Here is a 44,617-nt window from a genome sequence, read left to right as displayed (position 1 = left end):
CCCGCCCCCCTTTTTTACTAATAAATACACCCGCGCGCCCCGCCCCCCCGCACCTCCATGGAGGTCCGGGGCCGCGGGCACGGGGTGGGCCGGGGCTGTCAGAACCGGCCCGAAGTGCCGCCGACGCCGTAGTAGGAGCCCAGCTCAGAACGGTATGCCGGATCCTCGAGGTGCTTCTCCCGGTGGAACTCCGGGGCGTCCTTGATCTGGCCCTTGGTGCGGTCGACGTAGATCCTCTGCTCCTCGGGGTCGATGCTGACCACGGTGCTCGCGGGCAGCAGGACCTCCTTGCCGAAGATCCACATGCCCGTGTCGACGACCAGATAGGCGTCGGTGACCTCGTCAGAGTGCTTGTCCACCTTGCCGATACTGCCGTCGGTGGCCTCGACCTTGTAGCCGGTGAGATCGGTGCCGGCCAGACGACCCGCCGTCGGCTTGTAACTCCACACGTGCTCAGTCACGCGAAAACAACTCCTCCGGTCGAACAGAGATTTTCGTGCCGTACATGACGGTTGGTGCGTTTCCGTCTGCAGCTCGCTTGCCCCGCATTCCCCGCCCGAACCCATTCGGAATCCGTACGGAAAGGAATGCGGCTCAGGCCGGCCAGGTTCCGGTGAGGCGGCGCACGCCGGTCGCGCCGGCGCGGTCGACCGCCGCCTTGACCGCCGCGAAGACCGCACCCTGGATCGCGGCGGCGAGGAGGATCTCGCGCCAGGATCGGTCCTCGTCCATGGCGTCGGGGGCGTCGCCCTCGTGGCCCAGGATCTTCCAGGCCTGCTTGAAGAGCTGGCCCGCCGCAAGACCGCTGGCGGCACCCAGCACGAGCCCCACGGGCCGGTAGGCGAGTTTGGCGGTGTTCATATCGATCCCTTCCTGTGAGTCACCTGTGCTCCTGCCCCGTGGCACGGCCGGTATGGCACCGGTCGTGCCGCTGCAGACCCCGGCGCCCGGGGTCAGGCACCGGGATGGGGCGGGTTCCTCGCCGGGGGCGGGACGAGCACCCGCTGCACACCACCCCGTGCACCCGAGTGGGCGAAAAACACGAAGCTGCCTGGTGCCCCCACGCGAGCCGTGGTCTGGTCGGGGCAACAGAAACCGGCTCACAGAAAGGTACGGAACGTTGCACTTGAGGCGTACCGGCACGATCCTGGGCGCAGCCGCGCTGACCATGCTGACCCTCCCGGCCCCCGCTCACGCCGCGGCGACCGCCTGTGGCGGAGGTGTGTCGACCGGCCGTGTGGCCGTCAACGGCTGCATCAGCGCCCAGCGGGGATCCGTCGGCCGCTTCCCCACCCGTGAGATCACGGCGTACATCAAGGCGCGCAATACCGGACCGAAGGGGCTCAACGTCTCGTACGAGGCGTTCTTCCGCGTGGTCCAGGGCGGCCACTGGGAGAAGGTCGGCAGCGGTCGCGCCTACGTCCGGGCCGGCGAGGCCATCGGCCCGGTCGAAGTGGGGAGCACGACGCGGGTGTGCGGCCCGGTGAAGGTCGAGATCCGCGTACACGCTCGGGCCGACGGCGCCGCCTGGAGCGGCTGGTCTCCCGCCTCCACCAGGCAATGCCAGACCTGAGCACCTGAGCACTTGACGCTCTCGTCCGGGAGCGGGCCGGGACGCATACCGTCCCGGCCCGCTCCGGACTCCCCTTGCGCCGCGCCTACTTCGGGTGGGGACACACCTGCCAGGCGAGGTGGTAGAGGGTGCTGACGCCGGCGTCGGTGGAGTCCATGGCCATGAAGCTCGTGGACGTCTGCGGGTTGGACGTGCCGGCGTTCACGCGCAGTTCGGTATTGATGTTGAAATTGCGCTTCTCACCGCACGGGGCCCACACCAGGTCGGCGTATTCCGTCTTGTCGCTCGTCTGCCAATTGTCGTTGAGCGGGCCGTTGAACTGGTGGGTCCGCTGGGCGGTCTGCGACATTCCCTGGAAGTAGTAGTTCGCCCTTTCCTGGCCCCACGCGCCGGGCTGGAGGAATGCGAATCCGCGGTAATCGGCCTGGACGATGGCGTAGGTGAAGCCGGAGGGCACGTGGACGCGGAGATTGAGCTGGCAGTTCTTGCGGAAGCCGGTCGGCGGGGCGCCGGGGCCGACCTGGGCGAGGTAGTCGCTGTAGGTGACGGTGAACGCGGTGTTGTCCGGGGCAACGGCCACCTCGGCGGTGCCTTCGCGGCAGCCGGAGCCGTTCACGGTGGCGAGTTCGATCACGATCTTGTCGGGCGGGACCGTGATCGGGCCGGCCGCCACCGCGGGCGTCGACGCGGTGATCAGGGCGGCGGCCGCCCCGCCGATGAGCAGGGTGCGGATCCAGGTGCGGATCCAGGTGTGGGTTCGGGGCCGGGTGCGGGTGCGGGTTCGGGTGCGCGTGCGCGTGCGCGTGCGGGACAGGGGATGAGACATCGTTGTCACTCCTCCTCGCCGTCGGGCGGGTTTTCCGGCGTTCGCGTGCTCGCGGGCTCACGTCGGGCTGCTCACGTCCTCAGCCGTCCGCGTCAGGCCGCGGGGCATTCCCTCCACTCGAAGTGGTAGACGGTGCTCACGCTGCCGTCCGTCGAGTCCATGCTCATGAAGCTCAGCGCCTGCGGGCTCGACGTGCCCGCGTAGACCCGCAGTTCGGTGTTGACGTTGAGGTTGCGCTCCTCGCCGCAGGGTGCCCACACCAGGTCGGCGTACCCGGTCTGGTCGCTGGCCTGCCAGTTGTCCGTGAAGGGACCGTTGAACTGGTGCGTCGTACGCGCCGTCTGGGCGGCGCCCTGGAAGTAGTAGTTCGCGCGTTCCTGGCCGTAGGCGCCGCGCTGGAGGTGGGCGAAGCCCCGGTAGTCCGCGCGGGCGATGGCGTACGTGAACCCCTGGGGCACGTGGATCCGCAGGGCCAGCTGGCAGTTCTTGCGGAACTCGGTGCCGCCCGCGCCGGCTCCCGCCTGCGCGAGGTAGTTGCTGTAGGTGACGGTGAACGCCGTGTTGTCGGAGGCGGCGGCGACGTCCGCGGTCCCCTGGGGGCAGCCCGAGCCGTTGACCCCGACCACCTCGACCGTCATGCGGCCGGGCGGCGGAATGGACGGGGGGTCGGCCTGGGCCTGGGCGGGGGCGGCCATGGCCGACAACACCGCGATCGCGGCGACGGCGACCATTCTTCGGAGCTGCATATCCGGCTCTCCATTCGTTCGGAACGGGACGGAATTCGACGTGGACATGCCATCACGGGGACCGTGGGGCCCGGAGGACGCGTTACGGCCAACACGCGGCCCTCACATTCCCCGGCACGCCCCCTGGCCGGATCCCACGATCCCGGCCGCCCGCATCCCGCCGCCCATCAGCCCGGCGGCGCGGCCGCGGCCGGGCGGAGCCGTCGGCGGCCGACCGGACGATGACCGGTTTCGCTGCGCGGCCGCCGAACCCCAGCCGTCGCCGTGGCTGGGCAAACGATTCGTCTGTCGGCGGCGACGAGAAAATGCGTCATTCCGCTATCGCGGAGCCCATGGCTGCGGAATCCTGCCAAGGACGTTCCGTACGCCAAGGGCGGGAGAAACAATGGCGGGCGGGGACCGGAACCTGACCGTGGGCGGCGACGCCGTCGGCCAGTTCGTCACCGGTGACAACAACGACGTCCTGAGCGTCGTGGTGAACGCGACGCATTCCGCCGTGACGGTGGTGGGGCCGGCCAAGCGGCCGAGGCCGGTACGCCGCGAACGCATCGAGCGCCTGCCGCGCCGGCCGGGCCGGCCGTTGCTCGGCAGGGACACCGAACTGGCCTCGCTGGTCCGCAGCATCGCCGACGACGAACCGGCGGGGGTGCACGGACCCGAGGGGATCGGCAAGAGCACCCTGATCCGGCAGGCGGTGTTCGAGATCGGCCACCGCGACGGCGTCGTGTTCCTCGACGGGCACGGCACGGACGTCGAGGACCTGGCCCAGAGCGTCTTCGAGGCGTGCTACGACGCCCCGGGGTACCGCCCGGGCGACGGAGAACTCCACCGCCTCCTCGCGGGGATCCGGCTCTGCGTCGTCGTCGACGACCTGGACGTACCGGCTCGGGAATTGACCCGGCTGCAGGACACGATGCCGTCCGGCACCGTCGCGTTCAGTTCCCGCGAGCGTCTCCTGTGGGGAGAGGGCACGGCCCTCGCCCTCACCGGCCTGCCCCCGTCGGCCGGGTTGCAGCTGCTCGCCCGGGAGTTGGGGCGACCGCTGTTCCCGGCCGAGGCGGACACGGCGGCCTCGTTGTGGCAGGCGAGCGAGGGCAACCCCTACGCGCTGATCAGGGCGGCCGCCCTGGCACGCCCCGGCCCGAACGGCGCGCAGGCCCTGCTGCCGGAGCCCGCCGAGGTTCCTGCGTTACTGCGCCGGGCCGTGGCCGGGCTGGGCGACGTGGCCCGGCAGGTCCTGGCCCTCCTCGCGACGGCGCCGGAGGCGCACACCACCGCCGCGGTGCTCACGCTGCTGGTACCGGGCGCCACCGCCGCCTCCGTCGAGGAGGCCGTCGGCCGGCTGGCGGGGCTGGGGCTGCTGACCCGCACCGGTCCGCACGTCCGCCTGGCCGGGGACCCGACGGGCTCACTGCCGGAGGATCTCGCGCTCGGCCCCCAGCAGCTCGCGGAGGCCGCCGGCCGGCTCACCGCGTGGGCATCGGCCCCGCGGACCGCCCCCGCGTCACTGGCGGACCACAGTCTCCTGATCGCCGGGCTCGCCGACGCCCTCGTCCGGGACGGCAGGCCCGACCTGGGCGTCGCCCTCACCCGGGCCGCCGCCCCCGGCACCGCGTGCTCCCTTCGCTGGGGCGCATGGGACCGGATCCTCACCCGGGGCCTGGCCTGCGCCCGCCAGGCCGGTGACGAGCGAGCCCGGGCGTACTTCACGTACGAAACGGGTGTGCGCTCGTGGCTGACCGGCAAACGTGTGGCCGCCGCGGCTGCGTTCGGGGCGGCGGCGGCAGCCTGGCACGCACTCGGTGACCCCACCAGCGCCGCCGTGGCCGAAGGCGCCCGGGCACTGACCACGCCCGGCCCCGCACCGTCCGCGGGCTCCGATTCCGGCACGGAGGCGGACGCGGGGATGGACACGGACGCGGGGTCGGATGCGGGGGTGGATGCGGGGTCGGATGCAGGGGCCGATATCGGGAGCGGGGGCCCCGGGACCGGGACCGACAGCGGCTCCCCGGAAGGGCTCACCGACCCGTCCCCGGGAACGGGAACGGGAACCCCGCACCACGCCACCCCTCCCCCCTCGGACGGCAGCAGTGCCCCCGACCCCTCGGCGGCGGGCGAGCTGCCACCGGCTGACCCGCCTCCTGCGGACCCTCGCGTACCGGCGCCCGGTTCGCCCCCGCCCCCGGCCCCGGCCCCGCCCCCCGGAGTCCCCGTTCCCCCCGTGGATCCGGTCGGACTTTCGCTGTTCGCCAAGGTGCTGATCGGCGGCGCACTGCTCGCGGCAGCAGCGGTCGGCACCGTGACGGTCCTGGACGTGTTCGGCGGTCCCGCCCAGACCCCGCCCACCGTGCCCCTGCGCGTACACGTGGCGACCAGCCTCTTCGAGGTCAAGGACATGCCCGGCGCCCCCGAAGGCCCCTGCCCCGCCAACACCGGCAAAACCGACTGCACGAAGGTCTCGCAGGTGGTCAAGGGCAAGCGGGGACCCGTCGAGGTCATCCCCGCGGGGTCGCTCCCGCCGGGCGTGAGCGTCGTCTACTGGGGATGCGAGGAAGGCCCTTCCTCCGCGGCCTGCACCGTCAAGGCCGACCGCGAACGCACCGTGTGCGCCACGACGACCAGCCCGGACGACGAAGCCGCCCGACGGGAGTGCCTGCGGCGGACCGGCGACCAGCCCCCGGCCACGCCGCAAAGCGCCCTGGTGTACGTCCAGTTGGGGGCGAACGACTTCGAGGTCACGGTCACGTCCGACGCGCCGGGCACGAAGCCCTGCATCCAGCCGCCCCTCGCGCTCGAACCGTCCGTCGGCCGGAGCGACGATCCTCCGCCCCCGCGGGCCTGCTCGTTCGTCGTCCCCCTCCACACGAAGATGAACCTCAGGGCCGAGATCACGGGCACGGCCCGGAGCCTGGCCCGTCCCTTCAACGGAGAACCCGAGTGGTTCGGCTGCGACGAAGGGCCCGCGGCCCCCGGCCCGTTGGACCCGAACGGCAGGGGCATCGACGAGGCCGGCGACCGGCAGGAGATGTACGCCAACGGCACGAGGACCTGCACGCTCACCCTCACGACCGGGCGGTACGTCGGTCTGTCCAGCACCGACCTGAGTGACGGCGGCTCGACCGCCGCCCTGGCCGGCGCCTTCGCCCAACTCCCCAGGGTCCACCTCGCTCCGGGTGTGACCGCCATGCCGAAGCCGCAAGAGCCGCCCCTGCAGCGCGTCCCCTGCTCTTCCGCCGGGGGGCCGGAAGGGATCGAGTGCCTCGGCAAGCCCTCGAACGGTTGACGCGCGCACGCCCCCGCACACCCACCCCGAAGCGAAACGAGGACGGAAGATGGCCGACACCCCCGGATCCCGTGGCATCACGATCCAAGGCGCGGCCACCGGCCTGTTCCAGACCGGTGACAACGCCACACAGACGTCCACCACGATCTCGGCCGACTACGGAACGGCGGCCGTGGCGCGGTTCGCGGAGCTGATGCTGCGCGCCGTCCCCCAGCTCGGCCTGTCAGACGATCAGGAGGCCGGCGCCCGGCGGACACTGCACGAGCTGCAGGGCGAGGCGGCCGGCCCCGAGCCGTCGCCCTCACGGCTCCAGCAGCTGATGGGCGGCTTCGTGGACTACCTGGCCCAAGCGGGCGCGCCCGCCCTGACCGCCGCGTTCATGACCCTGGCCATGCACGTGGGCATCGTCGGCCCCCGGTAACCCCTCCCGCCGCCCCGCATCGATCGCATGCAGCGGTTCGCCCGGAAAAGACCGCCCTAAAACGTCCGATTATCGACCCCTTCTGAGGGAACACCGCCCGCCTTCCCGTCAGTTCACCGAAGGGAACGGGGGCGAGCCCGCACCGCTCGCCCCCGACCGGAAGAACAACGGCAAGGAGAACCCGTGCGCATACTCTTCACCGGACCGGCCGCGGCCGGCCACCTCTTCCCGATGATCCCGACCGCGCAGGCCCTGCGCGCGGCCGGCCACGACGTGCTGTTCGCGAGTTCGCAGCCGCTGCACCAGCTCCGCGAGGCCGGCTTCCCGATCGTCGAGATAGGCGACGGCCGCAGCATCCGGGACGTCTTCGAACAGTCCACGGGCGAGGAGGTACGTTACGTCACCCCCGACATGACCACGGACCAGATCCTCGACCGGGCGGCCCGCGGCTTCGCGCTCGTCTCCCGCCCCACCGTGGAAGGTCTGCTGGAGGCCGCCGACAGCTGGCGCGCCGACCTCCTGGTCTACGACTCCTTCCAGGCCTCCGCACCACTGGTCGCCGCCAAGCTCAAGATCCCCTCGGTGATCCAGAACTTCGGCGTCACGTCCGGCCTGGAGATGGTCGGCCGGCTCGCCGCCAATTTCACCGAGGCGTACGAGAGGTACGAGGTGGCCGGCCCCGCCGAGCCCACCGCGCTGAACATCGTCCCCGCCTCGCTCGGTGGCGACGCGGGCGGCCTGCGGATGCGCTACCTCCCCTACAACGGCGGCGGCACCGTCCCCGCCGAGCTGCTGCGCCGCGGCACCCGCCCGCGCGTCACCGTCACCCTGGGCACCGTGCTCACCGAAATGGACGGGGTCCGCGCCATCGTCCGCCTGATCGAGGCCGCCGCCTCGGTGGACGCCGATTTCCTGCTCGCCGTCGGCAACGCCGACCTCGCCCCGCTCGGCAATCTCCCGCACAACGTCCGCCCGCTGCCGTGGGTACCGCTCGCGGAGCTGCTGACCGCCTCCGACGCACTGATCCACCACGGCGGCTCCGGCACCATGCTCACCGCCCTGCAGGCCGGCCTGCCGCAGCTCCTCCTGCCCCAGGGGGCCGACCACTTCACCAACGCCGACGCCCTCACCCGGACCGGTGCCGCCCTGCGCTCCGCCTCCGACGACGTCGACGCTCAGCTCCTGACCCGTCTCACGACCGACCCGGCCCTGCGCGAGGCCGCCGTCCGCCTCCAGGCGGAGAACGCCGCCCTGCCGACCCCTGCCGAGACCGTCCCCGCCCTGGAGGCCCTGGCCGCCTCCTGACGCGCGGGCCGAACCGCCGTAGTCGGCAGTGAGGCCGACTACGGCGCCCCCGTGCGAGGTCAGGAAGTGCGCTTCAGCGTCCAGCTGTTGGCGTTGAAGCTGGGGACGGCCGAGTAGCGGCAGCCGCTCGAGTAGTAGGAGCTGGTGATGGTCCAGCCGGCGGGCGGCCAGGTGGAGGCACAGGCGTTGACCTGCGTGCCGACCGGATAGCCTCTGAGGTCCTTGATCTGCTTGGTGTTGGGCGTGAAGCCGGAGCCGCACCCGCCGCTGTTCCACCACTGGACGTCCACCCAGCCGTCGGGGGTGAGGGTGCTGGAGCACATGGTGAGGGTGTCGCCGGGTGCCGCCGAGGCGGGGCTCGCGGTGATCGCGAGTGCGGTGACGGCCATGGTGGCCAGCGTGGCGGCGTAACGGGTGCGGATCACGATACGTTCCTTTCGGCACTCTGGGATCGCCGCCGACCATCGGCAGGCCGTTCCAGGCGCCGGGTTATTGCTATCCGACCGGATCAGGTGACAGAAAGTCACCTTTTGGGCATAACTGTGCAGCGTTTTACGGCCGTGGTTCTCCCCCGAACCGCCAGGGCCCCGCTGGTGTGCGGCCGGTTCAGCGGTGCAGCTGCCGTGTCCAGTCCTGTGGAACCCGCTCGGCCGGACCCGGAGCCGACTGATCCGCAGGGTGGTCGACCGGCGGAGCCAGCTCGGGCCCGGACTCGTACAGCGTGCCGCTGTCGTAGTCCCAGAACCATTCCTCGCCCGGTTCGAAGCTCTGCACCACGGGATGACCGGTGGCCCTCCAGTGGGCGGTGGCGTGCTGGGCCGGGGACGAGTCGCAGCAGCCGATGTGGCCGCACTGGGCGCAGCGCCGCAGGTGGAACCACCAGCCGCCCACCACGTCGCAGTCGCCGCAGCCGGGCCCGGTGGGCGCGGCGTGCGGATCGATTCCGTTGATCTCGCTCATACGGGCTCCTCGGCGGTCTCCATGTCGGTCCCGGCACCGGTGCCGGTCTCGCTCTCGGTGGCGGTGTCGGGCGCGTTCTCGGGCTCCGGGGCGGTCAGCGGCAGCAGCACCTGGAAACGGGTGTCCCCCGGTGCGGATTCGACCTGGAGGCTGCCGTGGTGCTTGTTGACGACGATCCGCCAGGAGATGTCCAGGCCGAGGCCGGTGCCCTCGCCGACCGGCTTGGTGGTGAAGAACGGATCGAAGATGCGGCTGCGGATGTCCTCCGGGATGCCCGGCCCGGTGTCGCGGAACTCCACGAGCAGCCGGTCCCCCTCCCGCGCCGTGCGGACCGTCAGCGTGCCCTCGCCGCCGGTGCTCCCGATGGCGAAGACGGCGTTGTCGATGAGGTTGGTCCACACCTGGTTGAGCTCCGCCGGGTAGGCGGGCACGTTCGGCACGGAGCGGTCGTAGGCCTTGACCACCCGGACCCGGGGGCCGATCTTGCCGGACAGCATCAGCAGGGTGCTGTCGAGGAGTTCGTGGACGTCGACGACCCGGTGCGGGGCGCGGTCGAGCTGCGAGTACTGCTTGGCGGCGTCCACGAGGTGGGAGATGCGGGTGGTGGAGTCGTCGATCTCGTCCATCAACAGCTCGGTCTCGACCGTGTAGTTGAGCCAGCCGATCGCCCCCGGGAGGATGTCGTCGGCCACGGCCGCCGCCACCTGCTCCAGCCAGTCCGTGTCCAGGCCGGCCTGCACGAAGGTCGGTGCGATCCGCCAGCCCTCCGGGATGCCGTGGTCGTCGAGCCAGTCGGCGAGCTCGTCCTCCCGGTCGGACGCCTCCAGGGGGCTCAGCACCGGCGCCTTCGCGACGCGTTCCGCGGTGCGTTCCTGGATTTCGATGAGGTCGGCGAGTGTCTCTCGGGAGTAGGGGCCGTGCGCGATGACGGCCAGCTTGTGCCGCATCTTGCCCACCCGTTCGCGCAGCGCGGCGGTGGCCCGGACGGCCGCCGCGGCCGGGTTGTTGAGCTCGTGGGTGAGCCCGGCGGACAAGGATCCGAGCGCCAGCAGGCGCTCGCGCTGCCCGATGGCCCGCTGGGTGTTCTTCGCGCCGAAGAAGAGGCCCTCGAGGAGGTGCGCGGCCATCGGGAACCAGTCCTGCATGAAGTCCGCGAACGATTGCGCGGGCAGCACGAAGAACCGCGTCGGCTCGGTCACCCGCATCGAGTTGTTGTACGTCTGCGGCACCCGGTCGCCCAGGTAGGCCTGCATGGCTCCGGCGTACACCCCGCGCTGCGAGGTCCGGCTCACCTCGACGTCGTCGCCGCCGACCCGGCGGGACAGGACGACGGTGCCCTCGATCATCACGTAGAAGCAGGTCGCCGGGTCGCCCTCGGTGTAGACCGGACCGGTGTCGAAGCGCTCCACCCGCCCCTCGGCGCACAGCCGCCCGAGCTGCTCCGGGGAGAGCTTTTCGAACAGGAACAGCGAGGCGATCTCCTGTGGGCTGCAGGGCATGGCGTGGCCGCTCATGACTGCTCCAGGTACCGGTGGACGAGCATCACGGCCATGGCTCCTTCTCCGACGGCGGAGGCGACGCGCTTCGCGGACTCGGCGCGTGCGTCGCCCGCCACGAACACGCCGGGAATGTTGGTCTCCAGGTGGTAGGGCGGCCGGTCGAGCTCCCACTCGGCCGGCGGGCGGCCGTCGGGAGTGAGGTCCGGCCCGGCCAGGATGAAGCCGCGCTCGTCGCGCAGCACCGTGCCGTCGAGCCAGTCGGTCCGCGGGGCCGCTCCGATGAAGACGAACATCCACTGGGCGTCGACGAGTTCGGTGGCACCGCTGTCCACGTTGCGCAGCGTCAGCCGCTCGAGGTGCCCCTCGCCGTGCGCCGCCTCGACGACGGTCCTGGTCCGCACGGCGATGTTCGGTGCCTCGTCGATCTGCTGGATCAGGTAGTACGACATCGACGCCGTCAGGGACGCGCCGCGGACGAGCAGGGTCACCGACTTCGCGCCCCGCGCCAGGTACATCGCCGCCTGTCCGGCGGAGTTGGCGCCTCCGACGATGTAGACGTCCTGCCCCTGGCAGGCGGACGCCTCGGTGAGCGAGGAGCCGTAGTACACCCCGCAGCCGGTCAGGTCGTCGCAGCCCGGTGCCAGGAGGTGCCGGTACGACACCCCGGTCGCCAGGATGACGCTGTGCGCGGCGAGGGACGAGCCGTCGGAGAAGCGGACGACGCGCGCCGCGCCACTGACCTCCAGCCCGGTGACCTCGCGCGCGGTGAGGATCTCGGCGCCGAACCGGCCGGCCTGGCGGCGGGCGCGTTCGGTGAGCTGTGCGCCCGAGACTCCGTCGGGGAAGCCGAGGTAGTTCTCGATGCGGGAGCTCTGCCCGGCCTGCCCGCCGGTCGCCGACCGCTCGACCAGGATCGTCCGCAGGCCCTCGGAGGCCCCGTACACGGCCGCGCCGAGCCCGGCGGGGCCGCCGCCGATCACGACGAGGTCGTAGAAGTCGGCGGCCGGCGTCGTCGCCAGCCCCACGTGGGCGGCGAGGTCGGGGGGCTCCGGCTCGACCAGCACGGTGCAGTCCGGAGTGATCACCACGGGCAGTCGCTGCCCGTCGGCTCCGGCGGCCTCCAGCAGTCGCCGCCCCTCGGGCTCGTCGGAGGAGTACCAGCGGTACGGCACCTGGTTGCGGGCGAGGAACTCGCGCACCTGCGAGGAACGGGCCGACCAGCGGTGGCCGACCACCTTGGTGGCCGGTACCGGCCGGTAGTCGCTGGAGCGCCAGGCCGTGAGCAGGTCGTCGACGACCGGATAGAGCTTCTCCTCCGGCGGGTCCCACGGCTTGAGCAGGTAGTGGTCGAGGTCGACGACGTTGATCGCGTCGATGGCCGCGTTGGTGTCGGCGTAGGCGGTCAGCAGCACCCGCCGCGCGCCCGGGTACACGTTCAGGGCCTGCTCGAGGAACTCGATGCCGTTCATCTGCGGCATGCGGTAGTCGGCCAGGATGACGGCCACCAGGTCGCCCCGCAGCTTCAGCTCGCGCAACGCCTCCAGGGCGGACTCGCCGGACTCGGCGCGCACGATCCGGTACCCGGCACCATAGCGTCGCCGCAGGTCACGGGCGACGGCGCGGGAGACTCCCGGGTCGTCGTCCACGGTCAGGATGACGGTCCGCGCTGTGTCGGCAACCTGTGCCATGCGTCTCCCACGAACGGCCTGGAGCGCGGCACGGCGAGCCGCCCGCACCGGTCCCGCCCATCGTACGTTCGTTCGTCCGGGTTCGCCCTGGGACGCCAGGAACGTCGGAGCCGGCCCTGGAGCGGGGTGCCGTCCGGAGCGGGTGTCCACCCACGGTGAAACCCACGTGCCCCCGGTGAAACGTACGGACCGGGGTATCCGCGGGCGTGAACGACGGGCCGGGACCTGCTGCGGCCGCCGCAGCCTCGAACGGAAGGCGTACCACCCATGACCCAGGACACACCGCCGATGGACGGCCCTCACGAGCCGACCCCCGCGGAGCGACGGGCCCGCGACCGGGTGCGCCGACGGGCCACGGGGATGGCCCACCACCAGACCGCCGAGGCGCTGGAGGCCGTCGAGGAGTCCGCGGGCGACCTGGAGGCGGCGGACGCGGAGACGCGCGCCGAGGTGGCCGAATGGCGGCGCATCACCGACCTGCTCTTCGACCACGGCGGCCCGTACGCGCCGGAAACCGATGCCTACGTACAGGGGCAGCTCACCGCCCGCAAGAACCGGCAGGCCGCCCGCTAGCGGGACGAGCCCCCTGTCGGGCAGCCGCGCACGCGCGGCGCGGCTGCCCGCGCGGAACCGGGCCGCGCTCCCGCCCTGCCGCCTACACGCTGGTGTGCACCGCTCCCGCCGTGCGCTCGGACACCACGGGCGCGCCGGGCGCCGCGGACGTGCCGGACGCGCCGGACGTCCCCTGGGTGCCCGGGGCCGCGGATCCCTTGGACGGCCCGTCGACCGCCGGCCGGCCGAGGAGCCAGCTCAGCAGCGGGCCCGCCATCGCGGTCGTGACCACGGCCATGACGACCATGAGGGAGTAGAGGTCCTGGTCGAGGAAGCCCAGTTGCAGACCCACGTTGAGGACGATGAGCTCGGTCAGGCCACGGGTGTTCATCAACGCGGCGAGGGCGGCCGACTGCCGCACCGGCATCCGGTTGAGCCGGGCCGCGGCGAACGCGCCCGCGAACTTGCCGCCGACGGCCACCAGGAGGATCAGCCCCAGCGCGCCCAACCCGCCCATGTCCAGTTCCGAGAGGTCGACCTTGAGCCCGGCGACGAGGAAGAACACCGGCAGCAGCAGCGTGCCGTTCATCTCCCCGAGGCGGTCGTGCACCTGGGAGCGGAGGCGGTCGGTACCGGTGCGCGGCAGGACCACGCCGAAGAGGAACGCGCCGAAGATGTAGTGCAGGCCGACCCACTCGGTGACGGCGGCGGACAGCAGCAGTCCCGCGATGACGCCCGCGAACACCGCCGGAGTGAGCCGGAGTTCGGGTCGGCGGGCCACGTAGCGCCGGAGCAGGGGCCGCAGGACGAAGAGCATGCCGACCAGGTAGGGGATGGCCAGCAGGATGCGCCACTCTTCGGCGCCGGCCGCGCCGCTCACGGCGACCACGCCGGCGAGCACCGTCCAGGCGAGGACGTCGTCGATGGAGGCGCAGGCCAGGGCCACCATGCCCAGGGGGGTACGGGTCATGTTCCGGTCGGTGAGGATGCGGGCCAGCACGGGGAACGCCGTGATCGACATGGCGATGCCCATGAACAGCATGAACGCGGTCTGGTCGCCGGTCCCGTACTCGTCCATCAGGTAGAGCGCCAGGACCATGCCGAGGCCGAAGGGCACCAGGATGGAGCTGAAGGAGACGGTGGTCGCCAGGCTGCCACTGCCGCGAATCAGCTTGGCGTCCCATTCCAGACCGATGATGAACATGAAGACCGCGACGCCGACCGCGGCCAGGGCGCTCAGCAGCGGCCGGATGGATCCGGGGAAGAGGGCGTCGGAGACCGCCCCGTGGAACAGGGTCGGTCCCAGGGCCAGGCCGGCGAGGACCTCGCCGATGACCGCGGGCTGGCCGAGGCGCCGGGCCAGCGCGCCGCATACGCGTGCCAGGATCACGATGGCGGCGAGGCCGAGGAGGAGTGACGTGGTCTGATGCGTGTCCATACGGTCCGTCTCCGTGAGTCAGGGTCTGCCTGCGTGTCGGGAAGCGCGGGAGGGCGTTCGGACGCCCGGCGACCACGTGGGGCGGCCACCGGGGTGCCGGCCGGGGTACCTGAGAGGGGCAGCAGTACAAGGGGCTGCGCGAGACTGTGCTCCCTCAGGACGGAGCCACGCTGCATTACCGCCGGAGAACGACCCGAGAGCCGGTCGGAAACGGATGTTCCGGGCGGCGCGCAACCGCGGGACGGACCGCGACGCGCCAGGACACCGCCCTTTCTTGACGCTTTCTCAGAAGAACGCGCGGGAAGGACGTTTGAAGGAGGACGACCGGGTTAGACGCGTGGATGCCGGAAGTGCCGCCCACGGGCCGCGAACTTCCGGAGCGGGCCTCAGCCGCATGGCCGCCTTCCCCCGGCGCCGCGGCCGGCCGGCCCGCCCGCACGACGGGCTGCCGCCCGGATCCGTACGGAACCAGGCCGGCCCCGGGTTCCCGGCTCCTCCCCGGCCGGGGAACCCGGGACCGCGCCCGGCGAACCCCCGACGACGGCGCTCATACCGCCGCCCCCGGGCAACGGATCCGACGGCAGCGGCCCGGCACTCCCCCACCGTGGGGGCGCACTTCAGCGCGCGCGTCGAGGACCGCCTCGGTGCGGACGGCGGCGCGAGACGACTTCGGGAGCAGCTTCGGGGGAGGAAAAACCGCCTGCCACGGCCACGCGCGTCGGCTCCGGTGCGCCGGGGACGGGCGAAGCGGCAGTCGGCGCCGCGGAGGCCGGGGCAGCCGTCGGCCGCTGGGCACGGCCGAGGACGGCGGTGTGGGAGATCAGGGGCGCACAGCCCTGGCAGATCTCGGCGAGGGTCCAGACCTGGCCCACGGCCGGGTTGTGGATGAGGACGAGCAGCGGAGCACCGGTACAGGAGGCTCTGGTGTCCTCGTGGAAGCCGCACTCGGCGGCCCGGCACGCACACGCGGCATGGGGGCGCACGGTGGCGAGCCGGCCGTGGGCGCGCGCGTGCTCGGCGGCGAACCGCCGCATGGCCGCCGTGTCTTTGGAGCGGGGCGGCATGCGGCACGCCTCGGTGCTGCAGGTGACGGAGACGGTGTGGTCGCCGTGGCCGGTCAGGCGGACCGTCCAGGTCCGCCCGGGGACACGGGATCCGGGAATCATGGTCAAGGCAGGGTTGTCCGTTCACATATGCGGTGGTGTGCCCGCTGTTCGACGAGTCTCGGGCAGGAGACGGTGGGCCCCGCACGACGCCGGCCCCGGCACAAGCAGAGGGCATCGGCAGGTACGTTGACCCGGTCCTGAGGAGAAGCGCAGCTCAGACGTGCGGACAGGTGCCGAACACGCCCTGCAGTCTTTGTCGCACGCCGTTCCGCAGGTGTCAACGACATGCCGCCACATCCGGGCCGTCAAACCACCCCGCCGCCCCTCTTCCCGCCTCCCTTCTTCCCGCCGGTGGTGCACACCGTGTCGAGTCGTCGGGCAGCCGGCGGCCGGCGGCCGGTCCGCGCGCTGCCCGGGACCCCTCTCCGCGCGCTGCCCGGGACCCCTCGATGAGCCGTCGCGCACCGGACAGATAGGGTCGTTGCGGACGTCCCGGCCGACACCCGCCCCGGGCCACCCCTGCCACGGCACCACCCGCGCCCCGGCGCCCTCCTGTCCCGCCCCGGCCTGCCGGCCGCCCATCCCGGAAATTTCGCACATGAGTACCGACGCGGCGCTGCGCCCTCAGCCCACGCCTGCCCCGACCGACGCCATGCCACCGGACCGCACGACGCCGCGCCGGTGGCCGAGGGGATCCGTCCGGGCCCCGGCCCGGCCCACCCCGGCGGCGGCCCTGCACAGCATCGGCGCGGCGACCGCCGTCCTCCTGGGCCTCGTCGCGATCGGCGCGATGATCCACGAACCGGTGCTAATACCCCCGCTGGCCGCCAGCGCCGCGCTGGTGCACAGCGCCCCGACCCTGCCGCTCGCCCAGCCGCGGAGCGTCGTCATCGGCCACCTGGTGGGCAGCGCCGTCGGCTACGCCGTTCTCGCGGCCGCCGGCAGCAGCGCCTGGGCCGCGGCCGTGGCGGCCGGTGTCACGCTCGCGGTGAACATGGCCGCCCGCACTCCGCACTCCCCGGCGGTCGCCACCGCCGTGATCATCGTGCTCCAGACCCCCGCCCCCGGCCGTTTCATCCCGCTGCTCCTCGGTTCGACGGTTCTGCTGGTCCTGACCGGGTTCGCCGCCTCCCGTGTGCGCCGCACGGCGCCGAGGTATCCCGCCTACTGGTGGTGACACGACGAACGGCCTTCCCGGCCCGAAGAGGGGTCGGACAGGGGCGCGCGGGGAAGTCTGCTGGCGATCGGTACGGCGGTCGGCCTGGGAGATGGATGACATGCGTACTCTGACGTTCGTGGTCGGTACGGGCCGCACCGGGTCGACCGCCCTGTCGGGCATCCTCAACGCCCATCCGGACGTCCTCAGCCTGAACGAGCTGCTGTCGTCGGTGCAGAGCCGGGGCTTCCCGCCCGGCCTCCTGGGCGGAGCGGAGTTCTGGCGGCTGCTCGCCGATCCCAACCCCCTGTTCGAGCGGATGATCCGCAGCGGTGTGCCGATGCCGGAGTTCGTCTACACCCGCCGTCCCGGACGCTTCGCGACCGACACCACCGGCATCCCCGCACTGTCCTTGATGGTGCTCCCGCACCTGACCGAGGACCCGGACGGTCTGTTCGACGAGCTGGAGAAGCAGGTGTGCGGCTGGCCGATCCGGACCGCCGCCGGCCACTACGAGGCCCTGTTCGCCCTGCTGGGCACGCGGTTCGGGCGCAGTGCGGTGGTCGAGCGGTCGGGCTATTCGGTGGAACGGGTGCCGCTGCTGCGCAGGGCCTTCCCGCAGGCGCGCTTCGTCCACCTGTTCAGGGACGGGCCCGACTGCGCGCTGTCCATGAGCCGGCACACGGGCTACCGGCTGATCTTCCTCCTGCGGGACGTCCTCGCCCGGACCGGCGCCGCCCGCATCGAGGAGCTGACCGAGGACCAGGTCCGGTCGTTGCCGCCCGAGCTGTCGCAGCTGCTGGCCGAGCGCTTCGATTCCGCGCTGGTGCTGGAGCGCGAGCTGCCGTCGGCCGGCTTCGCGGACCTGTGGTCGGAGATCATCGTCCGGGGCGTGGCTCACCTCGGCGAGGTGCCCGCCCCGGCACGGACCACGCTCGCCTACGAGGACCTCCTCGACGAGCCCCGCAAGGAGCTGACGCGGCTGGCCGGCTTCATCGGCGTCGAGCCGCTCCCCCGCTGGCTCGACGCCGGCGTCGAGCGTCTGGACGCCGGCCGGCGGGGCGCGTCCCTGCGGCTGCCCGCGGCTGAACTCGCGGCCTTGCGAGAGGGCTGCGCTCCCGGCGCACGCGCCCTGGCCCAGGCCGTGGCCGAGGCCCGCGGGTAGAGGGAACCGCCCCCGGGCCCAGTCGTGCCGGGCAGCCCGCGCCGGCGTTTCGTCCGGTCCTGCGAACCACCCCCTGACCGCCTACTTCTGCAGTGCCCGCACCGCCTGCTGCTCCAGGTCCAGGCAGCGGTCCACGCGCTGGGCACACGCGTCGAAGAGCGCTCGCCGCCCCTCGGCGCCGGCCTCCGGGTCGGCGTCCCGGGCGAGGGCCGCCAGATCCGACCAGTGCCGGGCGGACTCCCTGAAGAGTGCGGCGGCCTCCGGGCGCCCGACGAGCTCGAGGAAGTCGGCGTACAGCGGCCGGGTCGCGCCCGGAGCGGTCCACTCCTCCTCCAGGCAGGAGTACAGCCGCCCGGTGCCGGCCCGGAAGGCCTCGGGCGAGCTGCCGAACCGCCGCTCCCAGCCCGCCTTGGTGGTGGCGTCGCGCAGCTGCGCGGCGAGCTTCTCCATCCCGGAGAAACCGAAGTTGACGTCGAACTTGTTGCCCAGAACCGGCCCGGTGAGGTGCGTGACGGTCGAGGCGATCGCCCCTTCCACGTCCGGCTCCCCCTCGGGCGGCCCGGTGGGCACGATCAGCTGGTGGCGGCCCTTGCGGTGCGCGGTCCAGGCAGCCCCGAACTCCTCGCGGTCGATACGGTACGGGGTCTGCGCACCGTCCTCGATCAGCAGGTCGTCGCCGTCGTACCCGGCGATGACGACGGTGTACGGGTCGGTGCCCGTCACCTCGGCGTCCGGGTCGGGCTCGTGCCAGGGCAGCGAGGAACGGTCGACCACGCAGAAGGCGGGCTGTCCCTCGTCGAGCGCGGCGCGGACCCGGCCCCAGCGGGGCTTCATCGCGCGCGTGGCGTCGTACGGGATCCCCAGGCGGCCGAGCGCGACCTGGACCCAGGGCTCGGGGTGGGCCTGGGCCACGATCGTCATGATGGGCAGCCGGCCCTCGTACTCGAACACGAAGTACATGAAGCCGATCCCGCCCGCCAGGCCGGCCACCAGCTCCTCGTCGTGGACGCTGCCCACGGCGTGCCGGATCAGGGAGGCCTCGCGGTGGCGTCCGGTGCCGAAGTCTTCGTACACGAGCACAGTCATGCGGTCAGCCTAACCGCGGAAACCCGGGGGACCGCGCCGCCTGCGCCGTCCGCACCTGTACGCGTCATCGTGCGCACCGCGGGGCGGTCCCCGCACACGGAGTGGAACGGCGCACTGGCGTGCGAATCGGCGGCCGGGGCGCGTGTTACAGAGCCCTGCATCCATTCGGCGCACCACGCTCGGGCCCGGTGTGAAGAACCCGCCGCTCCGGCGCACAACCCGTCACGGCCCCCCGCCTCACACTCCGTCAACGGGGCCTTGACGCATGCCTGCTACAAGGGAGGGTTACCGACATGTCTGCATTCGGCAACACACGCTATGAGTTGTGGCGTTTGGTGGCGGCTAGGGTCACAGTGTGGCTGCCCGGCAGGACGCCGGGCACCGCACGGAGCCCGTCCGGCCGTAACGAGGCCGGGCCGGGCCGAGTTCCGAAGGAGTCGTCTCCATGTCTGCTTCTCCCGCCAACCGCCGGCTGCTCGCCGCGGTCCTGGCCGCCGGCGCCCTGGTCGGCGCGGCCGCCGTCCCGGCCGCCGCCCACGACGACGACCGGCGCGGCCCCCGCGGCCGGCACTCCTCGGTCGTCATCGGCGACGTCCAGCACGAGAGCGGCAACCGCAGCCACGGCAACCGCGCTCTGAACCGGGAATGGGTCGAGGTGAAGAACACCGGCCGCCACTCCGTCGACCTGCACGGTTTCACCCTCACCGACCGCGACGGCAACCGCTACCGGTTCCAGGGCCTCCGGCTCGACGGCCGCTCCAGCGTCAAGGTCCACACCGGCCACGGCCGCGACACCGGCCGCGACGTCTACCAGGACCGCCGCCACGAGGTGTGGGACGAGCGGGACACCGCCACGCTCCGCGACGACCGCGGACGCGTCGTCGACAGCGTGTCCTGGGGCAGCCGCGGACACCACGACCACCGGGGGCACGACGGCGACCACCGTCGACACGACGGCGACCGCCGCGGACACCACGGCGACCGCCACTGACCCCCTCCCCTCCCTCTCACCCCCACGGACGGCGTCACCACGGCAATCCCCAGCAGAGGAGCACGGATGTTTCGTTTCCAGGACGGCCGGCGTACCGGAAGCACCGTCATGGCACTGCTGTGTGCGGTGTTCCTGTGTCAGGCGGTACCGGCCGCTTCCGGTGCGGATGCGGCCGCGCCCCCGAGACCTCGCGTCGACTGGGACGCGATCGCCCGGTGCGAGTCCGGCGGCAACTGGCACGCCAACACCGGCAACGGGCACTACGGCGGACTGCAGTTCACCCAGTCGAGCTGGAAGGCCGCGGGTGGCCGCAGGTTCGCCGCCCGGGCCGACCTGGCCACGAAATCGGAGCAGATCGCCACGGCCAGGAGGCTTGCCGCGCTGCAGGGCATGGGTGCGTGGGCGTGCGCCCGCCGCTAGGACCCCAGGGCGGCCGGTCCCGCAGCCGGGGCCGCGGGTCCGCGCCGGCGGGGCCCTACCGGGCCAGGTCGGCTCGCGGGCGGGATCTCCACGCGCTGCGCAGAGCGAAGGCCCGAACGACCGCGAGCGCGAGAAACACGACGCCGAAAGCGGCTCGTGGCCACTCTCCGACCACGAAGAACCAGTAGAGGCACAAGCCACCGAAGAAGAGGCAGACCCCGATGAGCAGGGGTTCGCGGATCCAGAAAGGGAGGACTCGGAGAATCACGTTGATCAACATCTGACCAGTCGAGCAGGCACACACCTCTGACGCAGTGTCGGAAGCCACAATTCCGCAGCCGGGCGTCAGAGCTCGGACACCAGCCACCGGCCGCCCGCCGACTGCCGGGCGGCCCCGTCACCGGCACCGACCCTGGCCCCGGCACTGGCACCGGCACTGGCACCGGCACCGGCACCGGCACCGGCACCGGCACGTGCGTCGAGCCGGGGACGTGCGACACGGCTCACGCCTCCGCCCAGGTGCGCAGCAGCCCCTCCCGCACCTGCGGCTTCGGGGTGCCCTCCAGGCCGTGCTCACGGCCCCACGCCTCCAGGGCTCGCGGGTCCGCGGTTCCCGCCACGAAGCGGGCGAGCAGGTCCTGCGAGAGCGCCGCCTCCTCGGCGCCGTACCCTCCGGCCGCCGCCGAGTACACCGTCACCTCCTCCGGCCCGTACTCCGTCTCCAGCCGCAGCTTCATCTCCGGCGGCCCCTCTCCGAGGAACGCCCCCACCGCGGCCGAGACCAACGACCCGATGAACTTCGGCCCACGGCCCGCCGGGCCCTCGGTGGGGACGTCGTCCACGACGGCGGAGCGCAGTCCTTCCCACGCCCACATCCGGGAGCCTTCGAAGTCGAAGGCTTCCAGCCCGTCGGCGCTCAGCCGTACACAGCCCCCGCCGGCGGCCGGCGGCGAACCCACGTACACCGCGTCCGGAGTGACCCAGAACAGCCCGACCATCGCCACAACCGACTCCCGCTCTCGTCTCGTCCCGGCACACACCGCGAGCCCCTCGCCACTCGTACCGCCCGACCGGAGCGCGAGGCCGCAGACACGCCGCGGGCACGAGGTGAGCGCCGTGGCGCGGTGGGGCGCCGGGGCGCGCTGGGGCCGGGAGTGGCGATCGGAATCCGGGGTAGTCGCGAGGGGACGGGGTCCGGGATTCCGTCCCGGGAGCCGTCCTGAGCGAAGGAGGCTCGCCATGTCCCCCCGCAGCCGTGCCGCAGCGGCTCCCGGTTCCCTGGTGCAGTGGGCCGCTCTGATCATCGGCGTGGCGTTCCTGGCGACCGGCGTACTGGGCATGATCCCCGGCCCCACCACCGGCTACGACGCGATGACCTTCGCCGGACACCACTCGGGTGCCGAGCTCTTCGGCATCTTCCAGGTGTCGGTCCTGCACAACATCGTGCACCTGCTCTTCGGGCTCGCCGGTATCGCCATGGCGCGCACCCCGGGCACCGCGCGCACCTTCCTGATCGGCGGCGGAGCGATCTACCTGGTGCTGTGGCTGTACGGGCTCCTCGTCGACCGCGGTACCGACGCCAACTTCATCCCGGTCAACACCGCGGACAACTGGCTGCACTTCGGCCTGGGCCTGGCCATGGTCGTCCTCGGTCTGCTCCTCGGACGCATCCCGCGGGTCCCGCGCCGACGCTGAGAGGCCGCGAGGTCGCGTTGCCCTCCCGGTGGCGCGGCCCGGCCCCGCGCGACGCCATTCGGGGCAGCCATTCGGGGCAGTGCCCGGCCGTGCCTGGCCTCCGCGTCGGGCAGGGCTTCGCATGCTGGGACACGGCGCGCTGTCGCGCGACCGTCCCCCTACCCTTCCCCTCCCCCGCGGCACAAGGAGTACCGGATGTCCTCGGACGTGGTTGAACGCTTCATGGCGGCTCTCGATCCGGCCCACCGCGAGACCGTGGGAAGCCGGGACCGCGCGGAACAGGAGCGGCTCGCCGCCGCGTGGGAGAAGGAACTCGAACAGGACACCGACCTGGACACCCTGGACGAGCTGTCACCGCCGGCCGCCGAGGAGGAGGCCGCCCGCCGGGTGGTCGAACGGCTCACGGAGTAGGGCCACCCGGGCGCCGCCTGTCGCACCTCGGTGACGCACGGGATGCGGTCCGTCACCAGCCGTGTCAGGGTGGCCCGGAAGGATCATCCAGCGTCGCAGAGGAGTCGCCGTCATGGGCGGTAGGCAGGACAAACGCCCGGAGCCGCGTACGGGCCGTGAGCGCGAACGCGAGGAGCAGGAGCGTCTACGGAACGCGGGCCAGGACCCCGTCCACCCCGGGGACCGCAGCGGGAAGAGCCCGGAGGAACTCAATCGGGCAGGACGTGACGCGGGCGGCGAGGACGTCGACATGCGCGACGAAGAGCTCTGACGCCCTGAGCGGGTCTGAGCGCGGGTCTGAGCGGTCTTGACTGACGGTGCGAGCCCGTCCCTCTCACACCCGACGTACGCACGCACGCACACCCACGCACGCAGGACCCGGCCGGGCCCGTAGTCCCTCGGCCGGGTCCTGTCATGCCCGCCGCGCCTCTGCGCTCACGCTCACGTGATCGGCTCCGGTGCCGGGACGGGTCCGGGCAACGGGCCCGGCTGCGGATGCGGATCGGGCCGCGGTGCGGGCTCCGGCTGCGGATCGGGTTCTGGTTGCGGCGGGGCCGGAGGCACGGGGTCCGGGCCGCCCGGCGGCGGAATGGGCCCTGGTACCGGGCCGGGCTGCGGACCGGGCCCGGGCCCCGGCGCCGGGGTGGGGCTGGGAGGAACGGGATCGTTGGGAGGAGTACCCATGGCTGCTCTCTGCCGTCGGAAACGTGGGTGTGCCGGCCGCCCTACCGGGGCGGAGGGGGCGGCGCGGGATCGGGCTCCGGATCCGGTCCGGGGACGGGCCTCGGGATCGGCCTCGGAGTGTGGGGATCGCCGGGGTACGGGTGGGTGGGAGGTACCGGACCCGGCTCCGACGGGAGCGGATGGGTCGGCGACCCCCTCTGCTCGTATGCGCCCGTGTGTCTGTAGGGGTTCCTCGTCATGGTGAAATCCGGTGTCTCGCGGATGGCTCTCACGTTCCCCCTCCTGCCCGGTCTCATCGGGCCGAATCGCCGCCGCCCCGCGCGTCTGGGATCCCGTGCGCGCTCCGCCGCCCGGGTGCCTTGCGCACGTGTCGCCGCGCGACCCGCCCGGTCCCGGTACGAGGATGTGGCCGACGTTCCCGACCCGGCAGGAGCCTTCCCGTGCTCGAACGCAAGCGCCGCAAGAGCGGCAAGGACCACACGGAGATCACCTTCGTCCTCCCCTCGGACTCCCCGCCCGGACCGGTCAGCGTCGTCGGCGATTTCAACGACTGGCAGCCGGGCGTCCACGAGCTGCGGCCCCGCAAGGACGGCATGCGGGCGGTCACCGTCGCCTTGCCGGGCGAGGGCACGCACGCCTTCCGGTACCTGGCGGAGGGCGGCCACTGGTTCAACGACGAGGGCGCCGACGTCCTCGACGGCTGCAACAGCCTTCTCCGTACCTGACCGACTGCGCCCACGCACGTACGACCGCCTCCGGGGGCGCCTTCCGAGTACCGTGGGAGGGGCTCCCGGGGGGCGCACCAGCGGATGGGGTTGACAGTCGTGTCGACATCGAGTCACGAAGCATTCGGCGCACCCTGCTGGGCCAGTCTGATGGCCCGCGACCTCAGCGCGGCACAGAAGTTCTACGGCGCGGTCCTCGGCTGGGACTTCGGGCCCGCCCGCCTCGGAGAGGGTTTCTCGGTCGCCTTCAGCGACGGCGTTCCGGTGGCCGGTATCGGCGTCCTGCCCCCGACGCTGACCATCCCCGTCGTGTGGACCCCGTATTTCGCCGTGGACGATGCCGACATCACCGCGGCACGCATCCGCGAGCGCAGCGGAACCGTCGCCGTCGGCCCCCTGTCCTTCGGCACCGGGCGGGCGGCGCTCGCCTCCGACCGCGACGGGGCGGTCTTCGGGATCTGGCAGGGCGAGGTCATCCCCGACTGGGGTATGGGCGGGGAGGCCGCCCCGGCGTGGCTCGAGCTGCGCACGCGGAACGCCTTCGACGCCGCCATCTTCTACGGCGAGGTCCTGGAATGGGCATGTGGCCAGACGGGCTGCTGCGAGGTCGCCTACGTGGAGGAGGACCAGCGGATCCTGCTCCGCCACGCGGGCCGGACGGTGGCCCGCCTGCACGGCGGGACGCTCTCGGAGGCCCCCGATCCGCACCTCAGGCCTCGCTGGCACGTCCACTTCCGGGTGCCCGACCTGGACGTCGCGGTGAAGGCGGCCACCGGGCTGGGCGGCAGCACCGTCACCGTCCCGGGTTCCGGTCCGTCGCCCCACGAGGTCACCCTGCGGGACCCCGAGGGCGCACTGTTCGGCATCGCCGGTCCCACCGGTTCCGCCCCCGCCTAGCCACCAGTGCGGGGCCGTGCGTGTGGGGCCCCGGGGAGGGTAGGCGCAGGCAGGGGCTGAAGCCCGCGCGGTGAGCGGGCAGCAGCACGGAGCGAGGAGGCTGCCATGTCGAACGGAGACATCTGGGGGTACCGCGCGGAGTCCGGCTACGAGACGGGAACCGACCTGGTCGGCTTCAAGGTCGAGGCGACCGACGGGAGCATCGGAAAGGTCGACGAGCACACGGACGAGGCCGGAGCCGGTTACCTCGTCGTCGACACGGGGATGTGGGTCTTCGGCAAGCACGTCCTGCTCCCCGCCAGCACCATCCAGCGCATCGACCGCGCGGACGGCACGGTCTTCGTCAACCGTACAAAGGACCAGATCAAGGACGCCCCCGAATTCGAGCGGGAGAAGCAGCCCCGCGACCCCCCGTACCTCGAGCAGTTCGCCAAGTACTACGGCATGCCGCACATGTGACCGAGGGCGGGGCCCCCGATGGCCCCGCTGTGTCCTCCTGCCCGCTGCGTCCTGCTCCCCCGACGACGTCGCATTGTGCTGTGTCCGGGAGCCGGACAGCGATTTTCCTCCCCGTCGCAGGGGGTTTCCGGACGCCCTCGGGCGAGTTCGCGAAAAACCATGTCCTGGGGTGGGGCTGCCAGTTGACTGGGGTAGGTCAGCACGCGTAGGTGGAGGAAGGATCAGCAGCGTGAGCTTCGGGGGACCCCAGCCGCACCAGGAGCCGTGGCCGCCGAACGGCGGACCGTATCCACCTCCCCCGCCGCACCCGCGGGCCCCGGTCCCGCACCCGTACGTGCCCTCGCAGCAGGGTGCGCCGCCGTACGGGCCGTACCCTCCCTACCTCTACCCGCCGCAGCCGAACGACTCCCTGTGGCAGCGGTTCCACGACGACGAATGGCCGAGCCTGGGGCAAGTGCTGCGGGGCAACCGTCGGCAGGTCCACGGGTGTGTGTGGGCCCTGCTGCTCTTCCCCTGCAACTGGCCGCTGAGCGTGCCGTTGCTGATGCTCTACCCGATGGTCGCCACGGCCCGCCGCAAGGCGCGGCAGATCTTCCCCGAGCCGGATCACCGCGGGATCGAAGACCGCCCGGTGGTGCGCGTACAGACGGCGCGGGCCTGGACCGCCGCCGTCGCGTCGTTCCTGATCCTGGTCGTCTACAGCGAGCCGGCCGACTGGGCGCGCACGTACTTCCAGTTCATGACGCGGCTGGCGATCACCCCTTGGCTCCTCCTCCTCAGCGCCCCCCCTCGCGGTCGCAGTGCTCCATCGCGGGGCGTCGTCCGCCGTGCGACTGGACCTGCGACCGCGCCTGCGCACGTCGGTGCGGTCCGCGGTGCGGTATTTCGGCGCGTTCACGCTCGTGCCGCTGCTCGGTATGGCGGCGGGCGGGGTGGTCGCTCACTTCGTGAACGCGGTCGAGGAAAAGTGGCTCTTCCTGAACTCCATCGTGTTCGTCGTGGTGTTCTCCCCCGTGATCTGGATGCTGTGCTTCGTCGGGTTCTCCGCCGGCCCGGCCATCCGCAGCTTCAACACCGCCGGGGTGCATCCGGCGCTCCCCGCGCTGCTCACCGGCGTTCTGGTGTGGGAGTCCGCCGCCCTCGGCCTGGCGATGGCCGGATTACCGCCCGGCCCGCCGCTGGTGCAGATCTGCGCCCTGGTCGGCGGCCCGGTCTCGGTGACGGCCCTGTCCTGGTGGGAGATCCACCGCCTGCGCACCCGCCATGGAGTGGTCCTGCGCGGGGAGGCTTCGTAAAGGCCGCGGCCGCTTGGCGAAGGTAGTGCGAATTGCCCCTGCCGTGCGACGGCGTGCCGAAGTCGGGGGCGCATGCGGACGAGCCCGGTGGCTCAGTCGATGCCCCGGCCGTGGCGGAACCGGCCGAGCGCGTCGGCGAGGTCCACGACGGGGTCGGGGTAGTCGATCGCGGCGCGGTCGTGGTTCGGGAGCGTCCACGGCTGGTGGACGTACGGGAAGGCGAGGCCGGCCAGTTCGGGAACCCAGCGGTGCACGTAGGTCCCGTCCGGGTCGAAGCGGCGGGCCTGCCGCAGCGGGTTGAGGACCCTGTTGGGCCGGGTGTCCGTGCCCGTGCCCGCGACCCACTGCCAGTTGAGCTGGTTGTTGGCGATGTCTCCGTCGACTAGCAGGTCGAGGAAGTGCCGTGCGCCGATGCGCCAGTCCACGTACAGCGTCTTGGTCAGGAAACTCGCGGTCAGCAGCCTCGCCCGGTTGTGCATCCAGCCCTCACCGCTCAGCTGGCGCATGGCCGCGTCGATGACCGGATAGCCGGTGCGGCCCTCGCGCCACGCCTGGATCTCCTCCCCGGCGTCCCGCTCGGTACGCCAGCGGTCGTGGCGGGGCCGGTAGTCCGCGGCGGCGCTGTCGGGTCGGGCGGCGAGCACCTGGTAGTGGAAGTCCCGCCAGCAGATCTGGCGTACGAAGGCCTCCGCTCCTAGGCCACCGCGCTGCCGGGCGCGCCGGACGATCTCGACGGCGGAGACGGTGCCGAAGTGCAGGTGCGGGGAGAGCCGCGACGTCGCGTCGCCGGCCAGGTCGTCATGGGTCTCGGCGTACTGCTTGACGCCGTCGCTCAGCCAGCGGGCGAGGAGCGCCCGCCCCTGCGACTCGCCGCCCCGGGCCAGGTGGGCCGAGACGCCCTGTACGGCGGAGCGTGCGGGCAGCGCCTGCGAGGCGATCCCCGCGGGGACGGGCACACTGCGCGGTGCGGTGGCCACGTCCCGCAGCGGGAGCCCGGCCCAGCGCCGGAAGTACGGCGTGAAGACGGCGAAGTGGTCGGAGCCGGCCGGGGTCACCGCGCCGGGGGCGAGGGCGGTGACGACCGTGTCGTGCACGTACAGCCGGCGGCCCTCCCGCTCCAGGGCGTCCCTCAGGCGCCCCTCGCGGGCATGGGCGTACCCGCTGGCGCCTGCGGCCATGTGGACCTCGTCGGCATCGGTCTCGTGCGCCACCGCCGCCACCTCCGCCACGGGGTCCCCGGAGCGCAGGACGAGCCGGCCGCCGCGGGCGCGGAGCCCGGCGTCGAGGTCGGCGAGGCAGTCGGCGAGGAACGCCTGCCGGTTGGGCGCGTCGAAACCGGCCGCCTCGATGCGGGCATCGCGGACGAACAGCGGCACCACCTCCTCCGCGGACGACAGGGCGGCGCGCAGCGGCGGGTGATCGTGCACGCGCAGGTCGGAGGTGTAGAGGACGATGGCGACGGTCATGAGGGCGCACTCCGCATCGGTAGGACGACTGCCGGCTGTGAAGGTCTTCGTCGGCGGGCGGGTTCCCGGATGCGCCGGCCTACCCGTCCCCCGGTCCGGCAGCGGTCTCGAGGCGTTCGGCGGCGCGGGTGATGTTGCGCGCCATGCCGCCGAAGACCACGGCGTGGAAGGGGGCCACGCTCCACCAGTAGAGGTGGCCGAGCAGCCCGTGGGGGTGGAAGAGCGCACGCTGCCGGTAGGACGCGCCGCCCGGCCCGGCGGCTCCGGGACGCGGGTCGGCGTACATCTCCAGCCAGGCCAGCCCCGGCAGCCGCATCTCCGCGCGCAGTCGCAGCAGCCGGCCCGGCTCGATCTCCTCGACCCGCCAGAAGTCCAGCGAGTCGCCCACCCGCAGCCGGGAGGCGTCGCGGCGGCCGCGCCGGATGCCGGCTCCGCCGACGAGCCGGTCGAGCCAGCCCCGGACCGCCCAGGCCAGCGGGAAGGAGTACCAGCCGTTGTCGCCGCCGACTCCCTCGATGATCTGCCACAGGGCGCGCGGGGAGGCGTCGGTGTCCCGCGTGCGGTGGTCGGTGTAGAGGCTGCCGCCCGCCCAGTCCGGGTCGGTGGGCAGTGGATCGCTCGGCGCGCCCGGCAGGGAGGCGTTGGACCAGCGGGTGCTCACCTTGGCCTCGCGCACCCGCTGGAGGGCCAGGGCGAGGGCCCGGTCGAAGGGGACGGGCGTGCCGGGCGGGTCGGGTACGTACCGGGCCACGTCGTGCTCGTCGCAGACCACCTCGTGGCGCAGGGATTCGGCGAGCGGCCGGGCCAGGCCGCGCGGGACGGGGGTGACCAGGCCGATCCAGTGGCTGGACAGGCGCGGAGTGAGCATGGGGGCCCGCAGGATCAGCCGGTGGGGCAGACCCGCCACGGCGGCGTAGCGCCGCATCATCTCCTCGTACGTCAGGACGTCCGGGCCGCCGATGTCGAAGGCCCGGTTCACGTCGGGGGGCATGGTCGCGCTGCCCACGAGGTAGCGCAGGACGTCGCGGACGGCGATCGGCTGCACCCGGGTGCCCACCCAGCTCGGGGTGACCATGACCGGGAGGCGCTCCGTCAGGTAGCGCAGCATCTCGAACGAGGCGGAACCGGAGCCGATGACGACGGCCGCGCGGAGCACCGTTGCCGGGACCTCGCCCGTCAGGAAGATCTCGCCGACTTCGGCGCGCGAACGCAGGTGCGGGGAGAGGCGGCGGGCCGGTACCCCGGTGGGGACGAGTCCGCCCAGGTACACGATGCGGCGTACGCCCGCCGCGCGGGCCTCCTCGGCGAACGTACGGGCGGCCGCGCGGTCCCGCTCCTCGAAGGAACGTCCGGCGTTCAGCGAGTGCACGAGGTAGTAGGCGACGTCGACCCCCCGGAGGGCGTCGGCGGTCGACGCGGCGTCGGTGACGTCTCCCCGGACCACCTCCACCCGGTCGGCCCAGGCGTGGTCACGCAACCGGTCGGGGGACCTGGCCATGCACCGGACGCGGTGGCCCGCGTCCAGCAACTCGGGCACCAGGCGGCCCCCGATGTACCCCCCGGCGCCGGTGACCAGGCAGAACAGCGGACCGGGCCGAGGCTGCCGCCCGTTCACCGGGCGGGTTTCGTCGTTGCGTGCGGACATGGACGCCTCCACTCGGACCGGCACGTCCGACGAACCGGTCTGTGGTGCCTTCCCCGCGCAGGCCCCGACCGGATGCACCGACCCCCATTTCGCCTAGTGCCATGTCGCGTCGTGTAAATCAATGCACAACCGGTGCGAGTTGCGGCGGTTCCGGGGCCCGAGCCACGCTCGTCGGGCTGCAGCGTCAGGCCGCTTCCCCTTCTCCCGGGGCGGCACGCGTCGTCCTCGGTCGGCGGGTGCCCGTCCACGGGAGTCCCGGCACGAGGAGCCGTCATCGTGGTTCTCGCCCTCACCGCCCTTACCGTCCGGACCGCCACCGCCACGACGGCGGGCGCGGCCGCTGTCTCGACCGCCGTCACGACTGCTGTCACGACCACCGTCACGACCGCCGTCACGACCGCGCTCACCGCTGCACCGTCCCGCGACGCGCATCCCCCGGACGCCGCGGGTGACCTCGTGGACCTCTCCATGGGATTCAAGGCGGGCGACGAGGAGTCCTTCGCCACCGCCTACCGGCGTTGGGGCGGCATGGTGCGCACCATGGCCTGGCGCACCACCGGCGACCCGCACACGGCGGAGGACATCACCCAACAGGTGTTCTTCGACGCCTGGCGGGGCCGCCACCGGTACGACCCGCAGAGGGGCGATCTGGCGGCGTGGCTCGCGGGCATCGCGCGGCACAAGGCCATGGATGCGCTGACCGTGCGCAGCCGGGTCACGACATCGGTGCGCACCGACCTCCGGGAGGCCGATGGCGAACCGGACACGGCCCCGGGCGGCAGCCCCGAGGCGGCCCTGGACCGGGTCCTCGTCCTGCACGCCCTGGCGGACCTGCCCGTGCGCCAGCGCGAGGTCCTGTGCCTGGCCTTCTACGGCGGCCTGACCCAGGTACGGATCGCCGAGCGGACCGGTATGCCGCTGGGCACGGTCAAGAGCCACATGCGCAGGGGGCTGCGGTCGTTGCGCGGGACACTGAGCGGCCGCGGCGGCTCCCGGGAGTACTGACGCGTCAGCGCATGCCGGGCGTCGTCGACGCCGCCGGGGGCGGGCTCACGGCCCGGGACAGGCCCACGGCCCGGGGCAGGCCCACGATCCCGCAGATCACGTCCAGGCCCGAGCCGAGTCCGGTGAGGAGCCGGGACCCTGCCTCGGGCACGCCCGCCCAGCCCGGTCCGCCCACCAGGACCTGCGGGTGCGACCGAGCCCCTTTGACTCCCCACGCCACACCGGCGACGGCATCGACGACACGGCCGAGGTCCACACCGGCGGGCCTGGCCTGCGCCCAGAGGACGACGGCCGAGGGGCCCACTCTGCGTACCGCTTCGAGCAGCGCGTCCACCGGCAGCGCGGGGCCGAACATCCGCCGCGGCACGCCGGCCTCCCGCAGAGCCGCGTCCAGGGCTTCGAGGGGAAGACTGTGCTGCTCCCCCGGCACGCAGGCGAGCAACACGGGCGCCGTTCCCGCGGTTTCCCCGGACTGCCGTCCGCTCCGCAGCGCCGAGGACACGTGCCACGACAAGAGGTGCTCCACCTCCACGTAACGCTCCCCCGAGGACGCCCATTTGCGGCCCACGGCGTGCAGCGCCGGAGCGATGATCTCCTCCCAGGCGACGACGCTGCCGTAGGTGTCGAGGGCATGCTCGAGGAGCTCGCCGACGGCCGGGGCGTCGAGTCTCACCGCCGCACGCGCCAGGCCACGGCACTCCTGCCGTACGGCTCCCAGGGGCAGCGCGTCGCGGCCCCCGGGCGTGCGCGGACGGACACCGCTGCCGACGGGGGCCGGCGCCGCCCGCTGCTGCAGGCCGGCGGACGAACGCCTCAACGCGGCCCGGGCCGCCTCCGCGGGCGCAATGCCCTGCGCCGTCAGGGAGCACATCAGCTCGAGCCGGGTGATGTCCGCAGGCAGCCACCTGCGGTGCCTTCCGTGTTCCCGCTCCGCCGGCCCGATCCCGTACCTGCGCTCCCAGGAGCGCAGCGTCGTCGCGGAGACCCCGAGCCGCCTGGCCACGGCTCCCGTACTCAGGCCCACGTCGTCCGCAGCGCTGCCGCGGCCTCCGGGATCGTCGTGGTGGGGGCTCATTGCGCCAGCGTAGTGGGGTGTCCGGGATATCCGCCCTCGCGCAGGCGGTACAGCGTTGCGGCCGCCACCACTGTCGTCGTATGCCCCCTCGGGCGGTGTCCTGCCGCCGGCCCGCAGGGTGCGTACACCCCGGGGTGTAGGCCGTCGTACACCCCCGGTGAGCGGGGCGGATACACCTCTGGGTGGCCGCGCGTACGGAGGGTTCGGCCGTATCTTTCGATGCGTCAGATCCATCGGTCGCGGCGGCGGACCGCGGCTGGTTCGAGAGCCACCGCGCAGGCACGACAACGGGGGAATCACCATGCACGCTGCTGCTCGCGAAAGCCGGAGGAACCCGAGCCGGCGCCGGCGCCGGAAGGTCTCCGCCCTCGGGACGGCAGCGGTCGCCGTGCTGCTCGCGTCCACCGCGTGCGAGTCGGGCACGGCCGATGGTTCGGCCTCGCCCAAGCCCTCGGAACCGACGAGCTCGGCGAAGCCGGGTGGGTCCGCTTCCGCGAAGCCGGGTGGGTCGGCTTCGCCCGTGCCCGGCACGACGGGTTCGGCGAAGCCCAGCGCTGGGGCGAGCAAGACCGGCGGCAACGGCGGCGGCAACGGTGACGGCGCCATCGCCCCCTGCACCGCAGCCGGCGTCTCGGTCTCCGCCACGAACGAGGACGAGAAGGGCGCGACCGTCAAGCACCTCCTCCTCACCCTCACCAACATCAGCGGCAAGAAGTGCACCGTCCACCACTACCCCTCCGTACTGGTCGGCACGGATGCCCAGGCCCCGGTCCCCGTGATCAAGGACAGCGACCCGAAGGCGCTCGCCACCCTCGCTCCCGGCGAGAAGGCGCACGCCGCACTGCTCGTTCGCGGCGGTCACCGCGATGAATACCCGGCGTACTCCCTCGTCGTCACGCTCCAAGGCCCCAAGCTGGGCGACCGGGAGCCCGAGTCGATCAAGGTCGCCCTGCCCGGCGTCGACGTGGTGTGGGCCGACGACGGTGCCCGCGTCACCTACTGGACCACTGCCTCCGGCTACGCCCTGGACTTCATCATGTCGTCCTGACGCCCTCCCTCGACCCACCCACCGGAGCCTTCCGCGCAAGGGAATCCCGGCTCCGGGAGAATCGAATGGTGGGAAAAGTGCCGGAAGGGCGAACTACACCCACCTGCGGGTGAGTAGCATCCCTCAGCAACACCGTGAGGTATGAGGAGAGTGAGCCGCGATGGCCAACGAGCCCGACACCACACCGATCCACAACCTGTACGCGCAGCGGTTCGCCGCCGATCTCGAGACCAACCGCAAAGAGCAGGAGGTGGTTTCCGCGCAAATCGCGGAACTCGAGCTTCGTCTGAAGCAGTTGAAGGAGGACGAGAACTGGCTGCGCGGAATCCAGGGCACGCTGCCCGAGGCTGCGGCGGACTCCACCGCGGCCCCGGCCCCGTCCCGGGCCGAAGACACCGTCGCCGTACCACCCGCGTCCGCACCCGCATCCGCCGAGTCTGCTGGGGCCGGGACCGGGAGTGTTCCCAAGCCGCGGCAGGCGCGGAAGGCGACCGGGGCTGCGACCGGAGGTACGGCACGCGCCAAGAAGGCGGCGACGCGGGCCAAGGGTGCCTCCGGCGGCCCCTCCGCCCGGGTCACCACCAAGACGCCCACCGCGCGCAAGCCCTCCACAGCAGCGGCACGCAAGACGGCCAAGCCGGCGGTGGGCAAGGCCGCAGAGCCGGCCGTGAGCAAGGCCCCGGCCCCGGCGGTGGGCAAGACCCCGGAGCAGCCCCTGCGTGAGCTCGTCCTGGCCCTCCTCGTCAGCGCGGGCGAGCCCCGCATGGTCAACGAGGTCGCCACGGAACTGGCCCAGGCCCACCCCGCCCGATCGGCCTCCACCCAGGTGGTGCGCAACACCCTCGAGACCCTGGTCAAGAAGGGGTCGGTCGAGAAGGAGCACCGGCAGGGCTCGGTGATGTACACCGTGGCCCCGGCCGCGGCCGCCGAGCCCGCGGACGCGGCCACACCTCAGTCCGTACCCGTCTCCGACACCACGGAGGAGAAGGTGTCGGCGGACGTGTGACCCGTCACCGCCGTGCCACAGGCCACGCGACCCCTCCTCGCGTGGCCTCGGGCGCAGCGGGCGACACACGCCGGGCCCACGCACACGCCATTGGCCCGGAGTCCGGCTCCGTCACACCTACGCTCGGGCCATGAGCACTCCATCCACCGCCCGGACCTGGGAGATCCTCCCCGTCAGGGGCTACTCCACCGCCTGGGTCGACTTCGCGCCCGACTCCTTCTCCGCCCGCGGACGCGCCGTCGCCCTGCTCCCCGAGCCGTACTGGGTCTCCTACGAGCTGGAAACGACCCGCGGCTACGTGACCACGCGTCTGGCGGTCACCGTCGAGACGGCCGCGTCGACCGGATCCCTGGACCTGCGGCACGACGGGCAGGGCGGTTGGACCGTGAACGGTATGGACCGTCCCGACCTGGCCGGAGCACTCGACTGCGACCTGGGCCTGTGCCCGCTCACCAACACCATGCCCGTGCTCCGGCACTCTCTGCACCGCGAACCGGGCCCCGGCCCTCTGGACTTCACGATGGCGTGGGTCTCGGTCCCCGACCTGACGGTCAGTGCGAACCGGCAGACGTACACCCATCTGGCCCGCGCCGAGCACGGGGCCCGGATCCGCTACCGGTCCGGGGATTTCCAGAGCGACGTCGAATTCGACGACCGCGGTTTGGTCCTCGACTACCCCTCCCTGGCGACCGCGCTCACCCGCTGAGCGCGGCGCGGTGCGGGGTGGGCATCGGACCGACGCGGCGGGCACCGGACCGGCGCCGGGAGCACGGCTCGCCCAGGCCGTGCTCCCCGCCGGGCCCCACCGGGCGAGGTACGGGCGAGCAGCGTGTCAGCGCACGGCTGTCACGTCCCGCGCCGCGATGAAACCGGGGCGGCGGACGGGGGCCGCGAAAGGCTCCACCGGGGCGTTTTCGACGCTGTTGAACACGAAGAAGACGTTGCTGCGCGGGTAGGGCGTGATGTTGTCCCCGGAGCCGTGCATCGCGTTGCAGTCGAACCACGTGGCCGAGCCGGCCTGACCCGTGAACAGCCGGATCCCGCAGGCCTCCGCGAACTTCGCGAGGGCCTCGTTCGAGGGCGTGCCCGCGTCCTGCATCTGCAGGGACTTCTTGTAGTTGTCCTTCGGCGTCTCGCCCGCGCATCCCAGGAAGGTCCGGTGCGAGCCGGGCATGATCATGAGCCCGCCGTTGGTGGGGTGGTTCGGGGTGAGCGCGATGGACACCGAGACGGTCCTCATGCGCGGCAGTCCGTCCTCCGCGTGCCAGGTCTCGAAGTCGGAGTGCCAGTAGAACCCGCGGGCGCCGAAGCCGGGCTTCACGTTGATGCGGGACTGGTGCACGTAGACGTCCGAACCGAGGATCTGCCGCGCGGTCCCCACGATGCGGGGGTCCGCCGCGAGCCGGGCGAAGACCTCGCTGATGCGGTGCACTTCGAAGACGGAGCGCACTTCCTGCGAGCTCCGCTCGACGATCGAGCGCTCGTCGGCCCGTATCGCGGGGTCGGCGATCAGCCGGTCCAGCTCGCTGCGGTAGAGGTCCACCTCTTCGGGCGTGATGAGCTGCTCCACCGGGTGGAAGCCGTTCTGCTCGAACCCCTCCAGCTCACGCCTCCACAGGGGCCCCGGCGTTCCGGGCTCGGACCAGACGACGGGGTCCTTGCGTCCGATCAGGGCCTCCTCCGTGCCCCTGGTCGGGTAGACGTCCGCGATGCGCTCGGTTGTGGTGCTCATGGTGTTGCCTGCCTCTCCTCTCGTCATCCGTGTCGATGCCGTCCGCCGATGTGCGTCAGGCGTGGTCCGGCTCGGTGAGCAGCGGGTACACGCCGTTCGCGTCGTGGTCCTCCCGCCCGGTGACGGGCGGGTTGAAGACGCACAGGCAGCGGAAGTCCCGCTCGACGCGCAGGGTGTGCCGCTCGTGGCCGTCGAGCAGGTACATGGTCCCGGGGGTGATGCGGTACTTCTCGCCCGTCTCCTCGTCGGTGAGTTCCGCGTCGCCTTCCGTGCACACGACGGCCTCGACGTGGTTCGCGTACCACATCGACGTCACCGTCCCGGCGTAGAGCACGGTCTCGTGCAGGGAGAAGCCGACGCGTTCCCGTGCGAGGACGATGCGCTTGCTCTCCCAGGTTCCGGAGGCGGCCTTCACGTGCCGCTCGGTGCCCTCGATGTCCTTGAACGAACGGACGATCACTCTGGTCTGCCCTTCCTCTGGTGCTGCGGTCCGTCAGGCCGTCTCGCGGACCGAGCGCGTCAGGATTTCCAGGCCCTCGTCCAGCTCCGCGGACGACAGGGTGAGGGGCGGCAGCAGCTTCACCACCTCGCTCTCGGGGCCCGAGGTCTCGACGAGGAGGCCGTGTTCGAAGGCCTTCCCGCACACCTCGCCCGCCCGGTCCCTGTCCTGGAACTCGATGCCCCAGACCATGCCCTTGCCCCGGTGGCTCGCGCCCAGGCCCGGGTCGGAGCAGAGTTCGCGCAGGGCGGCGTCGATCCGATCGCCGTGGGCGAGGGTGTGCTGGCGCAGGACGCCGTCGCGCCAGTAGGTGTCCAGGGCGGCGGTGGCCGTGACGAAGGCCGGGTTGTTGCCGCGGAAGGTGCCGTTGTGCTCGCCGGGCTCCCAGACGTCCAGTTCCGGCTTGAACAGGCAGAGCGCCATGGGCAGCCCGTAGCCGCTGATGGACTTGGACACCGTCACGATGTCCGGGGTGATGCCCGCGTCCTCGAAGGAGAAGAAGCTGCCGGTGCGGCCGCAGCCCATCTGGACGTCGTCGACGATGAGGAGCATGTCCCGGCGCCGGCACAGGTCCGCCAGCTGCTGCAGCCATTCGGGGCGGGCGACGTTCACGCCGCCCTCCCCCTGCACCGTTTCCACGATCACGGCGGCGGGCTGGTTCAGGCCGGACCCCTGGTCCTCCAGGAGCCGTTCGAACCAGAGGAAGTCCGGTACCCGGCCGCCGAGGTAGTTGTCGAAGGGCATGGGCGTGGTGTGCACCAGGGGGATGCCCGCACCGGCCCGTTTGAAGGCGTTGCCGGTCACGGCGAGCGAGCCGAGGGACATGCCGTGGAAGGCGTTGGTGAAGGAGACGACCGCTTCGCGCCCCTTGACCTTCCGGGCGAGCTTCAGCGCCGCCTCGACGGCGTTGGTGCCGGTCGGGCCGGGGAACATGACCTTGTACGGCAGGCCGCGCGGGGCGAGGATCGCGGACTGGAAGGCCTCCAGGAAGTCCCGCTTGGCGGTCGTCGACATGTCCAGGGCGTGGGTGATGCCGTCCTGTTCGATGTAGTCGAGGAGGGCGCGCTTCAGGACGGGGTTGTTGTGGCCGTAGTTGAGCGAACCGGCGCCGGCGAAGAAGTCGAGGTAGTCGCGTCCCCGCTCGTCGCGCAGCCGGCTGCCGCTCGCCTTCTCGAAGACGGTCGGCCAGGCCCGGCAGTAGCTGCGGACCTCCGACTCCACCGTCTCGAAGACACTCAGAAGCGGCTCTGTGATGGTCAATGCGCTCTCCAAACGTGGTGCGGCGTGGCTCCGCGCTCTGCGGGACCGCCACGCGGGGGGGGTGCGGTGAACCGGCAGGAGGGGCCCGCCGGCCCCGGGTCAGAAGCCCGGCGGCAGCGTGATGCGGTGGAGCACTTCGGCGGCGTGCGCGTCGCTCTCGGGGAAGCGGCCGGGCTCGAAGAGCACTTCGCGGGTGAGCGAAGCGCCGTGGCGGTCGGCGTACGAGGTGAACAGCCGCTCCGAGGCGGTGTTGCCCGGCTCGATGGTCGTCTCCAGGCAGCGCAGGTTCCCGCGCCGCTGCGCCTCACGGGCGGACAGCCCGTCGAGCAGCGCGGCGGCCACTCCCTGCCCGCGCAGGGCCTTGTCGACGGCGACCTGCCAGATGAACAGGGTGCCGGGGGCCTCGGGTCGCCGGTATCCGCTGACGAACCCGACGGGCCGTCCGCTCGTGTCGCGGGCCACCGCGGAGGTGGCGGCGAAATCACGGCACCAGAGGAGGTAGCTGTACGGCGAGTTCAGGTCCAGTGCTTCGGAGTCACGAGCGATACGCCAGAGGGAGGCTCCATCTCCCACGTCCGGGCGGTCGAGACGCAACTCCCCGGGAAGCTCCAGGAAGCCGCTTCTGCTGCGGGCCAGGTCTGCAAGTGCAGTGGTCATGCGGAGGGAAGTTACCCAGCACGGGCCCAAATTGCATGGGGCTGGAGGGTTCCATGCGGCGACGACGCGTGATAAATGGCGGGGCACGCCGAAACCTTGTATGCGCACGGACCACCGCCCGGAGATATCGGGATTTCTCCTGTCATATCCCTCCAGACCAAGCAATTATAACGAGAACATAACTCCTTGGATTGGGCCAGAACTGCCCTTGTAATCGTCGCCACTTCGTCCAGGGAGACCGTTTCAGCCGCGAAAGACGGGGCAGGAGGGGCGGGCGTGACGGGCCGGGGGCCCGATCGCCTTCCACGCCTTCGCGCCACGCGCGCGGCGGGCCGCTTCCCGACGGAGAACGGGGCGCGGCCGCCGGACTCCGGTACGACGCCCGTCGTAGGGTGAAGCCCGGGTGTGCGGGACAGGAGGTTGGGGTGGCCGAGGTGATGGCCGAGCTGGCCGGCCTCGAGGACCCGAAGGTACGCGCGGTGAACGAGAGGCACGGTGATGATCACGGCGTGAACCTCGGCAAGCTGCGCGCGCTCGCGAAGCGACTGAAGACGCAGCAGGAACTCGCACGCCGGCTCTGGGCGACGGGCGACACCGCGGCGAGACTGCTGGCGGTCCTCGTCTGCCGCCCGACGGCGTTCGAACGTGACGAGCTGGACGTCATGGTGCGCGAGGCACGCACGCCCAAGGTGCACGACTGGCTCGTGACCTACGTGGCGAAGAAGAGCCCGCACGCCGAGGAGCTGCGCCTGGCCTGGTCCGCCGATCCGGATCCCGTGGTCGCGAGTGCCGGCTGGGCGCTGACCACCGACCGCGTGGCGAAGAAGCCCGAGGGCCTCGACCTCGCAGGACTGCTCGACGTCATCGAAGCCGAGATGAAGGACGCCCCGGATCGCCTGCAGTGGGCGATGAACCACTGCCTGGCCCGGATCGGGATCGAGCACGCCGAGCACCGCTGCCGTGCCCTGGAGATCGGTGAGCGCCTGCAGGTGCTCAAGGACTACCCGACCTCCCCCGGCTGCACGTCTCCGTTCGCGCCCGTCTGGATCACCGAAATGGTGCGCCGGCAGCAGGAGGCGTAGGCCCCGTCCGGCCGGCGGCGACCGTGGCCGGCAGCACCGGCACGGCGGGCTCCGCCCCCCGGCGATCCGCCGCCAGGCAGGGGCAGAGGCCACCCCCGGCAACAACCCGGCCCGGCTCCCCCGGCGGCCCGCCCCGGCGCCCGCGGCGCTCAGCCCGGCTGGAGGCGGGACCGACCGGGAGCCCGGCGACGACGGCGGGGGCGGCCGGGGCTCACTCCGCAGCCCGGGGCGGTGCGGTGATCCGGGACACGGCCTCCACCACCGCGGAGCGGTGCCGGGCGAGGCGGTCGGGTGCCCAGCCGGTGTCCGTCCCGGCGTCCTGCGGAGCGCGCACCGCGCCGAACCAGGCCTGCGACAGCGCCATCACCAGTGTCAGTACGTCGTTGGCGTCGATCCCGGCGTCGATCCGGCCCGCCTCCTGGGCCTGCTGCACTGCGGTGATCTTGCCCAGGTAGGAAACCGCCTCCGTGTCCGTCGCCCCCGGACGCTCCAGCTGCTTCCACAGCACCAGACGCATCAGCGACGGCCGCTCGACGAGGTGGTCGAAGACGGCGCCCGCGTAGCCGGGCAGGTCGTCGGCGTCGAACGGCACGGACTCCGAGCCCGTCTCCAGCGCCCGCTGGAGCACGGCGTCGAAGAGCTGCTCCTTGTTGCCGTAGTAGACGTAGATGAGCCGCTTGTTCGCCTGGGCCGCCTCGGCGATGCGGTCGACCCGCGCACCGGCGATGCCGTACGCCGCGAACTCGGCGAAGGCCGCATCGAGCAGGCGGGCCTTGGTTGCGCTGGAATCCCGTGCCATGCGTCCAGCCTAGCAAGTAACTATCTGGTTATTGACATCCGCCTGAGGGCCGTGCATGCTCTATCTATCCAGTTAGTTACTTGCAGGGAGAACACACACGATGGACATCCGCACACTGGGCAGCCAGGGTCTGAAGGTCGGCGCCGAAGGACTCGGACTGATGGGCATGAGCGCCCACTACGGAGCCACGGACGAGACCGAGTCGCTGGCCACGATCGACCGCGCCCTGGAACTCGGCGTCACCCTGCTCGACACCGCCGAGGGCTACGGCCCCTTCCACAACGAACGCCTCCTCGGCAAGGCCCTGGCCGGCCGGCGAGAAGCCGCCGTGATCGCGACGAAGACCGGCGTCGAGTTCACCGACGAAGGCGCCTTCCGCGGCCACAACGCCAGCCCCGAGTACATCCGCCACTCGGTCGACCGCTCCCTGCGCCACCTGGGCACCGACCACATCGACCTCTACTACCTGCACCGCATCGACCCGAACGTGCCGGTCGAGGAGAGCGTGGGCGCGCTGGCCGAGCTCGTCGCCGCCGGCAAGGTCGGCCACATCGGCCTGTGCGAGGCCGCACCCTCCACCATCGCCCGCGCGCACGCCGTCCATCCACTCGCCGCTGTGCAGACCGAGTACAGCCTCTTCGAGCGCGGCATCGAGCACGACGGCGTCCTCGACACCCTGCGCGAGCTCGGCATCGGGCTCGTCGCCTACTCCCCGCTCGGCCGGGGCTTCCTCTCCGGCGCGATCACCAGCCCGGACGACTTCGCCGCCGACGACTTCCGGCGCACCGACCCCCGCTTCCAGGGCGAGAACTTCCACCGCAATCTGGCCGTCGTCGACCAGGTGCGCCGGCTCGCCGCGGAGAAGGGCGTCACGCCCTCACAGCTCGCCCTGGCCTGGACCCTGCGCCAGGGCGCCGTGCCCATCCCGGGCACGAAGCGCCGCCGCTACCTGGAGGAGAACGTGGCCGCGACCGCCGTGTCGATCAGCGACGCGGACCTGGCGGCCATCGACGCCGTGGCCCCGCACGGCGTGGCCTCGGGCGACCGCTACTCCCCCGAGCTGATGGAGTCGCTGAACGGCTGACGGCCGAGCGGACGACCCGCGACTCACGGCCCACGCGCCCACGCGCCCGCGCACCCACGCGCACACGCGCACACGCCCCCAGCTCACCGCGCACGGCTGCCCACCACAACCCCGCTACAGGCAAGCAACAACTTGCCTGTAGCGGGGTTGTGGTGGTGGCGTGAAGATCGGATGGTCGCGGAGTGCCCCTGAGGGGGAAATACCGGCCCAGACACCCTCGACCCGCACCCATCGCCCCTCTTGGCTACTTCTGAGTCACCCCCGTGGCCCTGTAGCGTCCGGAGCCGCTTGATCCGTTTCAACGCTCCCGCCTGCCGTGAGGACTCATGCCCGCCACCCTCGACACCCCGGTCACCGCCCTCCCCACCGCCCCAAAGGCGGCCGACGGGAAGCCCTGGCGAACAACGGGGAGAGGAGCGCTGGTCCTTTGAGATTCCGGATCAACCGCTCAGGCCGCACACCCGCCCTCCCGGCGTGGGAGGCACCGGCATCCGATCCGGCCGCACATGACGCCCCACCAGGGGCCGTCGAGCCGGAGCGGGAGCCGGACGGAGAGCCGGGTGACGCCGAACCCCCTTTGTCGGCCCACGAGATAGACCTCATACGCGCCTCCGTCGCCGTGGTCGAGCCGTTCGCCGCGGACATGACGGTGTACTTCTACGCGATCCTCTTCGCCCGGTACCCCGAGGTCCGTCCGATGTTCCCGCCCGGCATGGACGCCCAGCGCGGCCGCCTGCTGCGCGCGCTGCTGCGCATCGTGGACCTCGTCGACGACCCCACGAGCCTGGTCCGCTTCTGCGGACACCTCGGTCGCGACCACCGCAAGTTCGGCACGCTCAGCGCGCACTTCCCGGCCGTCGGCGCATGCCTCCTCGCCTCCCTCGCCCGCTACGCCGGCCCCGCATGGACCGAGGACATCGCCGCCGCCTGGACCAAGGCCTACGGCGTGGTCTCCCAGGTCATGATCAGCGCGGCCGAGGAGGACGAGGCGGTACGCCCCGCCGTGTGGCCCGCCACGGTCGTGCACCACGTCTCGCGCGGACACGGCATCGCCGAGATCACCGTGCGCCCCCACATGCCCTACGCCTACGCCGCCGGACAGTACGTGAGCGTCGAGACCCCCTGGTGCCCGAAGCACTGGCGCTCCTACTCCCCCGCCAACGCGCCCCGCGAGGACGGCACCCTCACCTTCCACGTCCGCGCGGTGGCCGGCGGCGCGGTCAGCAACGCCCTGGTGCACCGGGCGGTGGTCGGCGACGTGGTCCACCTCGGTGCCCCGATGGGCGACATGGTGCTGGACGCCGCCGTCCACAGCGAACTGCTCTGCGTGGCCGGAGGCACTGGACTGGCTCCGATCCGGGCGCTCGTCGAAGAGGTCGCCCGTCGCGGGGGACGCCACCAGGTGGACCTCTTCCTCGGCGCCCGCACCGGCGCCGAGCTGTACGGGGTCGACGACATGCTCAGGATGGCCCAGCGCCACCACTGGCTGACCATCAGGGGCGCGGTCTCACATGAGTACATCCCCGGAATCCGGGGGTCCCTGCCGCAGGTGCTGGCCGAGTACGGACCGTGGTACCAGCACGACTGCTTCCTCAGCGGCCCGGCCCGGATGGTCGTCTCCGCCAACGAGACGCTCACCCAGGGCGGCACCCTGCCCGAACGCATCCACCACGACCCGTTCGAGACGCCCGTCCTGTCCCTGCCCTGAGCCACGTGCTTGCCCGTCCTGCCAGGAGAACACCCCGTGACCTTGTCCCCGCCGCCCTTCGGATCAGCAGGCGAACACCTGCTCCAGCAGCAACTGGGAACCGCCGAGCGCGCCGCCCGGTTCTACGACCAGCAGGTGCGGCCCTGCCTCACAGCCGAGATGCGGGACTTCATAGGCCGCCAGCCCATGGTCTTCCTGGCCACGGCCGACGCCCGCGGGGAGTGTGACGCCAGTTTCCGGGCGGGGCCGCCGGGCTTCGTCCACGTGATCGACGACCACACGCTCGCCTACCCCGAATTCCGCGGCAACGGGGTGCTCGCCAGCGCCGGCAACATGACGGAGAACCCCCATCTCGGGATGCTGTTCGTGGACTTCACCCACCATCACGTGGGCCTGCACGTCAACGGCGTGGCCCGGCTCTACACCGACTCGGCCCTGCGCTCCCTCCATGCCGGCCTGCCCGTCGACGCAGCGCCCGGCCGCAGTCCCGAGATGTGGGTCCACCTCAGCGTCGAAGAGGCCTACATCCACTGCTCCAAATTCATCCCCCACCTGGAGCCGGCCCCCCGCCCACCCGGCCACGACCCCGCGCGCCCCAAGGACTCGAGCTACTTCACCGGTCCCGGTGCGGTACTGGGCACCCGTCACACGTAGGCCGGGCGCGCTCGCGTACCCGACCGGCCCGGGCACAGGGAACTCAACCGTCCGGTCCTCGTTCGCGGTCTTGTCGGGAATGCGGACCCGTCGGTCCGCGGGAACACGACGAGTCACACGCCAAGGAGCACGGCATGACGTTACGGAACACCGCACGGGTCGGCCTGGCGGGTCTCGCGGCCGCCGCCATGGCGGCCACCGCCTTCGCGGTCCCCGCCCAGGCATCGTCGGACACCGCCCCCGCGAAGCCGGGGCACGGGGCGACCCAGCGCGCGATGGACGCCGAGGTGAAGGCGGGCATCCCCGGCATCACCGCTCAGGCACGCGACGCCCACGGCGTCTGGAAGTCGACGTCGGGCGTGGGCGACCTGACGACCGGCGCGCCGCGGGGCGCGAACGACCGGTTCCGGATCGGCAGCATCACCAAGACGTTCGTGGCCACCGTCCTGCTCCAGATGGAGGCCGAGGGGAAACTCTCCCTCGACGACCGCGTCGAGCGCCATCTCCCCGGCCTGGTGCGGGGCAACGGCAACGACGGCCGCAAGATCACTCTGCGTCAGCTCCTCAACCACACCTCCGGCCTCTTCGACTATCTGGCCGACGAGGAGTACCTCGACACGTACATACGGGGCGAGGGCTACCTCACGCACCGGTACGACACGCTGCCGCCCGAGAAGCACGTGGGGGTCGCCCTCTCCCACGCGCCGTTGTTCGAGCCCGGCGACCGGTTCTCGTACTCCAACACCAACTACATCCTGGCCGGGTTGGTCATCGAGAAGGCGGGCGGACGGACGTACGAGGCCGAGGTGCGCGACCGCATCATCGGGCCGCTGGGCCTGCGGGCCACCTCCAACCCCGGCAACCGCATCCACATGCCCCGGCCCGCCGGCCGCAGTTACTCCAAGCTGTTCGCGTCGGCACCCGACCGGATCGACGACGTCACCGAGATGAACGGCTCGCAGGGCTGGGCCGACGGCGACATCATCTCCACCACCGGCGACCTGAACCGGTTCTACGGCGCCCTGGCGCGCGGCGAACTGCTGCCGCCGCACCAGCTCGAGGCCATGAAGACCACCGTCTCGGCCCCCGAACGCCCCGACATGTCCTACGGACTCGGCATCACCCGTTTCCGGACGAGCTGCGGTACGACGCTCTGGGGCCATGGCGGAGGCATGGTGGGGTCGACCTCGCTGGCCGTCACCACAGAGGACGGCCGCCACCAGCTCGCCTACAACCGCAACGGGGACTGGAGCACGGGAGCCCCGACCGCCATCATGGAGGCCGAGTACTGCCCCGCACCGGCCACGGCGAGCGGGCCGACCCCCTCGGGCTGATCCGTACACCGGCAGACGCCTGCACGCGGCCTGCGCGGCGGCCGGGACGCTAGGGCGTGTCCGCAATGTCGATCGGTCGTTACTCCGTTCGTGGTGCGACGTCATGAACTGACCGATCAGGCATGGGAAATCATCGGACCGCT

General features: G+C 72.1%; 45 protein-coding genes. 25 read left to right on the top strand and 20 right to left on the bottom strand.

Going from position 1 to position 44,617, the window contains the following annotated elements; all coding sequences use genetic code 11:
* Positions 1-98 precede the first annotated feature (98 nt).
* Complete coding sequence (locus AB0D44_RS19300) at positions 99-461, bottom strand: PRC-barrel domain-containing protein (RefSeq protein ID WP_362592129.1); 363 nt, start codon at positions 459-461, stop codon at positions 99-101.
* Between the two features lie 133 nt (positions 462-594).
* Positions 595-861 carry a DUF4235 domain-containing protein gene (locus AB0D44_RS19295; protein WP_362592126.1) on the bottom strand — a complete coding sequence of 89 codons (267 nt, stop codon included), beginning with the start codon at positions 859-861 and terminating at the stop codon, positions 595-597.
* 265 nt (positions 862-1,126) lie between these two features.
* Between AB0D44_RS19295 and AB0D44_RS19290 the strand changes: the two genes are divergently transcribed.
* On the top strand, positions 1,127-1,573 hold the full coding sequence (locus AB0D44_RS19290; protein ID WP_362592124.1) for a hypothetical protein: 447 nt from the start codon (positions 1,127-1,129) through the stop codon (positions 1,571-1,573).
* Between the two features lie 85 nt (positions 1,574-1,658).
* On the opposite strand, the gene AB0D44_RS19285 is transcribed toward AB0D44_RS19290, so the two are convergent.
* Positions 1,659-2,399: a DUF4360 domain-containing protein gene (locus tag AB0D44_RS19285; RefSeq protein ID WP_362592121.1), complete on the bottom strand. Its 741-nt coding sequence runs from the start codon at positions 2,397-2,399 to the stop codon at positions 1,659-1,661.
* 92 nt (positions 2,400-2,491) lie between these two features.
* Positions 2,492-3,145: a DUF4360 domain-containing protein gene (locus tag AB0D44_RS19280; RefSeq protein WP_362592118.1), complete on the bottom strand. Its 654-nt coding sequence runs from the start codon at positions 3,143-3,145 to the stop codon at positions 2,492-2,494.
* A gap of 385 nt (positions 3,146-3,530) precedes the next feature.
* Here AB0D44_RS19280 and AB0D44_RS19275 point away from each other — a divergent pair, with 385 nt between their 5' ends.
* The 3 genes from AB0D44_RS19275 (at position 3,531) to AB0D44_RS19265 (ending at position 8,154) form a co-directional block, all read left to right on the top strand.
* A complete protein-coding gene (locus AB0D44_RS19275) occupies positions 3,531-6,428 on the top strand; it encodes an ATP-binding protein (protein ID WP_362592115.1) in 2,898 nt (965 codons plus the stop codon).
* A gap of 49 nt (positions 6,429-6,477) precedes the next feature.
* Positions 6,478-6,849, top strand: coding sequence for a hypothetical protein (locus tag AB0D44_RS19270; protein WP_362592112.1), 372 nt, complete (start codon positions 6,478-6,480; stop codon positions 6,847-6,849).
* Positions 6,850-7,032: 183 nt separating this feature from the next.
* A complete protein-coding gene (locus AB0D44_RS19265) occupies positions 7,033-8,154 on the top strand; it encodes a nucleotide disphospho-sugar-binding domain-containing protein (protein WP_362592109.1) in 1,122 nt (373 codons plus the stop codon).
* A 59-nt stretch (positions 8,155-8,213) separates the two neighbouring features.
* On the opposite strand, the gene AB0D44_RS19260 is transcribed toward AB0D44_RS19265, so the two are convergent.
* From AB0D44_RS19260 to AB0D44_RS19245, 4 genes are all read right to left on the bottom strand, one after another.
* The gene (locus AB0D44_RS19260; RefSeq protein WP_362592106.1) at positions 8,214-8,579 is read right to left on the bottom strand and encodes a hypothetical protein; all 366 of its coding nucleotides are present in this window, start codon (positions 8,577-8,579) and stop codon (positions 8,214-8,216) included.
* Between the two features lie 181 nt (positions 8,580-8,760).
* Positions 8,761-9,114, bottom strand: a complete 354-nt coding sequence (locus tag AB0D44_RS19255) for a UBP-type zinc finger domain-containing protein (RefSeq protein ID WP_362592103.1) — start codon at positions 9,112-9,114, stop codon at positions 8,761-8,763.
* On the bottom strand, positions 9,111-10,628 hold the full coding sequence (locus tag AB0D44_RS19250) for an ATP-binding protein (RefSeq protein ID WP_362592100.1): 1,518 nt from the start codon (positions 10,626-10,628) through the stop codon (positions 9,111-9,113). Before AB0D44_RS19250 ends, AB0D44_RS19255 begins: the two co-directional genes overlap by 4 nt.
* Entirely contained in the window at positions 10,625-12,301 is a 1,677-nt protein-coding gene (locus tag AB0D44_RS19245) for an FAD-dependent oxidoreductase (RefSeq protein ID WP_362592098.1), read from the bottom strand. The genes AB0D44_RS19250 and AB0D44_RS19245 overlap by 4 nt, the downstream gene beginning before the upstream one ends.
* A gap of 267 nt (positions 12,302-12,568) precedes the next feature.
* On the opposite strand from AB0D44_RS19245, the gene AB0D44_RS19240 reads away from it, so the two are divergent.
* Entirely contained in the window at positions 12,569-12,874 is a 306-nt protein-coding gene (locus tag AB0D44_RS19240) for a hypothetical protein (RefSeq protein ID WP_362592095.1), read from the top strand.
* A gap of 82 nt (positions 12,875-12,956) precedes the next feature.
* On the opposite strand, the gene AB0D44_RS19235 is transcribed toward AB0D44_RS19240, so the two are convergent.
* Both AB0D44_RS19235 and AB0D44_RS19230 read right to left on the bottom strand, forming a co-directional pair.
* Positions 12,957-14,291, bottom strand: coding sequence for a cation:proton antiporter (locus tag AB0D44_RS19235; protein ID WP_362592092.1), 1,335 nt, complete (start codon positions 14,289-14,291; stop codon positions 12,957-12,959).
* Positions 14,292-14,908: 617 nt separating this feature from the next.
* Positions 14,909-15,457, bottom strand: coding sequence for a hypothetical protein (locus tag AB0D44_RS19230; protein ID WP_362592230.1), 549 nt, complete (start codon positions 15,455-15,457; stop codon positions 14,909-14,911).
* A 538-nt stretch (positions 15,458-15,995) separates the two neighbouring features.
* Between AB0D44_RS19230 and AB0D44_RS19225 the strand changes: the two genes are divergently transcribed.
* Entirely contained in the window at positions 15,996-16,574 is a 579-nt protein-coding gene (locus AB0D44_RS19225; protein WP_362592089.1) for an HPP family protein, read from the top strand.
* A gap of 100 nt (positions 16,575-16,674) precedes the next feature.
* Positions 16,675-17,718 carry a sulfotransferase gene (locus tag AB0D44_RS19220; RefSeq protein ID WP_362592087.1) on the top strand — a complete coding sequence of 348 codons (1,044 nt, stop codon included), beginning with the start codon at positions 16,675-16,677 and terminating at the stop codon, positions 17,716-17,718.
* An 81-nt stretch (positions 17,719-17,799) separates the two neighbouring features.
* Here AB0D44_RS19220 and AB0D44_RS19215 read toward each other — a convergent pair whose 3' ends face one another.
* Complete coding sequence (locus AB0D44_RS19215; protein ID WP_362592085.1) at positions 17,800-18,804, bottom strand: DUF4872 domain-containing protein; 1,005 nt, start codon at positions 18,802-18,804, stop codon at positions 17,800-17,802.
* Between the two features lie 445 nt (positions 18,805-19,249).
* Here AB0D44_RS19215 and AB0D44_RS19210 point away from each other — a divergent pair, with 445 nt between their 5' ends.
* Positions 19,250-19,795, top strand: a complete 546-nt coding sequence (locus AB0D44_RS19210; protein ID WP_362592081.1) for a lamin tail domain-containing protein — start codon at positions 19,250-19,252, stop codon at positions 19,793-19,795.
* 108 nt (positions 19,796-19,903) lie between these two features.
* A complete protein-coding gene (locus tag AB0D44_RS19205; protein ID WP_362592227.1) occupies positions 19,904-20,215 on the top strand; it encodes a transglycosylase family protein in 312 nt (103 codons plus the stop codon).
* A 503-nt stretch (positions 20,216-20,718) separates the two neighbouring features.
* On the opposite strand, the gene AB0D44_RS19200 is transcribed toward AB0D44_RS19205, so the two are convergent.
* Entirely contained in the window at positions 20,719-21,219 is a 501-nt protein-coding gene (locus AB0D44_RS19200) for a hypothetical protein (RefSeq protein ID WP_362592079.1), read from the bottom strand.
* Between the two features lie 235 nt (positions 21,220-21,454).
* On the opposite strand from AB0D44_RS19200, the gene AB0D44_RS19195 reads away from it, so the two are divergent.
* The 7 genes from AB0D44_RS19195 to AB0D44_RS19165 all read left to right on the top strand — a co-directional run bounded on the left by AB0D44_RS19195 (position 21,455) and on the right by AB0D44_RS19165 (position 26,420).
* The gene (locus AB0D44_RS19195; RefSeq protein WP_362592076.1) at positions 21,455-21,910 is read left to right on the top strand and encodes a DUF4383 domain-containing protein; all 456 of its coding nucleotides are present in this window, start codon (positions 21,455-21,457) and stop codon (positions 21,908-21,910) included.
* Between the two features lie 195 nt (positions 21,911-22,105).
* On the top strand, positions 22,106-22,321 hold the full coding sequence (locus tag AB0D44_RS19190; RefSeq protein ID WP_362592073.1) for a hypothetical protein: 216 nt from the start codon (positions 22,106-22,108) through the stop codon (positions 22,319-22,321).
* Between the two features lie 112 nt (positions 22,322-22,433).
* The gene (locus tag AB0D44_RS19185; protein ID WP_362592070.1) at positions 22,434-22,631 is read left to right on the top strand and encodes a hypothetical protein; all 198 of its coding nucleotides are present in this window, start codon (positions 22,434-22,436) and stop codon (positions 22,629-22,631) included.
* A gap of 853 nt (positions 22,632-23,484) precedes the next feature.
* The gene (locus AB0D44_RS19180; RefSeq protein WP_362592067.1) at positions 23,485-23,769 is read left to right on the top strand and encodes an isoamylase early set domain-containing protein; all 285 of its coding nucleotides are present in this window, start codon (positions 23,485-23,487) and stop codon (positions 23,767-23,769) included.
* A gap of 150 nt (positions 23,770-23,919) precedes the next feature.
* A complete protein-coding gene (locus AB0D44_RS19175) occupies positions 23,920-24,666 on the top strand; it encodes a VOC family protein (protein WP_362592224.1) in 747 nt (248 codons plus the stop codon).
* A gap of 105 nt (positions 24,667-24,771) precedes the next feature.
* Positions 24,772-25,125 (top strand): PRC-barrel domain-containing protein, encoded by a 354-nt coding sequence (locus AB0D44_RS19170; RefSeq protein WP_362592063.1) that lies wholly within the window; start codon positions 24,772-24,774, stop codon positions 25,123-25,125.
* A gap of 827 nt (positions 25,126-25,952) precedes the next feature.
* Entirely contained in the window at positions 25,953-26,420 is a 468-nt protein-coding gene (locus tag AB0D44_RS19165; RefSeq protein WP_362592060.1) for a hypothetical protein, read from the top strand.
* 92 nt (positions 26,421-26,512) lie between these two features.
* On the opposite strand, the gene AB0D44_RS19160 is transcribed toward AB0D44_RS19165, so the two are convergent.
* Together AB0D44_RS19160 and AB0D44_RS19155 are read right to left on the bottom strand one after the other, a co-directional pair.
* On the bottom strand, positions 26,513-27,886 hold the full coding sequence (locus AB0D44_RS19160; protein ID WP_362592057.1) for a deoxyribodipyrimidine photo-lyase: 1,374 nt from the start codon (positions 27,884-27,886) through the stop codon (positions 26,513-26,515).
* Positions 27,887-27,965: 79 nt separating this feature from the next.
* Positions 27,966-29,531 (bottom strand): SDR family oxidoreductase, encoded by a 1,566-nt coding sequence (locus tag AB0D44_RS19155; protein WP_362592054.1) that lies wholly within the window; start codon positions 29,529-29,531, stop codon positions 27,966-27,968.
* A gap of 276 nt (positions 29,532-29,807) precedes the next feature.
* Between AB0D44_RS19155 and AB0D44_RS19150 the strand changes: the two genes are divergently transcribed.
* Positions 29,808-30,536, top strand: a complete 729-nt coding sequence (locus tag AB0D44_RS19150; RefSeq protein ID WP_362592051.1) for a sigma-70 family RNA polymerase sigma factor — start codon at positions 29,808-29,810, stop codon at positions 30,534-30,536.
* Positions 30,537-30,540: 4 nt separating this feature from the next.
* On the opposite strand, the gene AB0D44_RS19145 is transcribed toward AB0D44_RS19150, so the two are convergent.
* Positions 30,541-31,611, bottom strand: coding sequence for a MerR family transcriptional regulator (locus AB0D44_RS19145; RefSeq protein WP_362592048.1), 1,071 nt, complete (start codon positions 31,609-31,611; stop codon positions 30,541-30,543).
* Positions 31,612-32,131: 520 nt separating this feature from the next.
* Here AB0D44_RS19145 and AB0D44_RS19140 point away from each other — a divergent pair.
* From AB0D44_RS19140 to AB0D44_RS19130, 3 genes are all read left to right on the top strand, one after another.
* Entirely contained in the window at positions 32,132-32,659 is a 528-nt protein-coding gene (locus AB0D44_RS19140; RefSeq protein ID WP_362592045.1) for a DUF4232 domain-containing protein, read from the top strand.
* A 160-nt stretch (positions 32,660-32,819) separates the two neighbouring features.
* Positions 32,820-33,665 carry a hypothetical protein gene (locus AB0D44_RS19135; RefSeq protein ID WP_362592043.1) on the top strand — a complete coding sequence of 282 codons (846 nt, stop codon included), beginning with the start codon at positions 32,820-32,822 and terminating at the stop codon, positions 33,663-33,665.
* 130 nt (positions 33,666-33,795) lie between these two features.
* The gene (locus AB0D44_RS19130; RefSeq protein WP_362592040.1) at positions 33,796-34,371 is read left to right on the top strand and encodes a putative glycolipid-binding domain-containing protein; all 576 of its coding nucleotides are present in this window, start codon (positions 33,796-33,798) and stop codon (positions 34,369-34,371) included.
* 126 nt (positions 34,372-34,497) lie between these two features.
* Here the strand turns inward: AB0D44_RS19130 and thpD are convergent, their stop codons facing one another.
* The 4 genes from thpD to ectA all read right to left on the bottom strand — a co-directional run bounded on the left by thpD (position 34,498) and on the right by ectA (position 37,813).
* Positions 34,498-35,397 carry an ectoine hydroxylase gene (gene thpD / locus AB0D44_RS19125; protein WP_362592037.1) on the bottom strand — a complete coding sequence of 300 codons (900 nt, stop codon included), beginning with the start codon at positions 35,395-35,397 and terminating at the stop codon, positions 34,498-34,500.
* 55 nt (positions 35,398-35,452) lie between these two features.
* A complete protein-coding gene (locus AB0D44_RS19120) occupies positions 35,453-35,857 on the bottom strand; it encodes an ectoine synthase (protein WP_362592034.1) in 405 nt (134 codons plus the stop codon).
* 33 nt (positions 35,858-35,890) lie between these two features.
* On the bottom strand, positions 35,891-37,156 hold the full coding sequence (gene ectB, locus AB0D44_RS19115; protein ID WP_362592031.1) for a diaminobutyrate--2-oxoglutarate transaminase: 1,266 nt from the start codon (positions 37,154-37,156) through the stop codon (positions 35,891-35,893).
* Positions 37,157-37,255: 99 nt separating this feature from the next.
* Positions 37,256-37,813 (bottom strand): diaminobutyrate acetyltransferase, encoded by a 558-nt coding sequence (ectA, locus tag AB0D44_RS19110; RefSeq protein WP_362592028.1) that lies wholly within the window; start codon positions 37,811-37,813, stop codon positions 37,256-37,258.
* A 437-nt stretch (positions 37,814-38,250) separates the two neighbouring features.
* Here ectA and AB0D44_RS19105 point away from each other — a divergent pair, with 437 nt between their 5' ends.
* Positions 38,251-38,895, top strand: coding sequence for a DNA alkylation repair protein (locus AB0D44_RS19105; protein ID WP_362592221.1), 645 nt, complete (start codon positions 38,251-38,253; stop codon positions 38,893-38,895).
* A 211-nt stretch (positions 38,896-39,106) separates the two neighbouring features.
* On the opposite strand, the gene AB0D44_RS19100 is transcribed toward AB0D44_RS19105, so the two are convergent.
* Entirely contained in the window at positions 39,107-39,694 is a 588-nt protein-coding gene (locus AB0D44_RS19100; RefSeq protein WP_362592025.1) for a TetR family transcriptional regulator, read from the bottom strand.
* A 100-nt stretch (positions 39,695-39,794) separates the two neighbouring features.
* Between AB0D44_RS19100 and AB0D44_RS19095 the strand changes: the two genes are divergently transcribed.
* The 4 genes from AB0D44_RS19095 (at position 39,795) to AB0D44_RS19080 (ending at position 44,474) form a co-directional block, all read left to right on the top strand.
* Positions 39,795-40,778, top strand: coding sequence for an aldo/keto reductase (locus AB0D44_RS19095; RefSeq protein ID WP_362592022.1), 984 nt, complete (start codon positions 39,795-39,797; stop codon positions 40,776-40,778).
* A 577-nt stretch (positions 40,779-41,355) separates the two neighbouring features.
* The gene (locus AB0D44_RS19090; protein WP_362592019.1) at positions 41,356-42,486 is read left to right on the top strand and encodes a globin domain-containing protein; all 1,131 of its coding nucleotides are present in this window, start codon (positions 41,356-41,358) and stop codon (positions 42,484-42,486) included.
* 36 nt (positions 42,487-42,522) lie between these two features.
* Complete coding sequence (locus AB0D44_RS19085; RefSeq protein ID WP_362592016.1) at positions 42,523-43,140, top strand: pyridoxamine 5'-phosphate oxidase family protein; 618 nt, start codon at positions 42,523-42,525, stop codon at positions 43,138-43,140.
* Between the two features lie 134 nt (positions 43,141-43,274).
* Positions 43,275-44,474, top strand: coding sequence for a serine hydrolase domain-containing protein (locus AB0D44_RS19080; protein ID WP_362592013.1), 1,200 nt, complete (start codon positions 43,275-43,277; stop codon positions 44,472-44,474).
* Positions 44,475-44,617 lie beyond the last annotated feature (143 nt).

The organism is Streptomyces sp. NPDC048349 (assembly GCF_040651925.1).
Lineage (GTDB): Bacteria > Actinomycetota > Actinomycetes > Streptomycetales > Streptomycetaceae > Streptomyces.
Note: the sequence above shows the minus strand (reverse complement) of the source record. Positions and strands in the feature narration are given on the sequence as shown.

What these genes read in the sequence shown, in the direction of transcription:
- AB0D44_RS19295 (WP_362592126.1), bottom strand. Translation starts at nt 861, where the DNA reads ATGAACACCGCCAAACTCGCCTACCGGCCCGTGGGGCTCGTGCTGGGT.
- AB0D44_RS19285 (WP_362592121.1), bottom strand. Translation starts at nt 2,399, where the DNA reads ATGTCTCATCCCCTGTCCCGCACGCGCACGCGCACGCGCACCCGAACC.
- AB0D44_RS19280 (WP_362592118.1), bottom strand. Translation starts at nt 3,145, where the DNA reads ATGCAGCTCCGAAGAATGGTCGCCGTCGCCGCGATCGCGGTGTTGTCG.
- AB0D44_RS19275 (WP_362592115.1), top strand. Translation starts at nt 3,531, where the DNA reads ATGGCGGGCGGGGACCGGAACCTGACCGTGGGCGGCGACGCCGTCGGC.
- AB0D44_RS19270 (WP_362592112.1), top strand. Translation starts at nt 6,478, where the DNA reads ATGGCCGACACCCCCGGATCCCGTGGCATCACGATCCAAGGCGCGGCC.
- AB0D44_RS19255 (WP_362592103.1), bottom strand. Translation starts at nt 9,114, where the DNA reads ATGAGCGAGATCAACGGAATCGATCCGCACGCCGCGCCCACCGGGCCC.
- AB0D44_RS19250 (WP_362592100.1), bottom strand. Translation starts at nt 10,628, where the DNA reads ATGAGCGGCCACGCCATGCCCTGCAGCCCACAGGAGATCGCCTCGCTG.
- AB0D44_RS19245 (WP_362592098.1), bottom strand. Translation starts at nt 12,301, where the DNA reads ATGGCACAGGTTGCCGACACAGCGCGGACCGTCATCCTGACCGTGGAC.
- AB0D44_RS19240 (WP_362592095.1), top strand. Translation starts at nt 12,569, where the DNA reads ATGACCCAGGACACACCGCCGATGGACGGCCCTCACGAGCCGACCCCC.
- AB0D44_RS19235 (WP_362592092.1), bottom strand. Translation starts at nt 14,291, where the DNA reads ATGGACACGCATCAGACCACGTCACTCCTCCTCGGCCTCGCCGCCATC.
- AB0D44_RS19230 (WP_362592230.1), bottom strand. Translation starts at nt 15,457, where the DNA reads ATGATTCCCGGATCCCGTGTCCCCGGGCGGACCTGGACGGTCCGCCTG.
- AB0D44_RS19225 (WP_362592089.1), top strand. Translation starts at nt 15,996, where the DNA reads ATGAGTACCGACGCGGCGCTGCGCCCTCAGCCCACGCCTGCCCCGACC.
- AB0D44_RS19220 (WP_362592087.1), top strand. Translation starts at nt 16,675, where the DNA reads ATGCGTACTCTGACGTTCGTGGTCGGTACGGGCCGCACCGGGTCGACC.
- AB0D44_RS19215 (WP_362592085.1), bottom strand. Translation starts at nt 18,804, where the DNA reads ATGACTGTGCTCGTGTACGAAGACTTCGGCACCGGACGCCACCGCGAG.
- AB0D44_RS19210 (WP_362592081.1), top strand. Translation starts at nt 19,250, where the DNA reads ATGTCTGCTTCTCCCGCCAACCGCCGGCTGCTCGCCGCGGTCCTGGCC.
- AB0D44_RS19205 (WP_362592227.1), top strand. Translation starts at nt 19,904, where the DNA reads ATGGCACTGCTGTGTGCGGTGTTCCTGTGTCAGGCGGTACCGGCCGCT.
- AB0D44_RS19195 (WP_362592076.1), top strand. Translation starts at nt 21,455, where the DNA reads ATGTCCCCCCGCAGCCGTGCCGCAGCGGCTCCCGGTTCCCTGGTGCAG.
- AB0D44_RS19190 (WP_362592073.1), top strand. Translation starts at nt 22,106, where the DNA reads ATGTCCTCGGACGTGGTTGAACGCTTCATGGCGGCTCTCGATCCGGCC.
- AB0D44_RS19185 (WP_362592070.1), top strand. Translation starts at nt 22,434, where the DNA reads ATGGGCGGTAGGCAGGACAAACGCCCGGAGCCGCGTACGGGCCGTGAG.
- AB0D44_RS19175 (WP_362592224.1), top strand. Translation starts at nt 23,920, where the DNA reads ATGGCCCGCGACCTCAGCGCGGCACAGAAGTTCTACGGCGCGGTCCTC.
- AB0D44_RS19170 (WP_362592063.1), top strand. Translation starts at nt 24,772, where the DNA reads ATGTCGAACGGAGACATCTGGGGGTACCGCGCGGAGTCCGGCTACGAG.
- AB0D44_RS19160 (WP_362592057.1), bottom strand. Translation starts at nt 27,886, where the DNA reads ATGACCGTCGCCATCGTCCTCTACACCTCCGACCTGCGCGTGCACGAT.
- AB0D44_RS19155 (WP_362592054.1), bottom strand. Translation starts at nt 29,531, where the DNA reads ATGTCCGCACGCAACGACGAAACCCGCCCGGTGAACGGGCGGCAGCCT.
- AB0D44_RS19145 (WP_362592048.1), bottom strand. Translation starts at nt 31,611, where the DNA reads ATGAGCCCCCACCACGACGATCCCGGAGGCCGCGGCAGCGCTGCGGAC.
- AB0D44_RS19135 (WP_362592043.1), top strand. Translation starts at nt 32,820, where the DNA reads ATGGCCAACGAGCCCGACACCACACCGATCCACAACCTGTACGCGCAG.
- AB0D44_RS19130 (WP_362592040.1), top strand. Translation starts at nt 33,796, where the DNA reads ATGAGCACTCCATCCACCGCCCGGACCTGGGAGATCCTCCCCGTCAGG.
- thpD (WP_362592037.1), bottom strand. Translation starts at nt 35,397, where the DNA reads ATGAGCACCACAACCGAGCGCATCGCGGACGTCTACCCGACCAGGGGC.
- ectA (WP_362592028.1), bottom strand. Translation starts at nt 37,813, where the DNA reads ATGACCACTGCACTTGCAGACCTGGCCCGCAGCAGAAGCGGCTTCCTG.
- AB0D44_RS19105 (WP_362592221.1), top strand. Translation starts at nt 38,251, where the DNA reads ATGGCCGAGCTGGCCGGCCTCGAGGACCCGAAGGTACGCGCGGTGAAC.
- AB0D44_RS19100 (WP_362592025.1), bottom strand. Translation starts at nt 39,694, where the DNA reads ATGGCACGGGATTCCAGCGCAACCAAGGCCCGCCTGCTCGATGCGGCC.
- AB0D44_RS19095 (WP_362592022.1), top strand. Translation starts at nt 39,795, where the DNA reads ATGGACATCCGCACACTGGGCAGCCAGGGTCTGAAGGTCGGCGCCGAA.
- AB0D44_RS19080 (WP_362592013.1), top strand. Translation starts at nt 43,275, where the DNA reads ATGACGTTACGGAACACCGCACGGGTCGGCCTGGCGGGTCTCGCGGCC.